We start from the raw sequence: 52,931 nt of genomic DNA, 5'->3' as shown, positions 1-52,931 counted from the left end.
CTTACGCTCATTTTTTATCTGAGTCTTGACATAACATTAACGCTGCTTTCAGACGGTCTGCGCAAAATGGATCATTATGAATTCATATTCACTTGGTTTCATTTTTAGGGCGTTAGAAGATTAATTGTATGGGCGTGAATATGAATTCATAATGATTCATTGTGCTTGCCTTTCCTTCAAGCAGCATGTTCTTTACAAGCCTCAGAGATGATAAAAAGACTCGCTTACGCTCATTTTTTATCTGAGTCTTGACATAACATTAACGCTGCTTTCAGCCGGTCTGCGCAAAATGGATCATTATGAATTCATATTCACTTGATACTCATTTTTGGGGCGTTAGAAGATAGAAGATAGAAGATGAAGATAGAAGATAGAAGATAGAAGATAAAGATAAAGATAGATGAAAGATAAAATAATGATATAAGAGTGGAGGGTAATTATGAAGAAGATTGAGGCTATTGTTCGGCCGGAGCAGATTGAAATATTGAAAGATGCGTTATTGAAAGCTAAGATTAATGGTATTACAATTAACCAGGTTTTTGGATGTGGGAATCAATATGGATGGACTGAATATCACCGTGGTACTGAAATAATTATGAATACATTACCTAAAGTTGAATTTAAAATAGTGGTTCCAGATGACAGATTGGAAGAAATTATTAGTATTATTGTTCAAAATTCGCAAACTGGTGAAGTGGGCGATGGAAAGATATTTGTTACAGAAGTAATTGACTGCATTCGCATTCGTTCTGGTGAACGAGGAAATGCGGCACTATAAGTAAATTTTATTTTATAACATAATCAATATTTCAAAGTATAAGGATAAGGTTGCTTTTAATTAAGCGGACTTATCCTTATTTTTGTTGTGTTTATTATGTTTGCTGTGGCGTAAAGCAAGATTAATGAGTAGAAGTAAGAATTAAAGTGTAGCTATGAGTAGGAGTAAGAATATCAATGTGTAAAAGCAAGTATATCGTTTTGTAGAATTTAGAATATTTATGTGAAAAAGAAATGCTTGACAAAATACAATAGATTGTATACAATTTAATGGCACACAACCAAAACAGCAGGAGGTAATTATTATGTCAATTTACGATTATGAGGTAAAAGATTCAAATGGAAACACTGTAAGTTTAAAAGATTATGAAGGTAAAGTATTATTAATTATTAATACAGCGACTGGATGTGGATTTACTCCGCAGTATGATGGATTACAGGATTTATATGAAAAATATATGGAACAGGGATTTGAGATTTTAGATTTTCCATGTAATCAATTTGCCAATCAAGCGCCAGGTACTGAGGAGGAGATCCAAAGTTTTTGTCAATCGAGATATGGGGTTACGTTTTCAATGTTTGCTAAAGTCGATGTAAATGGAAAAAAAGAGGAACCTATATTTGGATTTTTGAAGTCTCAGCAAAAAGGTATTTTAGGACAAAATATAAAATGGAATTTTACAAAATTTTTAGTTGATAGGAATGGAAATGTTGTAGAGAGATTTGCACCAACAACACCTGCAGAAAAAATAGATGCAAAAGTTGCTGATTTATTATAGAACAACATGATTGAATGTGAAAATAGATAAACGAAAATAGATAAACGAAAATAGATAAACGAAAATAGATAAACGAAAATAGATAAACGAAAATAGGAGAAATAAAAATGAGTATATATGATTTTGATGTAATGGGACAAAAAGATGAGGTAATATCATTAGCACAATACCGAGGAAAGGTCATTCTAATTATCAATTCTGCAACTGCATGTGGATTTACACCTCAATATGATGAATTACAGGATATGTATGAAAAATTCGGTGAGGAGAATCTTGCAATTTTAGATTTTCCATGTAATCAATTTGGAAATCAAGCACAAGGAACGGATCAAGAAATTGTAAGCTTTTGCGATTCGAAGTATGGTATAACATTCCCCATCTTTTCAAAGATTGAGGTTAATGGAGAAAATGCCGCACCCCTTTATAAATATCTTGTAAAGCAAAAGGATTTCAAAGGATTTGACATTGATCACCCAATTACACCAATGCTTGAAAGTATGCTCAGTAGAATAAATCCTGATTTTAAAAATGAACCAGATATCAAATGGAATTTCACTAAATTTCTAATTGATAGAGATGGAAATGTCATTGATCGATTTGAACCAACGGATGACATAAATTTAATAGTGGAAAAAGTAAAGGAGCTTATATAATATGGAATATATTTATAAAACAGAAAATACATGTTCAACACAAATCAAGCTTAATATAGAAGATGATATTATTACAAATATTGAATTTGCAGGCGGATGTAATGGAAATTTAAAAACGATACCGATGTTAATAGACGGTTGGACAGTAGACAAGATTGAAGAAAAATGCTTAGGAATTACCTGCGGAAGAAGGCCTACATCCTGTGCAGACCAATTGGCTAAAGCAGTTCGTGAAGCATATGATAAGAATACAGCATTGTTAGATGAAAAATTGCTTGATATCTAAAAAATGCTTTTAAAAAAATGTGTTAAGAGCTACTTTAAAATATATTTTTCAAGAGGTTCGGGACCTCTCATAATTGTTCTTTTTATCTGCAGAGTACCATCACTATCTGATTTGATTCTCCAATCTACCATCATGATTTTTCCATCTAAAATTTCAATACCGGTGATGCCCCTCGTATGAGTGCAGCAACCGGTATTAAAATATGGGAGTTCCCTTTTTTTAGGGAACTTTTGACGATGTGTATGACCACAAATGAGCATCATTCTGTGTTTTTGAATCCATTTTTTATAGTTTTTTTCGATTCTGGTTCTTTTAAATAGATTTCTAGCAGGGCTAGAAGGATTTTGGAAACCAACGACATGCATAAAGCGCCAAAAATAGCGAAGTAGTAGCATATTGACACGCCAAAATTGGTCATTCATAAAATCACCCTGGTGTCCATGAACAACAAGTATATTCTGCTTTGTATCTTTGTTTCTCAAAACCAGAGCCTCGAGGGGAATAAGTCCTGGAAAAAGGCTATGATAATCTTGATCGTATTCATCATAATATTGGTAATAACTATTTCTCACATAATTTTTATTTTTTAAAAAGATATTATGGTTTCCATACAGCATAATCAATCGATTTGCATCGAAAAATTTCTTGACCGATGAAAAAATATCGCAGTGTGCGATTCTGATATATTTAAATCTTGTATATTCCCAAAGTTCGTCACCATCCCCAACCTCAACATATACATATCCATTATTATAATAGTAGTCAAGTGCGCACAGCAGTACACTTTGATTTCGTGTAAATTCATCGGATACACTGTCATCGCCTCTATGACAATCACTAAAAAATATATATTTGGAGCTATTATCAAAGTATTCTACTTTTGCATTATTGAAAGCTTTTGTTAGTTTTTGATCTGTAAACATCATTGACCTCGCTAATATTTTATTTTATATACCTTCGATAGTATGTATTTTTAACACTAAAAATATGCTATTTTGTACATATATTATTCATTTGGAATTCAATTGGTTTTCACAAGTGTATGTTAATATGACTTTACAGTAAAACAATTTCCTTACTTTTAGTGCCACTAAATAATGCGAATAACATTCATATAGCAGATAAGAGCAAGCATAAAAGAGCAAGCATAAAAGAGCAAGCCACAGGAATGGAGAAAACCATGAAAAAGCATAAAATAAACGAACAAAAGACAATAGATAAAACTTTTTTTGCACTTGGGACAGTGAATACCATTATGCTAAATCAGTGTGGAAATCTTGAAATAATAGATAAGGCAATTCAAAGAGTCTACGAAATAGATGACAGAATGTCAGCCTTTAAATATGATAGTGACATTTCTAAGATTAGTAGGAATGCAGGATTTGGGCCACAAGAGGTTCATAGAGAAACTTTTAATCTGATAAAAAAAGCGGTTGAATTTGGCGCATTAACGAATGGTGCATTTGATATTACGATGCGACCTATGATTAAACTATGGGGAATAAACGAAAAAGAGGATTATATCCCTTCCGATATTGAAATACAGGAAACTCTAAAACTTGTTAATTATAAGGATATCGTATTAGATGAGAAAAAATGTAGTGTAGCATTGAAAAAAACTGGTCAATCCATAGATCTAGGCGGAATCGCAAAAGGCTATGCAGCAGATGAAGTTAAGCGAATTCTCATAGAAAATGGAATTGAAAGTGCATTGATAAATTTGGGCGGCAATGTTGTGACAATTGGAACAAAACTGCCTGGTCAAGAATGGAGAGTTGGAATACAGAATCCACTATCCCCAACAGGAGAATATCTAGGTGTTCTTTCTGCAACTAATAAAACTATTGTTACATCAGGAAGCAATGAGAGGTTTTTCATAAAAGATGGCGTAAGGTACCATCATATTCTGGACCCTAGAACAGGAAATCCAGCACAAAGTGAACTACTTAGTGCAACTGCAATTGGCAGCTCATCTACGGATGCAGACGCTATTACAACAGCAATTTTTATACTCGGACCTCAAAATAGCATTGAACTTTTAAAACAATTGGAGGTTGAAACTGTTTTTGTTACGAAAGATTTATCAATTATGGTTTCAAATGGATTAGTAGGTAACTTTGAAGTGCTATAGAACGTTACAGATAATAGAGAAATATAGAAACAACAATAGAAACAACAATAGAAACAACAATAGAAACAACAATAGAAACGACAATAGAAACAACAATAGAAACGACAATAGATATAACTGGAGAAAATCATATGAAAATAGGAAATAAAAAAATATCAGTCACGCAGTTAATAAGATTATTAGTACAAATAACATTCTTTATCTTTATACCGGCATTATTTATACAGGCATTAAATGGTGTAAAGCAGATTTATCTAGCAATTGTGGGCCAGACATTTAGTTCGGCGCTGCTTCCACAGATGGTTGAATTAATAGCACTTATTCCTCTTACAATAATATTAGGCCGATTTTTCTGCGGTTGGATGTGTGGATTTGGTTCATTTACAGATTTTATATACCTCATATCAGGAAAGCTATTTAAAAGGAAATTTAAAGTGAATCAGAAAATGAATGCAGTTTTAAAATATGTGAAATATGCATTGCTTGCAGTATTAGTCGTATTTGCTTGGAGTCTAAACATGACTATATTCAATAGCTTAAGTCCATGGGATGTATTTGGGATGACTGCAATAGTCGGAACTGTTCCAGATTTGAATTTTGTGATTTCAAATTTACTAATTGCATTTATATTTTTCATTTTAATTATAATTGCGTCAGTGTTTGTAGAACGGTTCTTCTGCCGGTATCTGTGCCCGATGGGTGCAGTTTTTGCCATAACATCTAAACTCAGGATAGGAAAAATAAAAAAACCGACTGACAAATGTGGTAAATGTAGAATCTGTACAAATAATTGTTTGATGGGTATTCCATTATATGAAATGGAGGTAGTGAACAGTGCAGAGTGTATTAATTGTATGAAGTGTATCAGTGTTTGTCCAAGACATAATGTATCATATACGGTCGCAAAAAAGGATGTACAGCCACTGATTGTAAGTGCGGTTGCAGTCGCAGTTATGACAGGAACTTATTATACTACATATTCTGCAATGGGTTTATCTGGAAGTAATGTAAGTGCTGCAGAGCAAAGTCAGACGACTGTTGTAAATCAGATTTATCAGGATGGTACATATGAAGGATCAGGTACTGGATTTAGGGGTACAACAAAAGTTTCTGTAACAATTGAAAATGATAAAATTACTAAAATAACCACCGTTTCATATCGTGATGACAAACAATATTATGATCGTGCATTTTCAACAGTAACAAAAAAAATAGTAAGCAGCCAGTCAACAACGGTTGATTCTGTCTCCGGTGCAACTTATAGTAGTAAGGGTATTATGGCTGCCGTAGAAAATGCACTAAGTCAGGCAAAAGCAGCATTGACTGCGTCAACGCAAGCAACTTCTTCTGCTATGCTTGCGCAGAATACAGATGCAGCAACTACAGCTACTGATTCAGCAACTACAGCTACGGGAACAGGAACTACAACAGCAGGAACAACATCAGCTGCCACGGGAACAACAGCAGCGACAACAGCGACAACAGCGACAACAGCAGCGACAGCAGCAACAACAGCGCCAACAACAGCAGCGGTAGCTACAGGGCAATATAAAGATGGGACTTATACAGGCTCAGGAACAGGCTTTAAGGGAGGAACAGGAGCAACAAAAGTTTCAGTGGTCGTGGCAGGTGGGAAAATCACTAGTGTTACAACCGTTTCCTATAAGGATGATCAACAATATTATAACCGTGCATTTTCTACGATATCAAAAAACATAGTAAGTAATCAAACAGCAAGTGTTGATACCGTTTCAGGTGCAACCTACAGTAGTAAGGGTATTATTCAGGCAGTAGCGGCGGCACTTAGTACCGCAACTAATTAATAATTTATAGAATATATAGTTAATAAAACCACTCTTTTGATGTGACCCCAATAAGTTAGACTTTATAGCGAAGTAGTATTTTACTGCTTCGCTATTTTTATGCTACTTGACTGAGCCTGTATTCAACGGGACTCATCCAAGATAGTTTCTGCTTAATTCTTTGATTATTATAATAATCTATATATTTTTCTATTGCGTCCTTCAATTCTTCATAACTATAATAAACACAACCATAATACATTTCTTGTTTCATTATTCCAAAGAAATTTTCCATTACCGAGTTATCATAGCAATTCCCTTTTCGGGACATACTTTGATAGATTTTGTTGGTTTTTAAAGCGCTGCTATATGCGTTCATTTGATAAGCCCAACCACGATCAGAATGAAATGTTCTCCTGTAAACACAATCAGATGTGATTGTTATTGCTTCATCTAACGCATTCATTACACTTAATGCTGACGGGTGCTTATCTATACCATAGCTTAGTATTTCTGCATTAAACATATCCATAAACGGATCCAAGTATAGTTTTTTGATATTCATACGACCTTTATCATCTACTTCATAATACTTGAATTCTGTTGTATCCGTTGTTATTTTTTGGTGTGGAATACTAGTATGAAAGCGACGATGTATTCTATTTGGAGCAATTCGTCCAATTCTGCCTTTGTAAGAACTATATTTTCTACTCTTTCTTGTAAAGGAGGTTACTTGAAGTCCAAGCTTTTGAATAATTCTTTGGACTTTCTTCTTGTTAATAACCATCCCTCTTTTTCTGAGTTCTCCATATATTCTACGGTATCCAAAATCTTTGTTTTCTTTACGAATCTCTATAATTATTTTCAAGTTCAACATCTGGATCTTCTCTATCAAATCGCTTCTGCCAATACATGTATGTAGCTTTTGGAAACCCTGTAAATGAGAGAATATCTTTTAGTTTGAAGTCTCTTCGGAGGCTGTGGATGACTCTTGCTGTTCTCTCAGACGTGCTTCGTCCTCTAAACGCAACCTCCTCAATTCTTTTAAATACGCATTCTCTATTCGAAGTTTTAAAAGTTCATCTTCTAATTGCTTTACATATTCAACATTTGTATCTATTGCTGTGGAATCTAAAGCTGATGGTATATTTTTCTCTTTATCTGTTAAGCCCAATAATTTCTTCCGACCTTTCTTTTTAGGTCTTAATGCATCAGGTCCAGCAATTCGAAAATCATTTACCCACTTTGCAATGAGTGGAGGATTATTGATTCCTACAGATAACGCCAACTCCTGATAAGAGACCTCTGTTGATATATATAACTCTACCACATGAAGCTTAAATTCAAAAGTGTAAGTTTCTTTTTTTCTAGAACGCATTAATCCTTCATCCCCAAATTCCTTGTATGCCTTAACCCATTTACAAACCATTTTTTTATCCTTATTACCAACAGCATATTTTTGGGCTAAAAAACTATACCCTCCTTTTCCAGATAAATATTCTTGTGCAATTTGTTTCTTGAATTCAAAACTATATTTTGCCATAAAAAACCGACCTCTCAATCGTTAGATTTTTTGGTCTAACTTTTGGGGGTCGGTTCATTTTAGGGTAGTTTTATTAACTGTAACGGATGAAATAATAAGATCGTAATACAAATTCTAATAATAAATAATTGAAAATCAAACAATAGCACTCGAAAACTTGAAAAATATGAAAAAGTAGAGTATGATTTAAGATGAATGTATAATCATAAAAAATAAATTTTTGGAGGAATGGAATCATGGATTCAGACCCTGGCGGGGATATAATTATTCAAATTTTAATACTTGTTACTTTGACGTTGGTAAATGCTTTTTTTGCTGGAGCAGAGATGGCAACGGTTTCGGTGAATAAAAACAAGATAAGTATGTTGGCTGACAAAGGCGACGTAAGAGCAAAATTAATACTTCAACTAGTGGAGGAACCAACTAAGTTTTTGTCTACAATTCAAGTAGCCATTACACTTTCAGGATTTTTTGCGAGTGCTACAGCAGCGACTGGTATTTCTGAGCAATTTTCAAGTACACTTAGTTCTTTGAATGTACCTTATGCAGAGCAGATCGCATTAGTGCTTGTTACAATAATATTATCATATTTTACATTGGTATTTGGAGAACTTGTGCCAAAAAGGATTGCGCTTCAAAAAGCAGAGGTTTTTAGTTTGGCATGTATAAAGCCAGTTATATTTGTATCTAGAGTGGCTTCTCCATTTATAAAGCTGTTAACTTTTTCTACAAATTTAACGTTAAAACTATTAGGGATGAAGTCAGAAAATCTCGAAGAAGAGATATCGATAGAAGAGATAAAATCTCTCGTCGAACAAGGAAAAGAGCAAGGTGTATTCAATAAAATTGAGCAGGAGATGATTAATTCTATTTTTGAATTTGATGATAAACTTGCAAGAGAGATTATGACACCAAGAATTAATGTATTTGCAATTGATATTGAGGAATCAAAAGATACATTTATAGAGGAATTATGTAATGTAACTTACTCTAGGATTCCCGTATATGAAGGAAAAATCGATAATATTATCGGTGTTTTATATATCAAAGATTTCTTTAGAATAGCAAAAAAAATAGGATTTGAGAATGTAGATATCCGTTCGATTTTGCATAAACCATATCTTGTACCAGAGAGTAAAAATATTGATGAATTATTCAAAGAGATGCAACATCAAAAGAAATATTTTGCCATCTTAATCAATGAATATGGAGAATTCTCAGGCGTTGTATCAATCGAAGATTTGGTTGAAGAGATTATGGGAGAAATCGAAGATGAGTATGATAAAAACGGTCCACAGATAGTTAAACTAGATGAGTATACTTATTTGATTGATGGATTGGTTACAATAGATGAAATTAATAGTAAATTTGATTTAGAGATTGAGTCTGAAAACTATGATACAATATCTGGACTTCTAATTGATATCATTGGAACAATTCCTATTGAAAGCGATAAAAGAAAGGTGATTTTAGGTAAACTAGTATTCGAATTGGTATCTGTAAAAGAAAAGCGAATTGAGAAATTAAAATTATTTCTCCCAAATGATCAAAATGATAAATAAGAAAAAAATTAACCCTATAAAGTTTTCTTTATAGGGTTATATTAAAAATTATTGTAATGATCCAACTACAGGTAAATTTGCTAAAACTTTTGAACCGTGTGGAGAACTTGCAAGAGCACTTGTTAAATCGGTTCCGGCAGTTACCGTTTGATGCTTTCCATTGCTCCATTGGTTTGCATTTGTAACGTCGTAAACAACTCCGCTAATTGCAACATATGCTGGATTTCCATTTTGTCCGTTATATGTCTTTAATTCATCCAAGGTAAATGTCTTACCGGTTGCGGCAGCAGCATTCGTGCCAGTGGAAGTTGAACTTGTTCCACAGCTCACCAATAGTATTGAAGCTGAAAATAGTATAAAACATGATACAACACAAATTATTTTTTTCATAAGTCCTCCATATAATAAAGTTTGATAGAAAATGTTATTTGATTAAAATATAATATCATTCAATGGAAATAAAAACCCATTCATTTGATTTAACTAATAAATTTTAATAGGTATTGTTTGTAGTATGGTTTATTGTAGATTTAATTATTATTAATGTCAATATAATTGAATAAAATTTCATTATTATTAGTTTACAATAAATATAGTGAAAAATAATTTTTTGGGTTGTATCTTGTAAAAAGATACGCGGAAATGGGGATAAGTATGAATTTTAAAAAGGTTTTATGGGTTATTTTCTATTGTTTGGCAGTGTTTTTTCCAGCATTTATTTATATATCAGATCATCTGGGTTCAAGCTTTCCTTTCATATTATCGGGCGTTTTTGGGATTACAGCATACGTTCTGTTTGCATTCCAATTTTTACTAGCATCAAGGCCTAAGATAATTGACAAGCAGTTTGGTATGGATAAAATCTATAGATTTCATATGTACATTGCGGTTGCAGGCTTAGTGCTTTCGTTTTTACATAAACAAATAAAAGAAAATTATTATCAAGAATCATTTAAAACAACGTTAGGGGATCTTGCGTTTAATATATTTTTGGGAATTAGTGTGTTGAGCATTCTAATGATGGTAAATAAACTATTCTTTAAAACAAAATTTACGGACAGTATTCGTGGCTTTCTGAATAAAACACTTAGAATCCAGCATCAGTATAAAGTACTTGTCCATAATGCGGTGCTGATTGCGCTATGCGTACTTTTGGTGCACATTTTAATGTCTTATTCTGTAAAATCAAATCTTTTATTAGAGTCTGTGTTAGTGATATATTTTGCGGTTCCACTGTTTATGTATCTAAAACATAAAATATATGATGGGTTCTTTAATAAGAATAAGAAGTATACAGTAACAGAGGTTATCAATGAATCAGACAATATTGTTACCTTAAAATTCAAACATAAGTCAGGAAAGTCATTTTCCTATTTACCAGGTCAATTTTTGTATTTAAGAATTAATAATGCAGAAATCCCTTGGGATGAACATCCATTTACAATTTCATCCTCACCATTACAGGAGTATCTGTCAATTACAGCGAAAAAGCTTGGTGATTTTACAGAGCGATTAGATAAGGTTAAAGTTGGGGATACAGCCTATATAGATGGCGCGTATGGAACATTTTCATATTTAAAAAACAAGGAAAATAGAAAGCTTTGCTTTTTGGCTGGTGGAATCGGAATTACCCCATTTTTGGGTATGTTAAGACATCTTTCACTCGAAAATGTGGATCAGGATGTAGTGCTATTCTGGGGATTAAGAGAAAGTCGCGATATAATCTGTAATAATGAAATCAAAGATTATAGTTTGCAAATGAAGAATTTTAAATTTGTACCTGTTCTTTCAAATGACAGCTCATTTGATGGAGAAACCGGCTATATTAATGGAGATATCATTAAAAAGTATATTGATGATATTAGAGAGTATGATTTTTATATATGCGGACCACCTGTTATGATTGAAAGTCAGATAAGCAACTTGAGAAGTCTAGGCGTGGCAAAAGAAAATATTCATTTTGAAAGATTTGCAATGTAACGGATATCGTATTTATGTATAGAAGAATTTCGTTTGAAATCACGTGTATTTAAGATTAAAACATAAGATATCATGAAATACATATAATATATGCATAGAAACAGTGGTAAATTATCAAAATATCATGTATGGTGAACAGTACAAGTTACAATTTAATTATATTAAGTTGTAACTTGTATTTTTAATTGTAGCATAGGCTAAGAACCTGTAAACGAAATGATGAAAAGTGTGCACAGAAAACAGTGCGGAAATGAGGCAAATTATGTTAAATTTTGAATTTTATGCACCAACAAAAGTCGTATTTGGGAAAAATGCTGAGAATGAAGTGGGAAAACTGATTAAGGCACAAGGATGCAAAAAAGCACTCATTCATTTTGGCGGAAGTAGTGCAATAAGATCTGGACTTTTGGAGCGTATATATAAGTTATTGGATCAAGATGGGATTTCTTATGTAAGTCTAGGAGGGGTTGTACCAAATCCAAGACTAAGTAAGGTCCATGAAGGAATCGAACTGTGTAAAAAAGAAGGCGTTGATTTCATTCTTGCAGTTGGTGGCGGAAGCGTAATCGATTCAAGTAAGGCAATTGGATATGGAGTTGCAAATGGCGGAGAAGTCTGGGATTTCTATGAAAAGGTCAGAACGCCAGAAAGTTGTATTCCAATTGGAGCAATTTTAACAATTGCTGCGGCTGGAAGCGAAATGAGTAATTCCTCCGTAATCACAAATGAAGATGGTTGGCTCAAGAGAGGCTGTAATGGCGATTCTAGTAGATGTAAATTCGCAATTATGAATCCTGAACTTACTTATTCACTGCCTGATTATCAGACAGAATGTGGCTGCACAGATATTCTTATGCATACGTTGGAAAGATACTTAACATTGGAAGAAGATACAATGTTGACGGATGGAATAGGGGAAGCCCTGATGAAAACTGTAATTCAAAATACGAAGATATTGATTAAAGATCCTGAAAACTATAATGCTAGAGCAGAAGTTATGTGGGCGGGCAGTTTGTCACATAATGGTCTTACAGGATGTGGAACAACAGGTGACTGGGCGTCTCATCAACTAGAGCATGAATTAGGCGGAATATTTGATGTCGCTCATGGTGCTGGACTAGCTGCAGTATGGGGAAGTTGGGCAAGATATGTCTACAAGGAAAAACCACAACGATTTGCACAACTTGCAGTTAATGTTATGGGAGTTCCCAATGATTTCATGGATTCTGAAAAGACAGCAATCGCAGGAATTTGCGCAATGGAAGATTTCTTTCACTCAATTTCAATGCCAACCTCAATTGCGGAACTTGGCGTAAAATTAACAGATGAACAAATTGATGAGTTGGCTTACAAATGCACCTTTGAGAATACACGAATGATTGGTGGATTTAAGTCACTCGATATTGAAGATGTAAAGAATATTTATAGGATGGCCAGATAAATAGGCCAGATAAATAGGCCCGATAATAGGCTAGATAAATGGAAAGATAAGTAGTCAGATAATGGTTAAGCAAAATTTAATATGGTTATTATACTTTAGAAAAGGACTAAATCAAGCTGTAGCAGTTGATTTAGTCCTTTTCGCTTTATAGCGTTTCATTAATATGAAATAAAAAATACCTTGCAATACATAGTAAGTTAGTGTATATTGAAAATATACTATGTATTACATAGTAATTATAGGTGGTGAAAAATTGGAAAATACTCAAATATTAAAAGGAATTCTAGAAGGATGCATTTTAAGCATAATTTCAAAAGAAGAAACCTATGGATATGAATTATTAATCAAATTAAAGGATTATGGTTTTGAGGATATGGTAGAGGGAACAATATATCCACTTTTATTACGGCTTGAAAAAAAAGATTTAATCACATCAAAAAAACGCAAAGAAGAGAATGGAATGACTAGGAAATATTTTAATTTAACAGGAACGGGAAAAGAAGAACTAGATGATTTTAAAAGAAGCTGGGATAAATTGAATTTAAATGTAAATAAAATTCTAAAGGAGTGTGAAAATTGAGAGATTCTAATAATAAATTAAGTGGAGATTATAAAATTGCTTATTTTGACATATTAAGTTATATGCAAGGCTCTAATATTTCTGCAAATGGAGAGTTTTCTGTTAGAGTGCAGGAAGATATGATGGATATGCTTCTGACAGCCCAAGAGAATCAACTTCCCATTCATAATATAATCGGGAAGGATATCAAAATTTTTTGTGAAGATATAGTAAAAACCCATAACACGAAGAGAGCAAAGTTCTTAGAGTTTTTAAAAACATTAAACCTTTTTTTATGTGTTTTTATTTTCATAACATTGTTGTTTCAAGTATTTGATGGCTATATTAATCTTAGTACTATTCTTACATTTTTTTTGTGCTGGTTCTTGTTTCACTATATATTGAATTTCATTTACAAAAGATTATGCCTTAAATTTAAAGGATTGAAGAATAAAATTATATGCATAGTACTAATATCGATAGGCTCCATGTTCGTTTTAGCTCCATTCATTTTATTAACAGTAATGTATTGCAATCTGTTAATTAACGGATATTATGTAATAGCGTTCTCCTTACTATTGATTTTAAGCATTCATATGATATGTAAAAAGTTAGATAAAAATATTAACTGGAGTAGTTATTTGAAATAATTAATTAAGTAATCAGTAGTAGAAGTTATTATAACTCCTACTATTTTTTTTTCTAAAATAATTTATGAAACTTAGGTGAGGATATCCGCAACTTGGAAAAGTTCACTTGAAAATTGGATTATGTGGATTATAATTAGGTATATTGATAAATGTGGTGGGGGTGAGTTTATATGAAAATACATATTAATCAGCAAGGTGACATTGCAGAAACGGAAATAACAATTAACTGCAAGCAGATCAGTCCAGAAATAGAAAAAATAATTTCGTTACTTCGGGTAATGGACCTGAAATTAACGGGAATGAAAGATAACCAGACCTATATACTGGATGTAGGAAAAATACTATACATCGATACGGTCGATAAAAGGACATTTTTCTATACTAAGACGGAGGTTTATGAAACGCCGTTAAAACTATATGAGCTAGAAGAGCGGCTGAGTGCAAATGATTTCTTGAGAGCAAATAAATCATGCATCATCCATTTTAAGATTCAATCAATCAAAGCGGACTTGGATGGGAAACTACTGGTGACGATGAATAACGGCGAAAGATTATATATATCCAGGCAATATGCAGGTGATTTTAAAGAGAAATTGGGGGTGAAGTAAAATGGAAAATAAAATAACTTTTAAATATGGATTCATAAATCAGATACTAATTATATTTTCAACAGGAATCTTGTTTCTTACCATAATTGGTGGGTTCATAGGAGATTCCGCCAAACAGTCGTCTACAATGTTTAGCCTCGGAAGTGAGGGCCTTTCCTTTTCTGTTATTTTGCAGTTTTTAGCAGTGGCTATCATGATTGCCGCTTTAAAAGAGTTTATCTACTCTGAAAAGTTTTTGAAGAATATGATGGCGCTGTGGAGAACAGTTATTTTCCTTTTTAGCATTATTGTGATTATCATAGGTTTCATAATTGCATTTGGTTGGTTCCCAGTAGAAAGTGCGGAAGGGTGGATTGGGTTTTTTGTATCCTTTGGAGTCTGCTTTATTATTAGCACGTTATCGATGGTGATTCGGACTAGGCTGGAAAGTAGGAAGTATGAGGAGTCGTTTGAGAAGTATAAGAGGGAACACCAGGAGGGGGATGGAGAAGAAGATGGAATTCGTTGAGGTGGAAGGCTGTGAGATGGAAGGCTGTGAGACGGAATGTGGTGAGACGGAATTCGGTGAAAAGAAGAGCATCGAAATGAAAAATGTGTCTAAGAACTTTGGCGAAAAGTTGGTATTAGATCAGATTTCATTTTCTGTGAGTTACAGCGAAATATTTGGACTACTTGGCCCTTCTGGTGCAGGAAAGACAACGATGATAAAAATATTAACGGGCCAAATTCAGGTGTCGGATGGAGAGGCATATGTATTAGGAACGGATACAAGACATATTACGGATGAGATTTATTCTAAAATAGGAATGGTGCTCGATGATCAGGGACTTTATGAAAGGCTCAGTTGCTATTACAATTTGAAAATGTTTGTGGAGATTTATGATATTGATAAGGCTAACATTGAACGGGTGCTTGCACAGGTAGGATTAATGGACGCAATGAAAAAGCCAGTTTCTCAACTTTCAAAAGGAATGAAACAACGACTCATACTTGCCAGAGCAATTATGCATAACCCCCAACTGCTTTTTCTTGATGAACCGACAAGTGGCCTAGATCCAGCAACCGCATTAGAAATCCATCAATTGATTTTTGATTTGAGGGATAGCGGCACCACTATATTTTTAACGACTCATAACATGGCTGAAGCCACGAAACTTTGCGACAATGTCGCCTTATTAAACGAAGGAAAAATAGTCGAATACGGAGCACCAGATGAAATATGCCGCAAGTATAACCCCAAGAAAATCGTTTCGTTGTTGCTTAAAGATGGTCAAATATTAGACCTTCCAATTGATAGAACTTCTTCTGAAAAGATTGCAGAGATGTTTGAAAATGAATTCGTAGAATCCATCCATTCTTCGGAACCGAATCTGGAAACGGTATTTATTCAATTGACGGGGAGGAAGTTGGAGATATGAAAATTGGGAGGGATGTGAATACGTATAGGGATGTGAAAACGAGTAGGAAGGTGGAAACGAATAGGGATGTGGAAACGAATATAAATGTGGAAACGAATAGGGATGTGGAAACGAATACAGAGGTGGAAACGAATAGAAGTGTGAAAACGAATAGGAATGTGGAAACAAATAGAAGTGTGAAAACGAATTCGAATGTGGAATCGAATAAGCATATGGAAACGGATAGAAGCGTGAAAACAAGAAGGATTATGGCTGTATTTAAGAAGCAGATTTACGACACTTTAAAAAATAAAACGGTTCTGATTCAGTTCATTATGTTCCCACTGATGGCGCTTGTCATGACAAATACCATTTCTGCGAATGGACTTCCCGCAACATATTTCGTGACCCTGTTTGCAACAATGTATGTTGGCATGGCACCGATGACGAGTATTGCTAGCATTATCGCTGAAGAAAAGGAAAATAACACACTTCGGGTGCTCTTGATGTCAAATGTGAAACCAACGGAGTATCTGATTGGAGTGGGCATCTATATCTTTGGAATCTGCTCGGTTGGGGCAGTCGCATTTGGCTTGATTGGAGGATTCGTAGGAGGCGTGTTTATCAGGTTTGTTCTTGTCTTGATGGTTGGAATTATAACATCAATACTGATTGGCTCAGCGATTGGAATGATGGCGAAGAATCAAATGGGAGCGACTTCCATCGCAATTCCGATTATGATGGTATTTTCATTTTTGCCAATGATTTCGATGTTCAATGAGAGCGTTGGGAGATTTTCGAAGATTATATATACGCAGCAGATTAATTATTTGGTTAGTGATTTGTCGGTGGGGAATTTTCGATGGGATCGATTTGCAATTATTGGAGGGAATATGGTGTTGTATTTGGGGATATTTGTGTATGCGTATAGGAAGAAAGGTTTGGAATGATGGGGTTGGAATGATGGGGTTAGAATGATGGGGTTAGAATGATGGGGTTAGAATGATGGGGTTAGAATATGATGGTGTTAGAACGAAGAAAATGGGCTGTTTTATAACAGCCCATTAATTAATTACTTCTATTATTATCATGAATTCTTAACAGGCTTTGAACTGGCAGAAAGATCTGTAAAAAGAACGCCAACGGGCACTTTAAATAAGTCAACAAGTGCAAGAAGTTCACTGACACGGATGTTATATGTACCACATTCTATTTGCGAATATGCGCTACGTGAGATCTCGATTTCACGCAATTGAAGTTTTGCAATAACCTGCTCCTGCGTCAAATGGTTCGCAATGCGGTATTTTCGGATATTATGACCGATATTAATGTCTTGTCTTATTTTAGTTGTCATACAAAATTCCCTCCAAACGGGTTTGCAATGAATAAATAGCTATCTGCTATTGATTTTAACCAAAATATGCAATATAATTGCAATTGATAGGTTGCAAAAGTAAAATTCTGGAGGTGCTTTATGAGAAAGGATAAGTTTAAAGACAAAGTTTTTGAAATTATGAATGAAACAGAGAATTTAGCTATCGCAGATATTGAATCGAATGACCACGGAGACAGAATGAATATTACTTTACTGGACGGGAGTAAGTTTGAAATCTACATTGTAGAAGTGAAGAGATGAATATAACTTTATGAGATAGCTTAGTAGGATTAATGCTTAGTAGGATTAATGCTTAGTAGATTAATACTAAGTAGAAATATTGCTTAGTAGAAATAATACTTAGTATAGAAAGCTATGGATGATTCGCTAGAAGTATTTGACTTTTCTTAGTAGAACTTAATGGATTTTAGTATAACCTATTGGTTCATTAGTTGTACTAGTATTATTAGTTTTTTTTTGTTAAATATTTAAATATATTTTTTTAATTCTTGCAGTATCTCTAAATCAGCAGGAAGCCAATTTAATTCATTTAATTCTGAACTGTGAATCCATTTTGCGTCATTGTGTTCATTTAATGTGAGCGTGCCATTGACCTGAGTGCAAAGGAAACAGTGCATTGTAAGATGGAAGTTAGGGTAATCATAGTCTACCGTTGTGACAAACAAATCAACAGTAATTGTGATGGATAATTCTTCTCTGATTTCACGAATTAAGGCTTCTTCGCTGGTTTCACCAGCTTCGACTTTTCCACCAGGAAATTCCCACATATTAACAAACTCACCATAGCCACGTCGAGTGGCAAGAATCGTATCTTTGTCTTTAATTATTGCGGCAACTACTTCTATTGTTTTCATGAACAGTACCCTAGCTTTCGGTTGATTGAATTAATCGTGTTTCCTATATGTAATTATAGCAAGAATCAGATAAAATAACAACTTTGTGAAAATAAATGAGATAAATACTGGTGCTTTATGGAAATATAAATAATAGATATTAGTAAGCGGTATTGATAGGGATGTGAGTTTAAACAAATAGGATTAGATAGGGTAAACTATTTGGAAAAACAAATTGTAGAATTAGAAATAGGCTTTATTGATAGTTCATACGAGTCATTAGTATGATATAATACCAAAGATATAATATATTAGATATTATATCTTTGGTATATTTAGAAAGCAAACAAAGGTTAGCCTTTGAACGAAATAGAAGATAGATTGAAAATAATCCAGGTGATGATTGATATGAAAAGTAATGAATTTTTTAACAAATATAATGTGAGTCTTAATGAACAGCAAATGGAAGCCGTGCAAACAGTAGATGGGCCGGTTCTTCTATTGGCGGTGCCTGGAAGTGGTAAAACTACGGTTTTAGTTACAAGAATTGGTTACATGATTTATTGTTGCAAAATCCACCCGGAGAGAATCCTGACTTTGACATATACAAAGGCAGCGACAATAGATATGTCTGAGCGGTATTGCAGCATTTTTGGTAACGAGATGCAAAATAGACTGGAGTTTAGAACCATCAATGGAATATGTGCTAAGGTGATTCAATATTATGGGCGCAGAATCGGGAAGAAAGCATATGAACTTATTACGAATGAAAAAATAATAGGTAGTATTTTATTATCAATTTATCGAAAGTATTTAGATGAATACCCAACGGAGAGTGATATTAAAGGATTACGTGCGTTGATTACGTACATCAAGAATATGATGTTTACTGATAAAGAGATTGAGGATATCTATGAGCAAGATGATTTACATATATCGGACATCTATAGGGAGTATTGCAGTGAATTGAAAAGTCGTTCGCTAATGGATTATGATGATCAAATGATATATGCGTATAATATGCTAAAGGGTAGCTCAGAAATACTTCAATATTTTCAAGAACAGTATCCGTATATCTGTGTGGACGAAGCCCAGGATACGTCAAAAATTCAGCATGCCATTATTGCATTATTAGTGAAAACGAATGGGAATCTCTTTATGGTCGGCGATGAGGATCAAAGCATCTACGGGTTTCGAGCTGCTTATCCAGAAGCATTGCTTGATTTTAAAAAGACTCATTCTAATGGGAAAGTTTTACTAATGGAAAAGAATTTCCGTTCCAATGCAAAAATTGTATTGGCTGCTGATAGATTTATACAGAAAAATAAGATGCGGCATGAGAAGCATATGGTGGCTGCAAGATGCGAAGAATCAGACATTAATCTAATTCCTATAACAAATAGGTGCGATCAGTATGCATATCTTGTAAAAGTTGCACAAGAGTGCGAGTCAACCACAGCCGTTTTATATAGAGATAACGAGAGTGTATTGCCATTAGTGGATTTACTTGAGAAAAGGCATATTCCTTATAGAATAAAGAATGCAGATTTTACTTTTTTTTCTCATCGATCAGTCCTAGATGTTCAGAATATTATGCGTTTTGCGATAGACCCATATGATCCGGAACTATTTATGCAGATTTACTACAAGATCCGCACGTATCTTAATAAAGCAACGGCTATAAAGATATGTGAAATTAGTGCAAAGAGACAAATTACTGTTTTGGATGTTGCAATCGAGTATGGATATCTTGCTGAAAATACGAAAAAGAGTTGTAAATCGATGAAAACGCACCTTAGGCTTATGAACAACGAAAGGGCAGAAAAAGCCATCCGTCGAATTGTTGATAGTATGGGATATGGAGATTATCTAGAACGGCAAAATATAAAGGATAGTAAAATCTTCATCTTAAAGTCCATAGCAGAAAATGAATCCACTCCACAGGCATTTATTAGTCGGTTAAACGAATTAGCGCAGATTATTAAAGAAAAAGAGAATGATAGTGATTGTAAATTTATCCTTTCTACGATTCATTCCAGTAAAGGGCTTGAATATGATAATGTTTATCTGATGGATGTATGTGATGGCGTTTTCCCAGAAAATGTGCGTGATCCCAAAAGTGCAACTCCAGAAGAAATGAAAGAATATGAAGAGGAACGTCGCTTGTTTTATGTTGGCGTGACACGAGCTAAAAATACATTGTGTATTTTTAAATCTGATTATGTCTCGACGTTTTGTAACGAATTGTTGAACACGCAAGCTATTACACCAGTGGCAATTTCAAAGAAGCCATCGATGGCGACTGTTGCGAGGAATTCATCTTATAATACGGCACCATCATCTTTTGATAATAGTGAGAGTTTAGAAAACTATAAGCAGTTTTGTGAAGATATTAGTCAGAAAAAGACAGTAAAGCATAAAGTGTTTGGAATTGGTGAAGTTATATCGCACGATATTGAGCATATAACGATTCGTTTTGGTGTGAGAGAGCGTATGTTATCATTAAGATCGATGTATGAACTAGAATTGTTGGTATGATAGAATTTATTATGAATTTTGGTAAGACATTTCCGATGAAGGGATTTGAATCGAAAGATTATATCCATTTGACATTGGTTAAAGACAATACATAGAATGACAACTGTATGAAAATAAATGAAATAAATCTTGGCATTTAATGGAAATGGGTTATAATAGATATTAGTAGCGAAAGATGGCGAAAATTCAGAGAAAAACACAGCAAAAAGATAGTGAGAATAGAGATAGATAGAATAAAATATTTCATAAAACGGGGGAGTTTTAGAGATGATTTTAGGGATGAATGTAAGGACGAATAGAAGAACTGATTTTAGGGGATTTAAAGGAAAGATAATAAAGTTTGAATATAAAATAGGAATCAAGTTTATTAGCGTTGATTATGATTTGCAGGAAATTTTTGTTGCAGATTTAATTGGGGCTGGTGACTTGGTTCCTTTTTTGATTTTATAATATTTGAAGAGTAGTGAATGAAATTGATAAGGATATAAGCTGGTGTGACAAGTATTAGATAGAGTAAATAGTGACTTGATAATATTTATATGTTCATAAAAATTTAAAGCATAAAGATAAGGGGAACGAATGGACAATTTGGCAAGAGTAACTTCGGCTAAGGAAGTATTAGAAAAACAAATTATGGAATCAGTGAAAACTGGATTTATAGATAATTCATATGAATCATTAGAAGCGTATAGACCGAAATTGATTTATAACGATTGTGATAAAGGTAATACGGTACTTGCAAATATCACTAAGGAATTAGCGGAATGTGATTCATTTTGGTTTTCAGTTGCATTTATAACAAAAAGTGGGCTTGTAGTATTGAAAGAAACGCTTAAGGAAATAAGTGAAAAAGGTGTTCATGGGCGAATACTCACAACAGATTATTTGGCATTTAATGAGCCAGGTGCGTTGAGAGAGTTGTTAAAATTCTCAAACATAGAGGTGAAAGTATTTACAAAAGAACATTTCCATACGAAGGGATATATGTTCAAAAAGGGTGAAAGAAATACTTTTGTTGTAGGAAGTTCTAACTTGACCCAAACAGCACTCAAAGAAAATAAGGAATGGAATCTTAAAGTTACTTCACTAGAGCAGGGCGAGTTAATTCAGGAAACGCTTGGCGAATTCGATTTAATGTGGAAACAAGCAGAAGTGCTAACTGAAAATTGGATAAGTGAGTACGAAATAATCTATAGAGAAAGCAAAAAAATTAGAGATGCACAAAAAATAGTAAGAATTAAGCAGCATACGCTTGAACCAAATAAGATGCAAATAGAGGCGACTAGGAATCTTGAGGAGCTTAGGGAAGCTGGGCAAGATAAGGCGTTGTTGATTAGTGCAACGGGTACTGGAAAAACGTATCTTTCTGCATTTGATGTGGCTAATTTCAAGCCTAAAAAGATGTTGTTTTTAGTACATAGAGAGCAAATATTAAAACAGGCAATGGAAAGTTTTAAGGACGTTTTAGGGGAAGGAATAAAAGCGGGTCTGTTATCGGGAACAACTAAAAAGTATGATGCAGATTATCTTTTCTCAACAGTTCAAATGATGTCAAAGCCAGATATCATGCAAAAGTTTGGAGCGGGATATTTCGATTACATTTGTCTCGATGAAACCCATAGATCAGGCGCTGAAAGTTATCAAAGGATAATTAATTATTTTAAACCTAAATTTCTACTTGGAATGACAGCAACCCCGGAACGAACTGATGGATTCGATATATATAGTCAGTTTGATCATAACATTGCTTATGAGATTCGGTTACAGCAGGCAATGCAAGAAAAAATGCTTTGTCCATTTCACTATTTTGGAATTACAGAATTGATAATCGATGGAAATGTGATAGATGATACAACCGAATTTAAGTACTTGGTTTCAGGACAACGTGTGGACAACATAATTGATAAAATTGAGTTTTATGGACACAGTGGCGATAGAGTAAAAGGCTTAATGTTTTGCAGTAGAAAAGATGAAGCCAAAGAGTTATCAAGACTATTTAATGAGAGAAATTATCATACCATAGCATTGTGTGGAGATGATTCACAGGATGCAAGGGAAGATGCCAAAAGCAGACTTGAGCAAGATGAAATAGCAGGTAGTTTGGATTACATATTTACAGTAGATATATTTAACGAAGGTGTGGATATTCCAGCAATTAATCAGGTAGTAATGCTAAGGCCAACACAATCAGCAATTATATTTGTACAACAATTAGGCCGTGGCCTTAGAAAAGCGATGAATAAGGACTATGTAGTTATAATCGATTTCATTGGAAATTACGCAAAGAACTTTTTGATTCCGATTGCACTGTCAGGGGATAGGACCTACAACAAAGATGCAATCAGGAAATATATAGCTGAGGGAAACCGAGTAATACCTGGGTGCTCAACGGTGAATTTTGATACGATTGCGAAGCAAAGGATATACGCTACGATAGATACGGCTAACTTCAGTGACGTAAAATTAATAAAGGAAGAGTATAAGAATCTTAAGAACATGATAGGAAGAATACCTAAATTAACGGATTTTGAAAAATATGGTTCTATTGATGTTATGAGGATATTTGAAAATAAAAGTCTTGGCTCTTATCATAATTTCCTTAAAAAGTATGATGATGATTATAAGATAGAGCTAACGACAACCCAGGAAGAGATGTTGGCGTTTGTATCGCAAAAGATTGCAAATGGAAAGAGAATTCAAGAGTTGCAGGTACTAAAACGTTTGCTAAAATACCAAACAGGTATTATGAAATTAGTCGCTTCAGATTTGAAAAAAGATTATGGAAAGCAATTTACAATGGCTGCACAAGATAACGTGGCTAGAGTATTAACAAATAATTTTGTTACAAATGAAGCTGGAAAAAAGAGGTTTTCAAATAGTATCTTCTTAGAAAAAGATGGCGAAGATTACAATGCTTCGGCTACATTTGAAAAGGCAATTCAGGGAGAAAACTTTAATATACTACTGGATGAGCTTCTGGACTTTGGGATTTGTAGATATAACAGCATTTATAGTAAAACTTACAAGAATACTGACTTTGAACTATATCAGAAATATACCTATGAGGATGTTTGTAAATTGTTGAATTGGGATAATAATATGGTGGCGTTAAATATTGGTGGTTATAAGTATGATGAAAATACGAATACATTTCCAGTGTTTATCAATTATAACAAGGATGAATCGATTAATGATTCTATTAAATATGAGGATCGGTTTGTTTCACCATCAAGATTGATTGCGCTTTCGAAGCAGTCTAGAACCGCAGAATCTAAGGATATACAGCATATTTACAATGCGAAAGAAAATGGGACGAAGATATATTTGTTTGTGAGAAAGAACAAGGATGATAATACTTCGAAAGAATTCTATTTTCTTGGAGAGATGAATGCAGTAGGGGAGCCGAAAGAGATTGTTATGAAAAATGTGGATAAGAATGCGGTGGAGATTACTTATAAATTGGAGACGGCGGTTAGGGAGGATTTATTTGAGTATTTGGTGGAGTGAAAACAGAAGAAAAGAAGAGGAGAAATAATATGAATTATTATTTAGTGTTTCAAAATAAAAGTTATAAAGAAGAAAGTAATGGTGGTTATATTTGGGCTCCACAAAAAAATAAAAAAGGTGATGGAGAATTCCATTGGCATAATGTAGCAGGAGTGAAAAAAGGTGATGTAATATTACACTGTGTAAAACAGAGTATTGTTGCAATTAGTGAAGCTATTAAAAATGGTCATGAGGAAAAAAGACCAGAAGAACTTAAAGAACGTGGAGAATGGGATAATGAAGCTTGGCATGCACCCTTTAATAAAAATGGTAAAGGTAATCAAGGGTATTTATATGAAATTAATAAAGAATTATATGAATATATGTTTGTAGAAATGTTAAAAGAGAAGCAAGCAGAACGTATGAAATTATATTTGGAAAAAGTGATTAAGAGAATTTAATAACAAAATATAGTTATATTAAAGGTTCAAAATCTTTTCTAGGGAGGTAGTTATGAATACAACAATCACAGCAGTGATTACAGTTCTGGTCTTTTTGGGAACTATAATTTATAAGATTATTAGAAATGTTTGTATTAATTATGAAGATAGTTTTATGTTAACAATAGAAAAGAAGGTATTCAAGCGAATTACAGATTTTATAGTCTTGATATTTGCCTGTTCATGCTTTATCTTTTCTGAATTTATTATATGTAAAGATATTCGATTTAACAATAGTGTTATTAATATATTATTTATTATGTATTATATATTATGCTATCTATTTATATTGTTTGAGGTGATATTAGGATTTACAATTTCAATTAGATTAAAATCATTAACAGATAAAGTGAGCTTGGTTTTGAACAAAATGATTGCTGTTCTTGTGGTTTATGGAATTATTATTTTACCTTTGTGGGCTATATGCAATTCGATTTATAAAATAGATATGAATTGGTGGATAATGATAGCAATCACTTCTGTTTTTCTTAGTATTGTTTCAATATTACCGGCATTATTATATTCATTATTTTCGATTAGAGTTCCTTTGACTTTCGTGTTTTATGACAGTGATAAAGAGTGCAAAATGAAAATAATTTGTGCGGTTGATGAAAAGTGGATAAAATGTCAAATCTATGAAGAAAGCAGCGAAAATGATAAAAAATATTATTATAGTAAAGATAAATTATTTGAGTTTCCGATACAACAAGAGTTAAAAGGTATTGTAAAAAAATAAATGATAAACTTAATAAATATATGAAAAAAGTAACTGATATTTTGACTAAAATCAGTTGCTTTTTTAGTTGATTTTCAATGTTACTTTTTTGAAATTATTTAGCGTGTGACAAATGTGACTGGTAAAACTATAAAAAATATATTTGTTCGATAAAGTTTTCGCAATATTTCATGAAGAAAATCGTTGTAACTCGATAAGTTGTAGGTTAAGGAATTACGGGCAGATGGGTTCTTTTATGGAAAGAGTAAGTATCAGCCACATGTGTTGTCTGGAAAAGTGTATTGTGGCGGATGTGGTAGGAATATGGCGCATTCTTATCAGGGGAGGCCGAAGTTTTTATGTAATAGTCGGTTCTTTGGTAGTGGTGGCGGGGCAGATGATATGGTTGGTGATTTTGGAAGTACGGCTGGTAGACAAGAGATTAATTGTTTTGTTGGACCAGGTGGAGTTGATATTGGTGCTAGTGGTGTTGATAGTAATTGTACTTGTGGGTGTACGGATATGATTCGTGATGAGGACCTGGAGGTTATTGTTATTCGTGCCATTGAAGATGTGGCTAAGAAGGCTGTGAGTATGATAGAAGTTCAGAATACAGTAGGTAAGGTTGTAGGAGAGAAAAGACGGGGGTTGGAAGATGAGATAAATATGTTGGATGTGAAGATTGTGGAGTTAGATGAGGCGTTGATGGAGAAGTATGAGGAATATAGGGAGGAGAAGATTTTACGAGAAGATTATTTGGAACAGAAGGTCGAGATTGAGGCGAAAGTATCAAATATGAGAGAGAAGATTCAGCTGTTGGAGGTCCGCCTTGTCAATGGATTCGAGTTGCAGATTAAGGATGTTACGGGATTGGAAGTGTTGGGGAGGTATTTGAAGGTGGAGAAGCTGACGAAGGAGTTGGTGGATGTAGTGGTGGAAAGGGTTGTGGTTAGGAGGAAGCGACAAGGGGATGAATGGAAGACGGTGGAAGTAAAACTAAACGCGTAAAAAGTTGATTGAGTATTTGTTTATATAATACAGTATTATATGGTAATATTTTCATATTAGTTGTAAAATATAAGTTAAAGGATGTGACAAATATGGCAGATGAAAAGTATATTCCACAAACACAGTTTAGCATATGTAAAATTGATATTGGAAAAGTAAATGATACGTTTAAGCAGATAAAAGTGGTAAGTAATGAAGATATTAATATTACTACGTCAAAAGTTTTAATTAAATCTGTTTGTAAAATTATCAATGGCAAAAAATGCTTAGAATTAAAGGAATTCAACTATGAAGGATTTTATGGAGTTATATTTAAAACTGAACATATACCTGATTGGCAAGAGATGCTGGCATATATTATTAATAATTGTGTAGAGGGAATAAGTAGTAGTCACATTACAAATGTCAATGTTTCATATATTTTGTTATATCCTTACAAAGACGGAATATATGCAATGACTGGAGGATATGGTAATCACTATATTAGTAGATTTATTCAAAGAAACTATGGATTATATTTAATACCAAAGATTGTAAAAAAAGATGATCCTATTGTGAAAAGAGTTCTTGAAAATAATACTATGGGAAATAGATTATCAACACAAAGGGCAAACAGGGCAAATACAAGTATTTCTGTTGAGCAAGATTTAAGTAGTATTTATAAGGAATTATCAATAGAAGTTGATACGATTTTGGCAAGAGAATTAGGGATTTCTATAGTGGATAGCGAGAAAGATAAAAAAATAGGGATTGATAACAAGGATGCTATAATTATCAGACGCTCATTTTCAATCGAAGAATTAAAAAAGGTAATATCAAAATTATATATATTGGAAAATAAGAAAAGTAATTTTGCGATGAATTATATGATTACAACTAAAAAAAGTGGGATTAAAGATTCAGAGCTTGTTATGGAAATGCAAAAAAGATTTCAAGATGATCATTTTGAAAACTTCACAATTGTCGGGGACGATTACTGTAGCTATTATACGAATGCAACTAGATATGTTTTATCAAATGAAAATGATGAAATAATTATAGATAAAAGCTATCCTATTAATTTATCTGACGTTATTAAAATATATGATGAGACATACAATAGAACTTTATTCGGATTAAGCATAATGATAAAAAATGGAAGATTGTAACTTACAATAATGCTGGTAATATGGTTATGTACCCTACTATATTAATAAATGCTATGCAGGGATATTTCGAATTTAGTAAGATAGGAACCATGGTATATCTTCTTAATGGTGGATGGTATGTGTATGATACTACATTTAAAGAGTATTTGAATGTAGAGTTTCAAGAATTGTTTCTTGAAATGGAAACAAAAAGTAATTCAATTATTGAAAAGTTCAATTTAAAGAAAAATTATAAAAATGAAGATACTTATAATAAGTCTTTTTTACAAGACAAAAGCGTGATATTTGCACATACTACCCTTAAAGACAATATGGAAATTGCGGATTTGATCTTTTATGACAAGAATAACGTATATTTAATGCATAATAAAGGAAAGTTTAATGGAGAAGGTGCACGCGATCTAATAAATCAAATATTAGTTGCAAATGAATATTTGACTAGTAATTTAGGTGCAGATAGAGAAAAATTTTTGAATGATTATTATATAAAACTATGTAATAAAGTCCACAAAGAGCAGTTGACTATTAGTTTAAGTCAATTCTCAAATCTTTTTAATAAAAGAATTTGTTATATAGCAGGTTTTATGGAGGGATACAAAAAGTCATCACAAAGTTTATATGCTAAATTTCTAGTAGTTGAAATGAACAAGAAATTTCATGCAATGGGGCGTGGATTTATGCTTTTAGGGATAAAATAAAAGGAGGCGAATGAATGAATTTAGATTCTATTAAAGTTATGGCGCATGAATTATTAGAACAGTGCCATGTTGAAAATGATTACATTGAATATAAAAAATCAGATACATTTAAAGATAAAATATTGAAGACTGTTTGTGCTTATGCAAATAATTATATGAATCGAGAAATTGGGTTGTTATTTATCGGTGTGGAAGAAGTGGATGATAAGAAAACGGGAGCTAAGGCAGTACCGGTTAGGCCTATCAGTGGTATTGATATGAATAAAATTGAAAACGTTGAAAATAGGCTTAAGAATTTGTTATCTAATATCCACCCAAAGCCAAGCTATCATCTGATATCAGATGTAATTGACGAAAAGTACTACATTATTCTGGCGGTAGAACCAGGAAGTAATGGACCATTTATAACAAGTGAAAAAGCTGAAAGTGACAAAAATATTAATTTGAAACCAGCAAGATATATAAGAGTATCAAGAGATACAGTTGCACCTAATGTAATGCAGGAATTCGAATTATTGAAGAAGTTTGCGGGATATACATTTAGCTCAAGTTTACATGAAACGGCAACACTGGATGATTTGAACTATGAATATATGAGAGAATATCTGATTGCAACAGGAGCAGGAGAAGATATAAGAGAACTTTCTAAGAGGGACATGGCAAAAAGTATGGGGTTAATTAGTGAAAGTGAATTTGGTGGAATTCGTGCAAAGAATTTTGCAATATTAATGTTTGCTGATAGACCAGAAGTTTTTATTAAAGGTGCCCATGTAGAGATTATCAGAGAAACAGAAGATGGAACAGATAAGATGGAATCAAAAATATTTGATGGTCCAATCTGGATTCAGGCAAAGCAAGTTTCTAAATACTTCGAGGACAATATAATGGCTTCGTATACTGTTCGAAAAGATGATGTAATTGAGCATAAGATAATATATAATTGGCCACTTAGTGCATTTGAAGAACTAGCAACAAATTGTATTTTACACAAGGAATATAGTGAGCCTTATTACGTTGGAATATACGTGTACCCTGATAGAATAACTTTTATTAATCATAATCGTCCAGTGCCGCCAGTTACAATTGAGGATTTGAATAAAAAAACAAGTTTTGATGATAGAAAATATATAAATCCAGAAATCAAGGACATGTTTTTCTCATTGCATCTTATAGAGTCATATGGATCAGGTGTTCGTAGAGCAAAAAATTCATTACAGCAAAATGGTTCAAAACCAGTACAGTATCTCCCAGATAATGATACAGACAATTATACAAATGCAATCATTTATATTAATGAGGAATATAGGGCAATTCATGATAAGGAAATTGGGAATAAAATTAGTGGGGGTCAATTGAATTTAAAAAATGGACCCCAAAATGGACCCCAAAATGAACCCCAAAATGAACCCCAAAATGAACCCCAAAATATAAATAGTAAAGTGATAAATCGAAAAAAAGAAATAATAAAGCTAATTACTAAAGACAATTCTATATCGAAAGAAATGATGGCGAAACACATGGGATGTTCCCTTTCAACGATTAAACGTGATTTGAAAGAATTACAAAAAGAAGGTATCATAGTTTCAAATAATATTCGAACAGGCGAAAAATGGACACTAAAATCATAATTATAAAATGGAAAGGTTACCATGGATAGTCAATTTTATAAAAGAAATCATTATGTACCGCAGATGTACTTAAAAGCATGGAGTAATGATAATAAATAATATGGCAAAAAGGTAATATGTTATTACAAAGTAAAGTTAGAACCTGTTCGCAATAGCAAAGGTATTTTCACAACAAGGGGACCCAAATGAACAATATCACCAAAGACATATTCAAAGCCATCCACGAGGGAAAATGGCTTAGCATTGAGTATAGAAACAAAAAAGAAGAAGTCACAAAGTACTGGATTGGCATCAGAGAATTGAGGCCAGCTTCACGTACTTTGTTAGTTGATGGGCTTCACCTAGGTGAGAACACAGTGCTATCACTATCAATCTATATTGATTCCATCATATCTTCTTCTATAATCGATGGAACCTATTGTCCCGTTAATAACGTATTAATCGAAGATATCACATATAATCCTGAAAAATATCAAACCATATTTCAAAATATCGCAAATCTAAAGATTCTAAATTACTATTCAGAATGCAATCGCATGGATACCACTCCTTACAAATGTGAATACTCACTCCTCAAGTATTTTGATGATGAAAGTGCAATTGGAGATGATTTCAGCCTTTCCGATGAGCAATTCAAATATATTGTGAAGGAGTTCAGTAATAAAAACAAATCTCGTTCTTATTCGATAAAGAAACTGGCGTTGAATGTATTGAGTATTAATACAAAAGACGGATTATATGTGCTGGCATTTAGACTGCTAAATCTGGATGTGAAGAATAGAAAGTTCGTTCCCCAAAAAGATATTTCTGTATTGAGGGAATTTACAGTGGAAGGGAATAAGCAGAGTATAAGGCGTTTTTTAGATGCAGAAGACTACGAGCTCTTAAATGATTTCGAAACGAATCTTGAACTGATCAAAGACAAGATAACCCAGTATAGCCGCCATATGAATGGTGTGGATGATATGCCTTATTTAATTGCACTTGGATATGACATTAATCTGCCACTTGAAGAAGAATACAAGGCAATTGCAGATATGTACGAAAATGGTACTGCGCCTAAGCCAATCCAAGCATTTTTTGGAAATTACACACAAAGGTCCAGGGCAAAGAAGGATATTCCAATTGCTCTTCTAAATAAGAGAGTTAATTTGGACCAGCTGTTGGCAATCAACAATGGAATGAAGTTTCCGATAACCTATATACAGGGGCCACCTGGAACTGGAAAAACGAATACAATTATAAATACCATATCTACTGCATTTTTTAATGAGAAAACGGTTTTGTTTTGTTCCTATAATAACCATCCAATTGATAGTGTTTTCGATGCCTTGTGTAGCCTTGAATATGAAGGCCGTAATATACCGTTCCCAGTCATAAGACTCGGCAATAATGAAAAGCTGAAAGAAACATTAAAATACATCAAAAATATTTATGAAAAATGTAAGAACATTAAAGTCTATGATAAGACATTGGAAAAAAAGAAAGATTTTGAGATAGAAAGAACAGAGCAACTAAGGACAATTCTGGCGTTGCATGAAGAATCGATTGAATTAAAAGAGAGACGGGAAGCACTCGTCAAACTTGAGGGAAGTTATCAGCATTTGCATTTCCAGACTGAGCTGCAGGGTGAGCAGTTGGCACATTTAAATGAACGCTTAAAAGCCATAGGGGAATTAACGGATGACGATGCACAGGCACTTCTGCCAAGTGATTTAAGTCAATTTATAATGTATCTTTATTACACGTCAGCAAAATATATAAAGAGCATAGACGAGCCAAAGCATAATGATTTAAGGGCGATTCTTGAAATGGATTCAGAGGAAGATCAGGTTAGGGAATTTAATAAATATCTGAGTAAAGGAACGAATCTGAAGAAATTCATGAAGATTTTTCCTATTATGATAACAACGTGTATTTCTGCTCATAAACTTGGCGAACCGGAACCTTATTTTGATATGGTTATTATGGATGAAGCCAGCCAATGTAATTCAGCAGTTGCCTTGGTTTCGATTTTGCGCGGAAATAATCTGATGTTGGTAGGTGATCCACAGCAACTGAATCCTGTAATATTGTTGAGTAAAAGGGACAATCAGATTCTAAAGAAGCGTTATCATATTACCAATGAATATGACTACATAGAAAATTCCATTTATAAAACATTTTTGGCTTGCGATGCGGTCAGTGATGAGATTTTACTGCATAATCATTACAGGTGTAACAAAAAAATTATTGATTTCAACAATAAGAAGTTTTATAACAGTAAGTTGAAGATTATGTCTGCGTCCAAAGAAGAACAGCCTTTGCTATATGTAGATGTTAAGGACAATACTACGGATTATAAAAACACTTCACCTGCCGAAATCCAAGAAATCATTAAATTCGCTGAGTTAAATAAGGACAAGGAAATAGGGGTAATAACACCTTTCGTCAATCAAAAAGATCGGATAAATAGCGCATTGAAGGAGAACAATCTTACAAACGTCAGCTGTGGCACTGTTCATGCTTTCCAAGGAGATGAAAAAGAAGTTGTAATATTTTCGCTTGCGATTACAGATAAGACAACAAAGCAGACTTATGATTGGTTAAAATGCAACAAAGAGTTAATTAATGTTGCAACTTCCAGGGCAAAGGAAAAACTCATCATAATGTCTGCAGATAAGGATCTTGAACGTCTTCATAATGAAAAGGAAGAGGACGATTTGTATGATTTGGTACAATATACAAAGTCTAATGGATCATCTGCAGTGGCGTCTAAAGAGCAGAATTCAAGGGCATTGGGGATAAAACCATACTCATCAGAAACTGAAAATGTATTCTTGGAAAATTTACGCCATGCATTGGACAACGTGATAGGAAGTTACCGCAAGTGCAGGGTTGAACATGAGGTTGCCATTAATCATGTGTTTGGAGAAAATCTGGCTGGAAGCGATTTGTTTTTCACCGGAAGATTTGACTTTGTTGTATATGAAAAAGTTGAAAAAGGGAAGGAAATGCCTATTCTAGCAATTGAACTGGATGGTCACGAACACTCAGAAGATGAAGCAGTTATGCGTAGGGATAAGAAGAAAAATGAGATATGTAGGACACATGGGTTTGAACTGATTCGAGTTGAAAATTCCTACGCAAGAAGGTACTATCACATAAAGCATATTTTAGGGGCGTATTTTAAGAGTATGAAATAACATATGGAACAATTTATATTATGATTCAAAGGAGCAAAGAATAATATTTAGAGAAATGTTTTATTCCTAAAAGTAAGATGGTTAGTTTTATTAATGTAAGTGTTTACGAATCGTTACAATCCAATCACAGTTGTAATTTAAATAATTACGTTGTATAATACCCATATTATTAGCCGTTTTGTGATTTGAAGTGAGGAAGAAATATGATTAATGGAGTAATCTTTGATATGGATGGTCTTATGTTTGATACAGAACGTTTATCAACAAAGGCTTGGATACATACAGCAACACAATTAAATATTGATATACCAATGGAATTTATAAATAGTTTAAAAGGCGTATCTGCATTTTACTGTAAACAACTATTTCAGAATAGGTTTGGCCCTAGTTTTGATTTTGAATACGCTAGGTCACTAAGAACAGAACATATGAATCTTGTGATTAAAGAATCGGGCATACCAATAAAAAAAGGACTTATAGAGTTACTTAGTTATCTAAAGTCTAATAGTATTGTAGCAGCAGTGGCTACCTCAACCAATCATGTATTGGCAGAAAAAATGCTTAAAATGGCAGGAGTGTATGATTATTTTGAGACGGTAGTTTGTGGAGATTCAGTTGTAAAAAGTAAGCCAGAACCAGATATTTATTTGAAAGCGCTTCAAATAATAGGGAAGAGTTCGGATGAATGTTTTGTACTAGAGGATAGTCCCAATGGAATCGGTGCAGGATATGCAGCTAAAATAAGAGTAATACATATTCCCGACGAGATAGTGATTGAAGATGATGTTAAGAAAAAAGTATTTAAAATCTGCTGTGATTTACAGGAAGTTATAACATGTATTGAGAAAGAAAATAATGTACGATAGAATAGTGTACGCTAGAAAAATGTACGCTAGAAAAATGTACGCTAGAAAAATGTATGATAGAAAAATGTGAAATAGAAAAATGTGAAATAGAAAAGAATATGAAATTAAAAAGAATGTGAAATAGAAATAATGTAAGTCAAAAATAATAAACGACAAAAAATAATGTTAGATGGGTGATTTTGATGAATATATATGATATAGCGGCAGAAGCTAAAACTTCCATATCCACAGTATCCCGTGTTCTTAATAATAAAACGAATGTGAATCCTGAAATCAAGAAGCGTGTAGAGGACATTCTTAAGAAATATGACTATAAACCTAGTGCAATTGCAAGAGGAATGGTCAGTAAAACAATGAAAAGCATCGCAGTTTTAACTGCTGATGTACGGGTTTCTCATTATGCAAGAATCGTACATGCAATTGAACATGAATTTAGTAAGAGTGGATATAATGTAAATGTATGCAATACAGGAAATTCAAGAGATGAGTGTATAAAGTATATTAATATAAATGCTGAGAAGCAAGTCGATGGAATTGTTTTGATTGGCTCAATATTTAACGAGTTAATCAATAGTGAAGAGATAATTAGTACAATTAATAATATACCAGTGGTTATTGCCAATGGACATGTTGATGGAAGCAATTTTTATTCAGTAATGGTGGATGATAAAAATGCGATTAGAAGTGCAGCAGATTATTTATACGACAAAGGATATAAAGACTTATTATATGTGTGTGATATGGATACAGCCAGCGCAAAGACTAAGGTAAATGGATTTAAGGAGTCTTTGAAGTTAAGAGATATCCTAGGTGTTGATCAGAAAATCATAAAGACAATATATGGAATTGAAGGCGGAAAAGAAGCAGCAGATATAATAATTGATTCTGGAGTTAAGTTTGATGGAGTAGTATTCGGTGAGGATATTACTGCTATTGGTGCAATGAAACAATTCAAAAAAAGAGGTTATAAGATACCAGAAGATATTGCCATAATAGGGTGTAACAACTGTCAGGAAACTTTAATATGCGAGCCTGAGTTGACAACAATAGATAATAAACCTGAGTTGCTCGGGAAATTATGTGCTGAAATTCTACGCAATATAACAGAAGGAAAAACTCCTGAAAAAGGGATATCTATTCAAACTGAGATTATTGAAAGAGAAAGTACATAGAAAATACTAGTATGGTTTTCGTTATGACACTTAAAATAATGCTAATCTATATGCTTATTAAATAGATTTTATTTATAAAAGTATAGATGATTTAAAAAGAGACAAAATGTATCATCTTGTCTCTTTTTTTAATAACAGTAGAAAAGCGCTTTCATATATTGGATAATATTCATAATAAATAATTTATATATATAAAATAATTGCAGAATATATGTGCAAATTGCACAAAGTATTAAAAAATATTAATAGTATGTTGACAATAACACATACATAATATATAATTGGGAATATGAAAAAGCGCTTTCACAAACACTTAAGCAGAATGGCTAATTACTTAAGTAAATAACTAACAACATACAACTATATTACACAAGAACAACTAATAATTTACACAAGGAGATTAATAATGAGAGTAAACTATGATGATTTAGTAGAAAAATTCAAAGTAATTTTGGTATCAAGAGGATTTTCAGAAGAGAATGCAATGAATGCTGCAACAGTATTTGCAAAGAATAGTTTGGATGGTATTTATTCACATGGTGTCAATAGATTTGCAAGAGTAATAGAATATTTGGATAAAGGTGAAATTGATTCAACAGCAATTGCAACTTGTGAGATTCAGATGGGTGCTTTTGAAAGATGGAATGGACATAGAGGTTTTGGACCACTCAATGCCAAAATCGCAATGGATAGAGCTTGTGAACTCGCTAAAGTCAACGGAATTGGTCTAGTTGCATTGGGTAATAATAATCACTGGATGCGAGGTGGTACTTATGGATGGCAGGCAGCCGATCAAGGTTGTATTGGAATCTGTTGGTCAAACACCATGCCTAATATGCCAGCTTGGGGTGGAAAAGACAGGAAAATTGGCAATAATCCATTTATAATGGCAATTCCAAGAAGTAATGGAAAACATGCAGTAGTTGACTGTGCAGTTTCACAGTTCTCTTATGGAAAGATTGAAGAAGCCAGACTTAAGGGAAATCAACTTCCGGTTCCTGGTGGATATGATACCAATGGGAATTTAACAACTGATCCAGCTGAGATTGAAAAAACATGGAGAGTAGTTCCAATGGGTTATTGGAAAGGAAGCGGAATATCAATTGCATTAGATTTGATTGCAACAGTGCTTACGAATCAAAATTCTGTTTCAAAGATTGGCACCTTTGGTGATGAAGTTGGTTTGACACAGATTATGATTGCGATTGATCCTAGTAAAGGGAATACCACTGCAATTACTGATAGCATTGTGAATGAGATTTTGGCTGATATCAAATCCTCAGAAGCTGTAACAGAAGGCGGAGAAGTGTATTATCCAGGTGAGCTTGAACTGAATACCAGATATGAAAATTTGGCGAATGGAATTCCTGTCATTGACGAGGTTTGGGAAAAGATTATCTCTTTAGAAAAATAGAAAATAAAAAACACGAAACATAAATGGGAAGGAAAAGGTACATAAAATGGAATATATTATTGGCGTTTTAATATTAATCACCTTTGTTTGCTTAGCGATTTATGCAGCAAGGGGTGGGAACTTAATGATTGGAATGTTGGTTATGGCAGTGCTTTGGACTGTATTACCAATGATTGGATATAAGTTTATAACGAATCCAGATTTTATTGCAGCGAATCAGAAAATTATAAATATTACTTGGATTCAAGCATTTACTAAAGTTTTTCAAAGTGGTCCAGAAGGATGGGGAACAGTTCTTGTAAATGTTGTATTTGGCGCATGGTTTGGTAGGGTTTTACTTCAAACAGGAATTGCATCCACTCTAATTCGTAAAACCACAGAACTAGGTGGTGATAAACCAGCAATCACATGTATTTTACTATCTTGCGTAACAACACTAGTATTCTCTTCTCTATTTGGAGCAGGTGCAGTTGTGGCAATTGGAGTTATTATATTACCGATCTATATGGCACTTGGAATTCCAAAAGTATTGTCAGTATGTGTATTTATGCTGAGCATTGGAGCAGGTATGTTCATTAATCCAGTATTATTTGGACAGTATACAGCGTTCTTCCTAAATGAAAGTGGAAAAGCAACCTATACTTATGAAACATATATTCAATGGGGTGGAATAGCTTTAGCAGTACAGTTAGGATTTACAATCTTATTGGTTCTTTTCAGTATGAGAAAGAAAAAAGTTCATACTTGGGCAGCTGATAGACCAGTAAGGCAAAAGAGAAACTACGCTCCTGGAATATCTCTTTTGACACCATTTATTCCAGTTATTTTGCTTATATTTTTCAAAGTACCGATTATTCTTGGATTTTTGTTGGGTGGATTCTTTGCATTATTTGTATGTGGAAAGTTAAAAACCTTTAGCGGTGCCTGTAGAGTTTTTAATAAAGATTTTTTTGATGGTGTAGTTGATACAGCACCATTGGTAGGATTCCTTCTTATGGTTCCAATGTTTAATAAAGCAGCTGAATTGTGTATTCCATATTTTAATGCATTGCTTGGCGGGATTGTTCCTAATAATACGCTTGTAATCACTCTTGTATTTTGTCTATTGGCTCCATTGGCATTATTTAGAGGACCATTTACCTTATTTGGATGTGGTGCAGCGACTCTTGGTATATTAAAAGGAATTGGATTTTCTACAGGATATTTGGCACCATTAATGATAGCATCCACAACTGTAATGAATGTGTCTTGTTGTATTACACAGTCATGGATCGTATGGGGCATTGGTTATGCTAAAATTTCCACAAAAGAATTTCTGAAGATGAGTATTATTACAGGTTGGATAATCTGTTGCATCCTACAGATTATTACTTACGTGATGTTTGGTTAATGAAAAGGAGAATTATATCATGGATAGAAAAATGGTAAGAATGGGAATTGATGTGGGTGGTACTCACACAAAAGCAGTGGCAATTGATAACGCAACTCATCAGATTATTGGTAAATCATCAGTGAAAACTACACATAATGATAAAACTGGCGTAGCAGCTGGGGTTGTGGCAGCATTTCAAAATTGTCTCAAGGAAAACGATATAGCTCCAGAAGATGTAATATTTGTTGCACATAGTACTACTCAGGCTACAAATGCTTTGATTGAAGGTGATGTGGCAACAGTTGGTGTTATTGGAATGGGTTTCAAAGGTATTGAAAGTATTCTGTCAAGACCGCAATCGAGATTGAGAAATATTGATCTTGGTTCAGGTAAAAAAATAATTATTAAAAATAAATATATTAAATCTCAAGACATAGATAGAAAAACGGTAAGAAGAGTAGTCGAAGAATTACAAAAACAGGGTGCAGAAGTAATCGTTGCATCAGAAGCATTTGGAGTAGATGATATTGCAGGTGAGCAGTTTGTATATGATGTTGCTCATAATGAAATGGGTCTTGAAACTACAATCGCTTCCGATATCACAAAACTTTATGGACTGAAAAGAAGAACTAGAACTGCCGCAATTAATGCAAGCATACTTCCTAAAATGCTCAACACTGCAAACTCCACAGAAGAGGGAGTTCGTAAGGCTGGTGTATCTGTTCCACTCATGATTATGCGTGGTGACGGTGGTGTAATGGAAATCAATGAAATGAAAAAAAGACCGGTTCTCACAATGCTTTCAGGACCTGCAGCTAGTGTAATGGGATCCCTTATGTATTTAAGAGCATCGAATGGTGTCTACTTTGAAGTAGGTGGAACTACAACGAATATTGGGGTTATCAAAAATGGACGCCCTGCAATTGATTACTCAATCGTAGGTGGACACAGAACCTATATCAGTTCACTTGATGTTCAGGTGTTAGGCGTGGCTGGCGGAAGTATGATACGAGTGAATAAGAATGGTGTTCATGATGTAGGACCACGATCTGCACATATCGCAGGACTTGACTATGCAGTTTATACCGATGAAGCAGAGATAGTTAATCCACAACTTGAATTTTTCTCACCCAAAGAAGGTGATCCAGATGATTACGTGGCAATTAAACTAGCCAGTGGTAAGAGAATTACTATAACTAATAGTTGTGCCGCTAACGTACTCGGTCTAGTGGAACCTACTGATTTTTCTTATGGTAATATCAATTCAGCGAAAAAAGCAATGCAGCCAATTGCTGATTATATTGGAGTAACTGTTGAAGAGGTTGCGACTCAGATACTCTCAAGATCCTATGAAAAAATAAAACCTGTTATTATGGGGCTTGCAGAAAAATATAAGTTAGAACATGATCAAATCTCTTTGGTAGGAGTAGGTGGTGGTGCGAAAGCACTGATTGGATTTTGTTCAGATAAAATGAATATCAAGTATAGTGTTCCTGAGAATGCAGAAGTTATTTCATCAATTGGTGTTGCACTTGCAATGGTAAGAGATGTAGTTGAGCGAGTTGTGCCTAATCCAACATCAGAAGATATAAAGCGTATTAAAATTGAGGCAATTAATATGGCAGTTGAAAGTGGTGCGGAACCAGGTTCAGTTGAAGTTCATATTGAAATTGATTCACAGACATCAAAACTTACTGCAATTGCAATTGGTTCCACAGAAGTTAAAACCACGGATCTTCTTAAAGAATGTAGTCAAGCTGAGGCGAAAGCACTTGCGTCAGAAGATCTTAGGGCTAAGTTGGAAGATGTAAAACTAGTAGGACAGACGAATAATTTCTATGTATTTAGCATTGAAAATAAGAGCAAGAATCCACTAAGAATTCTTGATAAAAAAGGATTTATTAAAGTCCAAAGAACAGATGGTAATGTACGTATAACAAAGGCTACTTCCTACAGAAGTATTGTTACAGGAATGTGGGAAGAACTGTCAATATTCAAAGCTGATGCAATACTAAGACCAGATTATTACATATGTGTTGGGGCAAGAGTAATGGATTTTAATGGTTCTATTGATTTAGAACAGATTTTAATGCTTATGGATATTGAAATGCAAATGGTTGATGGTAATGAAGATGTAATTATTGTTGGTGCTAAGAATCAGTTATAAAAATAAAATATAGGTTAAAATAAGAATTGTTGATTTACAGCTAATGTTCAACTAACTTGTATAGCAAAAGGAGTTATTATGATGCTAAGTGATAATGGAAAAAGTCTTATCAAATCAATTTTTGGAAGTTCAACATCGGCTGTCAGCATTCTAGAAGAAAGCAAGACCGTGTTACCCCTTACTATGATCATTACTAATTTATTAAAACTTTCTGATGAAGATTGGGGAATGTATGCATTTTCAAAAGAACCACTAGACGGAAAATTTGATTTGACAGAAAAAAGAGAATATATTAAAAAATCAACCCAATGTGGTGTATATGAGGCGGTTTTAATTTCGGCAAAGTATGAAAATCATACAATGGAAGATATCGCTAGCAATTTGGAACTTGAGGTTGATACCCAGGATATGCCAAATGGTGGAGATTATGTTATATTTGCTCAATATATGGAACCCAAAAAGATCACAATTTTTATGGATACCATTAAAAAAGCAGAACCCTTAATTAAGGATCAAGGGATAAAAGAACTGTTAGGAGATATTGATATCTATCATTTATTATTAGCCCATGAGATATTTCATGGTATAGAGTTTCATAAAAAGAATACCATATATACTCAAACTGAGAAAATTGAACTTTGGAAAAAACCATTTTCTAATCTATCTAGAATTATATGTCTTGGAGAGATTGCAGGCATGTCTTTTGCTAAAGAATTATTGAAATTGAACTATTCTCCATTTGTTTTTGATGTAATTCTGATGTATGGATATAACAAGGAAGCAGCCACAGCCCTATATGAAAGTATTATAGAAATAGTAAATGATACCGAATATAAAACCGAATATAAAACAAACTAAAAAATCCATAGGTAAAAGACTAATAATAAAATTTAGAAGGAGTAATTATGCTTACAACAACATTAAAATTAGCAGATAAATATAATTATTTGGAAGAAAAATTTAACATAGCATTTAATTTTTTAAAGAATGAGAATTTAATGGAATTGCCATTGGGAAAAGTTCTTATAAAAGGTGATGATATATTTGCAAATGTGCAAGAGTACACGACAATGCCAGCCAGTGACTGTAAATATGAAGCTCATGACAAGTATTTTGACATACAATACGTAGTTAAGGGAAAAGAACAATTCGGATATGCTTTAAGACATGGTATGGAAACACAAGCGCCATATGATGCAGATAATGATTTGGTTTTTTTCAAGGAACCAAGTAGTGGTGGTAGTATTTTGTTAAGTACTGGAGATTTTGCAGTAGTTGCGCCAGAAGATGCACACAAGCCAAGATGCATAGATAATGAACCTTGCGAAGTAAGAAAAATCGTAGTTAAGGTAAGAGTATAGGAGGATAATTTTATGAAGATGACATTTCGCTGGTACGGTGAAGGTAATGACAGTGTTACCCTAGAACAAATCCGTCAAATTCCTGGTTGTGTTGGGTTGATGGGTGTTCTTGATCAATATAAAGCTGGAGAAGTATGGCCTCTAGATGTGATAAAAGACTATGTGAAGCATGTGAATGAACAGGGACTAGAAGTAGAAGTGATTGAAAGTGTAAATGTTCATGAAGATATAAAAATGGGACTTACAACCCGTGATCAATACATTGAAAATTATATACAGACCATTAGAAATCTGGCACAGTGTGGAATTAAAGTTATCGTATATAACTTTATGCCAGTATTTGATTGGCTAAGAACTGATCTGGCACATGAAATAGGTGATGGTTCCAATGCTTTGTTTTATGATGAAGAAGATTTAAAAGGAACAACTCCACTAAAATTAGTTGAAGATACAATTAAAAATTGTAATGGTTTCACTCTTCCTGGTTGGGAACCGGAACGCTTAAAAGAACTTGAACATACTTTAGAGATCTATAAAAATATAAATGAAGAGAATCTTCTTGAAAATTATAAATATTTTCTAGAACGAGTAATTCCCGTATGTGAAGAATCTGGTATCAGAATGGCAGTTCATCCAGATGATCCCGCTTGGCCATTGTTTGGGTTACCAAGAATTGCACATTCACAAGAGGGTTTTGATAAGATTGTGAAATTAGTGGATAGTCCAGCCAACAGCCTTTGTCTATGTACAGGGTCACTTGGTTCTTCACCAGATAATAATATTCCTGAAATTATTCGTCATTTTGGTGAAATGAATAGAATTGCCTGTGCCCATGTAAGAAATGTAAAATATCTGGGTTATAGAAAATTTAGAGAGTCATCACATTTATCCTCAGACGGAAGTTTGGATATGTATGAAATTATGCGTGCATTTTTTGAAACTGGATTTGATGGCTGTATAAGGCCAGATCATGGTAGAATGATATGGAATGAGAAGGCAAGACCTGGATATGGATTGTATGACAGAGCTTTAGGGATTGCTTATCTGAATGGGATTTGGGAGTCGCTGCAAAAAAAATAGGATTATTGTCAGGTGTCCCCAGTGAATCATAAATTATGATTCACTGGGGACACTTTGACATGCGCTCGTCTTTAAAAGAGATGCTTGTAATGAGTTTTTTTAAAAGTACAAATCAAAGCTATTGGACATATTGTCGTGGGAAGACCGATAGTGTGTATGTTTTGCAACTAATATTACTATGAAGATTTGTGGTTAGGTGGTATAATTGGTTAAAATTGGGAAAATATTATGCGATGAGAGAGGATTTTCTCTTGTTATTGTTTATGAAAAGGGGTACGGATTTGAATGAAAATGTGGATTATAGAATAGATGAGAACGATTCTTGAATTAATGAAAGTATTTGAGATGGATAAGTATAAAAACATTACAATATCCGAATATTCACTGGGAATGAAGAAAAAAACACAACTTATGTGTTCTCTTATTTTAAAACCTAAACTTCTTCTCATGGATGAATATATTTCAGGTTTAGATCCAATAAGTTTAGCTGTAATAAAAAAAATCCTGATAGAGTATGCCAATAAAGGAAATGCAATTATATTGTCGACGCATATGCTAGATGCAGCTGAGAGATTTTGTAATCGTGCTATCATTATTGATGATGGGGAGATAATAGCAAAGGAAGAGAATTTGAGCTCAATAAAAATGAAATATAACTCCCTTGAAGAATATTTTATATCCACAACTTTAAAATAACTTTGTTTATCATGGAGTTCGTAAGGAAAAATTGAAGAGGGACCATGGGGTGTAAAGTGCGATCATATTTCTGGTCGCGCTTTCTTATGTTGTTTTCTGTTTCTTAGATTCTATATCTACCCATTATGTATCAATCCCCTCATTTTTTGGAATAGGATGTACCAGATCCATAGGAATATTGTCATCATTTATGATATCTGTACTATATCCAGCGGCGTTTAGTGCTTTACAAATCTCTTTATTTATATTCATATCAGCAGTGCTAATGATGGCTTTTAAACAGTTAAATGGATTTCCTGGCTGCCCATTTGGGGTAGCAGAGGTCCCAATGTTATAATTATTTATCTGATCACCTAAACTGGCAAATAGCATATGATGCCCCTACATTGTTTCCTAAACAATTATCAACAATGCCCTTGCTACATAGCTTTAGAATATCAATATAACTTAATTTTCCTTACTGAACAATAAAACCTTTGTAAATGAATAAGATTAGGCAGGAATGATGAGAAACGATATTGAAAATGAACTAGGCTATCTTTTTCCTCTATCAAATTGACAAACTAACACTGTTAGTTTAGAAGGAGGGTTTAAGTAATGGGCGCAAAAGGATTAACAAAAGAAATAATTATTGCTGAAGCTGTAGCTTTCATTGAGGAGACTGGACAGCCGGAAGTTTCTCTACACGAATTAGCTCGTAGGTTAGAAATAAAGACACCGTCTTTATATAATTACATCAAAAACACAAAAGAATTGCAATATGCGGTTTTTCAATTTGCTATTGATAAATTTGTAGCTAATCAAATACTTGCTACAGAAAATAAGAATAAAGATGAAGCTGTAAAAGCCTTTGCAGACGCATATTATTCTTTCGCCATAGAGAATAAGGGTCTGTACCAACTTATCATGTCAATGCCGTCCAAAGAAGATGATATGGAAAAGAAAATGGCAGTACCATTATTGAATATTGTAGTTTCGATTCTTTCAGACTATGCTTTGACAGAAGAAACAATCGCTCACTGGCAGAGAGTATTTCGTGCGATTCTTCACGGATTCATTTCTCAGGAATATTTGGGCTATTTTTATTATTACAACGATATCGATTTGAAGAAAAGTCGTGATATTGCTGTCCAATGCTTTCTTGATGGACTACATGCAGAAATAAGTTCCCGGAATTTGGAGTGATTATGGTGGCTAGATTTCAGTATTGTACTTTAAACTGGCTTAGAGATGATTTATTTTTAAAGGAGAAAAAAGATGAAAACAAAAGGTAAAATTGGTATAAGACTTTTATTTTATTTTGGTGGTTTAATTATTATGACATTGGGTGTGGCTATTTCGGTAAAATCAGATTTGGGTGTAACGCCGATTAGTTCTATTCCTTATACAATGACTGTTGTAACTGGAATGGATTTAGGCATTGCAACGATGATTTTTTCCGTTTTTGTTGTACTACTCCAGATATTGTTGCTTCGAAAACAATATAAGCTTATTAATTTATTACAGATTCCTGTAGGTATTTTATTTGGTGCTTTTTTAACCTTTGGTGGTGAATTAATGATTTTTCTGCCAAATCCTACAAACTTTACTATTAAATTTATCATAATGTTAATTAGTACAGTATTTGTAGCACTTGGAGTTTTTTTATATGTACCTACAGGTTTTATTTCATTAGCACCAGAAGGTTTCCTGCTTATAGCTTCCAAAATAACAAAAACAAAATTCTCCACAGTTAAGGTTATTTGTGACGTTGCTATGGTTATTATTTCATTAGTTACCTGCCTTATAGCCATTCATTCTCTTGGCAGTGTTGGTATCGGAACCATAGTGGCAGCTCTGCTTGTTGGCACAGAAGTAAAAATGATGACAAAATATTGGGGAAAATCGAGAGATAAAATACTGGGTGTAAATAATGAATCAAAGAGTCCAGTTAATAATAATCCATTAATTAATATTATGGAAAAAGATGTGTATATGATTAAGAGTAATGAATCAATTGTAGAAGCGTTGCGAATGATGAATGAAAAGAAGGTTAGTGGACTTCCTGTAGTAGATCAAAATGAACATCTAGTAGGTTTTATTTCAGATGGAGATATTATTAGACATTTATCTTCTGAACATTCTATTTTCGTTAATTCGGATTCTTTTGATAAGTTGAAATTCAATACAGCATAAGATAGTATTTTAACAAAAAATGTATTAAGTATAGCTGAAAAAAGAGTGATTACGGTAAATGCAACAGATGATTTAGGTGAGGTATGCTACAAACTGGCAGAAAATGGATTGAAAAAAGCTCCGGTAATACAAGGAGAAAACATGATAGGCATTATTAATGCAAGTAACATAATTAAATATGCAGTCAGCTTGATTGATAGAAAGTAAAATAGTATTCCATGCTATGACACATACCTTTTCCAAGTTGGACAACAAAACATTTCCACAGAATATGACTGCAAGGGTAGATAATAAGATATACATAGTGAAGGGCCACGCATATTTCTCCAACAGCATTAATCCCTCCAAAGTAGTTTTGTGTATTTACACGTTCTACTTTAGAGGGATTTTTTAACCTTTTTAATTCTTTTTCTTAAAAAGAATTACTTGATCCCATATAATATCAAAGATATAGGGACCAACCATAGCAATTTTATCCAAATAAACTCTAAATAAAACTCTGGCATCTTTGTTATTATCAACTCCATAGGCTTTCCCAAGTGGGTTTCCTGTGCTGTAGGGAATAATAACGACGTTTTCTTCATCTGCTTTTCTTGCCATTTTATATACATAATAGTTTTTGGCAGATTCAGATTCTGGTGGAAAATATGGAGTGGCAGAATCAGGAAATTGGACTGTACTGAATGCCCCAGCAACTCCATTAAAATATTCGGCTCCGTAAAAACTCGCATTAGAATAGATCGCTTTTCCAGTTTGATTATGATTTATACCATAAATAATCAAAAAATCATCATCATTTGTTAGTTGAAAATCTTTTGCCTTAAAATACACAGCATCTCTATCATCTCCATAAATATTAGTATCTCTTAATATGGCATTAAAATTGTCTGGAATTCCAATTAATAAATCAAGATCTGTTGGCTCGTAATCTGTACCGCTGTATCTTTTTATGATTTCATTTCGTAGATGGTCTAAATCATTTCTTGAGTTTGGAACAATCTGGTATTCTGTAATGCCTGTTTCTCTGATTTTAAGGGCTGGTATCGGCCAGGGTTGAATATTAGCGAGAGGAATTTTAGGTGTGATTCGAAAAACCTTTAAATAGTTATCAATATGATTCAGATATTGGTTACCAATCGATTGGCTTTCCCATAATGCCATTCTCATCATAAATGTAAATGTATCCTTACCCGCTTCCAATCCCATGTGTACCAGATCCATAGGAATATTGTCATCATTTATGATATCTGTACTATATCCAGCGGCGTTTAGTGCTTTACGAATCTCTTTATTTATATTCATATCAGCAGTGCTAACAATGGCTGTTAAACTGTTAAATGGATCTCCTGGCTGCCCATTTGGGGTAGCAGAGGTCCCAATGTTATAATTATTTATCTGATCACCTAAACTTGCAAATATCATATGGTAAAAACCAGTTTCATCATCACCACCAGTTATATATTCACTGTAATCTTTATTCTGTTTGTTTTCTACAAATCCAAGATAACTTCGAAAGCAATAGTACAAGGCAGGCGGAGGGGTGGTTCCAACCACTACAATAGCTTCGTCGGGACGAAGCTTATTAGCAAATCCAGGTGCTAAATAATTAATATTGGGAGGATAGGTATTGGCATCATTAGGACTATATCCAATCCAAGCATCCTGTCCTGCTGAAGGAATTTGGTTCGGTGCTGGTGGAAGCAGGCATACAGCATATGGTGCACCTACATTGTTTCCTAAACAATTATCAACGATGCCCTCGCTACACAGCTTTAGAATATCAATATAACTTAATTTCCCTTCCTGAACAATAAAACCTTTGTTATCTAATATTGATATAAAATCTGTAATATTACTATTACTTTCCACATTATTGATAGAACAGGTTAAGTTCTGTGGTAAGTTAGCGTTATGCATAAGTACATTATAGTAATAAGGACACGGGTATTTTTTACAAAGATCACAAGGGGAAAAGTCACACATTGGAGTCTTATTATAACTAGAAGTATTAGAGATAGTATTGGACATATTTTTCTGCCCTTCACAGATTTATATTATTTTATGTGAAAGGATTCTCAAATAGTATCTTCTTGGAAAAAGATGGTAATGTTTTCTTATTAGTTGTAAAATATGATGCATACAAGTATATTTGTTGAGTAAGGTTTAAGTATTCTTTATAAGAAATAGCGAAATACATGATTCAAAGGAGCAAGCAATAATGAAAAAAGTTTTGTTGATTTTAATAAGCATATTCATATTGATATTTATAATTGGTCTTGGGTGTTTCACACATTTTAAGGCAGAGCAGGAAGCGATAAAAAAGAATGATAAATTAGAAGCTGAAAAAGGATTTGAGGAACTGATTTTATTTTGCAATGAAAATCATGATGATATTGAGGAGATATCAGTGGAAGTGAATAAAATTATCAAAGACAATAGTTCAATTAACTATGCAGGGGATATTGTCAGTCAGATCACGAATCCTAAATGGAAACAGCTATCGAAACAATTACAGATAAGTTATCCTGAAGATTTTAATTTATCCTATAATATGGTAAGCTATCATGATTATTCCCGTCAGAAAAAGGGACCATATTCATTGTATGTAGTATATTTTAATGAATCAGAAGAAAATATTCAAAATTATTTATCAGGCAGATTCGTTTCTCCAAGTCGATATACAAAAGTCTCCAATCATTTGTATGTATGCTTATTTGAAACGCAACTAGTTTGAAAATGAGGAAAGTGTTGGTATAGTTATAGTGATTTATAGTTACAATAGTAATACATTTATATCATATTGACCTAGTTGATCTAAATGTTTAGATAAAATAGTTAGGGGTATGAATGATGGGAAAAATGAATAATAGAAAAAAGCAGATAATGGTTTCATTATCGATATTATTAGTAATTATTATTGTAGTTGTAATTGTGGTTATCTTTAAAATGAAAAAAAGTAGTGATATAGAAGGAACCTTTGTTGATTCAAAAATAACAAATGAAACAAAAGTAGTTTATGAAAATAAAACATTGGAGAATACCAATAGTACGGATTATGATGAATATACAACGATTTCAAATGAAGAAACGAAAGCTAATATGAAGTTATAGTGGAATTAATGTATACTTCAAAATGTGAGGGGAAAATATCATGAAAGACAAAAAAATAATAGTGCAATATACGGCTCTGACATTTTGCATAGCCTATCTTGTGTCAGGTACGTTGATTGTTCTTGGGAATTTCGGATATACGGTTTACAATTGGGTTAACACGTTACAGCAATTCGCGATGAATATTCCCTTTGGAATCTATATTTTGTCGCCCGCGATTGCTTCATATATCGTTCTGAAGAAAAACAACAAAATAGCAGGTTTTAAGGAATGGTTGCAAACTGTTTTTTATGCTAAAAATAATATATTACTCTATTTGTTCGTAGTTGCAGGGCTTGCGCTGTATTTTTTCATACATATTGTAGTTTCAGGGAGCGCCCCAATGGGGCTTCCATTTTATACGTTCTTCCTTTCCTTGCCTGGTGGTCTTATTATTGGTGGTTTGGAGGAATCTGGCTGGATGTACATCTTGCAGCCCGCACTTGACAAAAAATATGGTTTTGTTTTATCTTCTATTTTTGCTGGAATCATTTGGACTTTTTGGCATATCCCTCTCTTCTTCATTCCGGGGACGAATCACGGAGATGGACTCATTAACTTTTGGATGTTTGTAGTTCAACTCCTAGCGTTTCGGTTTTTCGACGGGGCAATCTACAAAATATCAGGAAAAGGCCGTGTGTTTATGTGTGTGTTATTCCACACCATGTTCAATGCGGCATCCCCAATCTTTGGCACCATGACTATGACTTGGGCGGGAACCATTGCTGCAAATGCTGTGCTTGTACTTGTTTCAATTGTAACTGTTGGGATATACGACAAAAAGAACAGGCAAAATTTATTGAAATAAAAAAAGACCTACCGCAATGGCAGGTAGTGATAGTACTATTTACTACTTAATATGGTTGCAAACATGAAATGCAATCAAAAACAATTGCAAAGTTAATATGCAATCAAAAACAATTGCAAAGTTAATATGCAATCAAAAACAATTGCAAAGTTAATATGCAATCAAAAATGATTGCATATTAGAAAGCAAGAATATATAATATAATAGGAGGTGGTATTATGAGTAATTATGTTTCGTTAATAATAGATATTGAAAAATCAAGGATGTATAGCATTGATGAAAGAAATGAAATTCAGAAATATATGTCCTATTGTGTTGAGCGGTTGAATAACTTGTTCAAGAAAAATATAGAACTCTCTGTTACATTTAGTGCAGGAGATGAGTTACAAGGATTGTTTGATGATGCAACAACAGCGATATTATATTTTAGGCTATTTGAAATGCTTATGAAACCAGTAAAAGTTCGTGCAGGGATAGGTATTGGGGAGTGGACTGTTAAAGTCCAAGACGGATTATCAACACAACAAGATGGACCAGTTTATCATAATGCAAGGAAGGCAATAGAGGATGTGCATAAAATGCAATTACAAAATGTTAGAATTTGTTCAGGTGGAGATGATACGTTAGCCAATCATTTAATTAACTCATCTATTTCACTGAAAAGACAGCAAATATATATGCAAAATATTGTGCTAGTAATATTAGAATTGTTGTATCCATTTGTTACAGAAAAAATGAAACTAACAAATTATGAGATTGCTAATGAACTATTGTCAATTAAGTTTGAATATAAGATAGGTACTAGTGGTTATAGTAGAGTGCGAGTAGGTGAAAAATTATCTGAAAAAGCACATATAAGTATGCAAGAAATCCCAATGGAAAATTCGATAATCATAGATGGAAAAACAATTGAAGCAGAAGATGCCATTTTGAAAAAGAATGTTTCATCGGTCATTTCTAAAATATTAGGGTGTACACGACAAAATGTTGACTCAATTATTAGAAGAGGAAATGCGAATAAAATCAGAGAACTAGATTTTATGGCATTACAGTACGTAGAAAAAAAATATGGAGGAGAAATATGGAATTAGTAATATTTGGACATATATTAGGTGATTTTTATATCCAGACCGATAAAATTGCAGATAAAAAGAAAAAATCAGCTTGGTACATGCTATTACATTGTTTTTTTTATATGATTGTAATGTATATTGTACTACTTGTACTCACTGGTGATTTTATACAAAGTCTAATGATTGCAGTGATAATTGGATTGTCGCATATATGTGTAGATATAATCAAAGTGAAAGTTGATTTAAAAACGCCAAAATATGAGTATGTTGTTTTTCTATTAGATCAAGCCATACATATCGTGTTTTTAATACTAATTTGCTTCTTGTTTAAGATTCAATTTAATGTTGATAGATATTCTTCATTACAATTGATGGATAACATTAGTTTTCATAAGATGATTACTATATTGATAGCTGGATTAATATGTTCGAAACCCACTGCTTTATTTATATCACTTGTTTTCAAAGCGATTCCCAAAACGGTAGAGGATGCAGATAGAGAAGAACAAGAATGTGATAAAGAAGAACAAGAAGATTTCAAGAAAACCAATAAAGGAAAGAATGCGAAAAACATAAACGAAAAAAATGTAGAGTATGAAGAAATTATAAAAATTGGTTCGTGGATTGGAATACTTGAAAGAGAAATAATCCTGCTACTTGGACTGCTCGGACAATATGGTGCAATTGGATTTGTGCTAGCTGCAAAGAGTTTGGCAAGATATAAACAATTAGAGAAGAAAGCATTTGCAGAGAAGTATTTGGTGGGAACTTTATTGAGTACATTGATTGCAATAGCATGCTTGGCAATATATTCACTTGTTAAATAGCTTAATTGAATAGGGATAAGAAGAATGAAACATGTAGGACAGATGGGTTTGAGCTGTGTAGAATTAGTGAGGTAAATCATGAGAAAATTATCAGAATATATTGGATCGCAATTTGGAAATCCTAGAGGTATCATAGGTATAATCTGTTGTTTGATTATGAACATCATTAATAAGACGATGTATAACGGTGTAGTTGATTCATTGGTCTTAAATAAAAATATGAAAGTATTAGATATCGGATACGGAAATGGCTATATGCTTAATAAGTTGTATAAAAAGAGTGACGGAAATATTTATGGAATAGACATTTCAGAGGATATGAAAAAAGAAGCTTCGAAGAAAAATCACAAAGCAATAGCAAGAGGTAAGATGCATTTGACAATAGGAGACTGTTGTAAATTAAATTATGCAGATGCAACATTTGACACAATCACTTCTGTTAACACTATATATTTTTGGGAAGATACATTAAAAGGGTTAGAAGAAATCTATCGTGTATTAAAGGCTGATGGTGAGTTTTTAAATGCAGTCTATTCAAAAGAGTGGATGCAAAGAACATCGTATACCAAGAAAGGCTTTAAGCTATTTACTCCACAAGAAATCGCTATCTTAGCAAAAAAAGCAGGATTTTCAAAGGTAGAGATCAAAGATATTGGACATGGAAATCGTTATATTATTAAGTGCGGGAAATAGGAGAAAACTCCCCCCCCTAATTCCCGCCACATATGAGGGTAGTTAAAGTTAGGGTTATAACACCTGAATAAGCAAAATTAATAGGATCTGATTATATAGAGCATCCGAGCTAATAGCCAAAGCTTGGATGCTCTTTTTCATCCAATGGTAGAAAGCAAGAAGCTATAATGAAAGATGAAATTTATGAAAAATATGTTATACTATTGTTAAGTTATAGTTCATATGATAAAGGAACATTTACCAATTAAATAATTAGACACGACATATAAATTGAAACCAAGGTATACCACAAGGAGGAACATTAAAATGACACCCCAAACAACCCTCACCCATTTCACAGTAGTAGACGTAGAAACCCCAAACGCCTTTCAAAACTCAATTTGTTCAATTGCGATTCTACATGTTGAGGATAACCAGATTACTTTTGCAAAAGAGTACTTGGTTAACCCCCAAGCAAGGTTTGACAATATGAATATGAGTATCCATCATATCACACCACAAATGGTTGAAAATGCGCCAACATTTCCTAGCGTTTGGAATGACATCAAGCACTTCTTTGAAAATGGAGTTGTGATTGCACATAATGCTACATTTGATCTTAGAGTAATCTCAAAGACATTGGCAAGTTATGAAATTGCAGTCCCAGATTTTTCGTATATTTGTACGCTCAAAAAGGCTCGTCGCCATATTCCCAAAGAAGTCTATGGAAGTCATAAGTTGAACGTTTTATGCGATGCTTATCATATTGATTTAGATAATCATCATGATGCAATG

General features: G+C 33.4%; 51 protein-coding genes and 1 pseudogene (1 of these 52 only partly in view). 45 read left to right on the top strand and 7 right to left on the bottom strand.

Translation table 11 applies throughout. The annotated features are described in order from the left end of the window. Positions 1-439 precede the first annotated feature (439 nt). The 4 genes from BMY18_RS06170 to BMY18_RS06155 all read left to right on the top strand — a co-directional run bounded on the left by BMY18_RS06170 (position 440) and on the right by BMY18_RS06155 (position 2,495). Positions 440-778, top strand: coding sequence for a P-II family nitrogen regulator (locus tag BMY18_RS06170; RefSeq protein WP_092451638.1), 339 nt, complete (start codon positions 440-442; stop codon positions 776-778). Between the two features lie 304 nt (positions 779-1,082). After that, a complete protein-coding gene (locus tag BMY18_RS06165; RefSeq protein ID WP_092451636.1) occupies positions 1,083-1,556 on the top strand; it encodes a glutathione peroxidase in 474 nt (157 codons plus the stop codon). Between the two features lie 107 nt (positions 1,557-1,663). Continuing rightward, positions 1,664-2,209 carry a glutathione peroxidase gene (locus tag BMY18_RS06160; protein WP_092451634.1) on the top strand — a complete coding sequence of 182 codons (546 nt, stop codon included), beginning with the start codon at positions 1,664-1,666 and terminating at the stop codon, positions 2,207-2,209. Position 2,210: 1 nt separating this feature from the next. Next, a complete protein-coding gene (locus tag BMY18_RS06155; protein WP_092451632.1) occupies positions 2,211-2,495 on the top strand; it encodes a TIGR03905 family TSCPD domain-containing protein in 285 nt (94 codons plus the stop codon). Between the two features lie 29 nt (positions 2,496-2,524). Here the strand turns inward: BMY18_RS06155 and BMY18_RS06150 are convergent, their stop codons facing one another. Continuing rightward, positions 2,525-3,421 carry a hypothetical protein gene (locus tag BMY18_RS06150; RefSeq protein ID WP_330385949.1) on the bottom strand — a complete coding sequence of 299 codons (897 nt, stop codon included), beginning with the start codon at positions 3,419-3,421 and terminating at the stop codon, positions 2,525-2,527. 254 nt (positions 3,422-3,675) lie between these two features. Here BMY18_RS06150 and BMY18_RS06145 point away from each other — a divergent pair, with 254 nt between their 5' ends. Both BMY18_RS06145 and BMY18_RS06140 read left to right on the top strand, forming a co-directional pair. Next, positions 3,676-4,626, top strand: coding sequence for an FAD:protein FMN transferase (locus BMY18_RS06145; RefSeq protein WP_170841320.1), 951 nt, complete (start codon positions 3,676-3,678; stop codon positions 4,624-4,626). A gap of 131 nt (positions 4,627-4,757) precedes the next feature. Then, positions 4,758-6,449 (top strand): FMN-binding protein, encoded by a 1,692-nt coding sequence (locus tag BMY18_RS06140; RefSeq protein WP_092451626.1) that lies wholly within the window; start codon positions 4,758-4,760, stop codon positions 6,447-6,449. A gap of 97 nt (positions 6,450-6,546) precedes the next feature. On the opposite strand, the pseudogene BMY18_RS06135 reads toward BMY18_RS06140, so the two are convergent. After that, positions 6,547-7,971 (bottom strand): annotated as a pseudogene (locus tag BMY18_RS06135) (IS3 family transposase). 236 nt (positions 7,972-8,207) lie between these two features. On the opposite strand from BMY18_RS06135, the gene BMY18_RS06130 reads away from it, so the two are divergent. Beyond that, entirely contained in the window at positions 8,208-9,533 is a 1,326-nt protein-coding gene (locus BMY18_RS06130; RefSeq protein ID WP_092451624.1) for a hemolysin family protein, read from the top strand. Between the two features lie 48 nt (positions 9,534-9,581). Here BMY18_RS06130 and BMY18_RS06125 read toward each other — a convergent pair whose 3' ends face one another. After that, positions 9,582-9,923: a cytochrome b5 domain-containing protein gene (locus BMY18_RS06125; RefSeq protein ID WP_092451622.1), complete on the bottom strand. Its 342-nt coding sequence runs from the start codon at positions 9,921-9,923 to the stop codon at positions 9,582-9,584. A 264-nt stretch (positions 9,924-10,187) separates the two neighbouring features. Between BMY18_RS06125 and BMY18_RS06120 the strand changes: the two genes are divergently transcribed. The 8 genes from BMY18_RS06120 to BMY18_RS06085 all read left to right on the top strand — a co-directional run bounded on the left by BMY18_RS06120 (position 10,188) and on the right by BMY18_RS06085 (position 17,118). Next, on the top strand, positions 10,188-11,513 hold the full coding sequence (locus tag BMY18_RS06120) for a ferredoxin reductase family protein (RefSeq protein WP_170841319.1): 1,326 nt from the start codon (positions 10,188-10,190) through the stop codon (positions 11,511-11,513). A gap of 262 nt (positions 11,514-11,775) precedes the next feature. Then, positions 11,776-12,954 (top strand): iron-containing alcohol dehydrogenase, encoded by a 1,179-nt coding sequence (locus BMY18_RS06115; RefSeq protein WP_092451618.1) that lies wholly within the window; start codon positions 11,776-11,778, stop codon positions 12,952-12,954. Between the two features lie 253 nt (positions 12,955-13,207). Continuing rightward, positions 13,208-13,534: a PadR family transcriptional regulator gene (locus BMY18_RS06110; RefSeq protein ID WP_242940974.1), complete on the top strand. Its 327-nt coding sequence runs from the start codon at positions 13,208-13,210 to the stop codon at positions 13,532-13,534. Further along, positions 13,531-14,163 carry a DUF1048 domain-containing protein gene (locus tag BMY18_RS06105; RefSeq protein WP_092451614.1) on the top strand — a complete coding sequence of 211 codons (633 nt, stop codon included), beginning with the start codon at positions 13,531-13,533 and terminating at the stop codon, positions 14,161-14,163. Before BMY18_RS06110 ends, BMY18_RS06105 begins: the two co-directional genes overlap by 4 nt. Positions 14,164-14,333: 170 nt before the next feature. Further along, positions 14,334-14,771, top strand: a complete 438-nt coding sequence (locus BMY18_RS06100; protein WP_092451612.1) for a LytTR family DNA-binding domain-containing protein — start codon at positions 14,334-14,336, stop codon at positions 14,769-14,771. A gap of 1 nt (position 14,772) precedes the next feature. Further along, a complete protein-coding gene (locus tag BMY18_RS06095) occupies positions 14,773-15,279 on the top strand; it encodes a hypothetical protein (RefSeq protein ID WP_092451610.1) in 507 nt (168 codons plus the stop codon). Next, the gene (locus BMY18_RS06090; protein WP_242940973.1) at positions 15,254-16,189 is read left to right on the top strand and encodes an ABC transporter ATP-binding protein; all 936 of its coding nucleotides are present in this window, start codon (positions 15,254-15,256) and stop codon (positions 16,187-16,189) included. Before BMY18_RS06095 ends, BMY18_RS06090 begins: the two co-directional genes overlap by 26 nt. Next, positions 16,186-17,118, top strand: coding sequence for an ABC transporter permease (locus tag BMY18_RS06085; RefSeq protein ID WP_092451608.1), 933 nt, complete (start codon positions 16,186-16,188; stop codon positions 17,116-17,118). Before BMY18_RS06090 ends, BMY18_RS06085 begins: the two co-directional genes overlap by 4 nt. 137 nt (positions 17,119-17,255) lie before the next feature. Here the strand turns inward: BMY18_RS06085 and BMY18_RS06080 are convergent, their stop codons facing one another. Beyond that, positions 17,256-17,522 (bottom strand): helix-turn-helix transcriptional regulator, encoded by a 267-nt coding sequence (locus BMY18_RS06080; protein ID WP_092451606.1) that lies wholly within the window; start codon positions 17,520-17,522, stop codon positions 17,256-17,258. 120 nt (positions 17,523-17,642) lie between these two features. Between BMY18_RS06080 and BMY18_RS20995 the strand changes: the two genes are divergently transcribed. Further along, positions 17,643-17,804, top strand: coding sequence for a hypothetical protein (locus BMY18_RS20995; RefSeq protein WP_170841318.1), 162 nt, complete (start codon positions 17,643-17,645; stop codon positions 17,802-17,804). A 227-nt stretch (positions 17,805-18,031) separates the two neighbouring features. On the opposite strand, the gene mutT is transcribed toward BMY18_RS20995, so the two are convergent. Continuing rightward, the gene (mutT, locus tag BMY18_RS06075; protein WP_092451604.1) at positions 18,032-18,418 is read right to left on the bottom strand and encodes an 8-oxo-dGTP diphosphatase MutT; all 387 of its coding nucleotides are present in this window, start codon (positions 18,416-18,418) and stop codon (positions 18,032-18,034) included. Positions 18,419-18,805: 387 nt separating this feature from the next. Here mutT and BMY18_RS06070 point away from each other — a divergent pair, with 387 nt between their 5' ends. The 19 genes from BMY18_RS06070 (at position 18,806) to BMY18_RS05980 (ending at position 43,431) form a co-directional block, all read left to right on the top strand. Further along, positions 18,806-20,935: an ATP-dependent helicase gene (locus tag BMY18_RS06070; protein WP_092451602.1), complete on the top strand. Its 2,130-nt coding sequence runs from the start codon at positions 18,806-18,808 to the stop codon at positions 20,933-20,935. A gap of 267 nt (positions 20,936-21,202) precedes the next feature. Beyond that, the gene (locus BMY18_RS06065; RefSeq protein WP_092451600.1) at positions 21,203-21,385 is read left to right on the top strand and encodes a hypothetical protein; all 183 of its coding nucleotides are present in this window, start codon (positions 21,203-21,205) and stop codon (positions 21,383-21,385) included. Positions 21,386-21,514: 129 nt separating this feature from the next. Next, the gene (locus BMY18_RS06060) at positions 21,515-24,442 is read left to right on the top strand and encodes a DEAD/DEAH box helicase (RefSeq protein WP_092451597.1); all 2,928 of its coding nucleotides are present in this window, start codon (positions 21,515-21,517) and stop codon (positions 24,440-24,442) included. 29 nt (positions 24,443-24,471) lie between these two features. Further along, entirely contained in the window at positions 24,472-24,882 is a 411-nt protein-coding gene (locus tag BMY18_RS06055) for a hypothetical protein (protein ID WP_092451595.1), read from the top strand. Positions 24,883-24,934: 52 nt separating this feature from the next. After that, positions 24,935-25,657 carry a hypothetical protein gene (locus BMY18_RS06050; protein WP_092451593.1) on the top strand — a complete coding sequence of 241 codons (723 nt, stop codon included), beginning with the start codon at positions 24,935-24,937 and terminating at the stop codon, positions 25,655-25,657. Positions 25,658-25,960: 303 nt separating this feature from the next. After that, positions 25,961-26,644, top strand: a complete 684-nt coding sequence (locus BMY18_RS20990) for a hypothetical protein (RefSeq protein ID WP_092451591.1) — start codon at positions 25,961-25,963, stop codon at positions 26,642-26,644. 92 nt (positions 26,645-26,736) lie between these two features. Next, positions 26,737-27,792 carry a DUF6119 family protein gene (locus BMY18_RS06040; protein ID WP_092451589.1) on the top strand — a complete coding sequence of 352 codons (1,056 nt, stop codon included), beginning with the start codon at positions 26,737-26,739 and terminating at the stop codon, positions 27,790-27,792. Positions 27,793-27,812: 20 nt separating this feature from the next. Next, the gene (locus BMY18_RS06035) at positions 27,813-28,490 is read left to right on the top strand and encodes a hypothetical protein (RefSeq protein ID WP_092451587.1); all 678 of its coding nucleotides are present in this window, start codon (positions 27,813-27,815) and stop codon (positions 28,488-28,490) included. Positions 28,491-28,504: 14 nt separating this feature from the next. Beyond that, the gene (locus tag BMY18_RS06030; RefSeq protein WP_092451585.1) at positions 28,505-30,118 is read left to right on the top strand and encodes an RNA-binding domain-containing protein; all 1,614 of its coding nucleotides are present in this window, start codon (positions 28,505-28,507) and stop codon (positions 30,116-30,118) included. 185 nt (positions 30,119-30,303) lie between these two features. Continuing rightward, entirely contained in the window at positions 30,304-33,303 is a 3,000-nt protein-coding gene (locus tag BMY18_RS06025; RefSeq protein ID WP_092451583.1) for an AAA domain-containing protein, read from the top strand. Positions 33,304-33,506: 203 nt separating this feature from the next. After that, positions 33,507-34,169: an HAD family hydrolase gene (locus BMY18_RS06020; RefSeq protein ID WP_092451581.1), complete on the top strand. Its 663-nt coding sequence runs from the start codon at positions 33,507-33,509 to the stop codon at positions 34,167-34,169. 182 nt (positions 34,170-34,351) lie between these two features. Further along, positions 34,352-35,341, top strand: coding sequence for a LacI family DNA-binding transcriptional regulator (locus BMY18_RS06015; protein ID WP_092451580.1), 990 nt, complete (start codon positions 34,352-34,354; stop codon positions 35,339-35,341). 406 nt (positions 35,342-35,747) lie between these two features. Next, positions 35,748-36,755 (top strand): 3-dehydro-L-gulonate 2-dehydrogenase, encoded by a 1,008-nt coding sequence (gene yiaK / locus BMY18_RS06010; protein ID WP_092451578.1) that lies wholly within the window; start codon positions 35,748-35,750, stop codon positions 36,753-36,755. A gap of 46 nt (positions 36,756-36,801) precedes the next feature. After that, positions 36,802-38,145: a citrate transporter gene (locus BMY18_RS06005; protein WP_092451576.1), complete on the top strand. Its 1,344-nt coding sequence runs from the start codon at positions 36,802-36,804 to the stop codon at positions 38,143-38,145. A gap of 19 nt (positions 38,146-38,164) precedes the next feature. Further along, positions 38,165-40,294 (top strand): hydantoinase/oxoprolinase family protein, encoded by a 2,130-nt coding sequence (locus BMY18_RS06000; protein ID WP_092451574.1) that lies wholly within the window; start codon positions 38,165-38,167, stop codon positions 40,292-40,294. 78 nt (positions 40,295-40,372) lie between these two features. Continuing rightward, positions 40,373-41,152, top strand: a complete 780-nt coding sequence (locus BMY18_RS05995) for a hypothetical protein (RefSeq protein ID WP_139197222.1) — start codon at positions 40,373-40,375, stop codon at positions 41,150-41,152. Between the two features lie 47 nt (positions 41,153-41,199). Further along, positions 41,200-41,655: a NanQ anomerase/TabA/YiaL family protein gene (locus tag BMY18_RS05990; RefSeq protein WP_092451570.1), complete on the top strand. Its 456-nt coding sequence runs from the start codon at positions 41,200-41,202 to the stop codon at positions 41,653-41,655. A 12-nt stretch (positions 41,656-41,667) separates the two neighbouring features. Next, a complete protein-coding gene (gene uxuA, locus BMY18_RS05985; protein ID WP_092451568.1) occupies positions 41,668-42,735 on the top strand; it encodes a mannonate dehydratase in 1,068 nt (355 codons plus the stop codon). Between the two features lie 309 nt (positions 42,736-43,044). Continuing rightward, the gene (locus tag BMY18_RS05980; protein WP_092451566.1) at positions 43,045-43,431 is read left to right on the top strand and encodes an AAA family ATPase; all 387 of its coding nucleotides are present in this window, start codon (positions 43,045-43,047) and stop codon (positions 43,429-43,431) included. Positions 43,432-43,554: 123 nt separating this feature from the next. Here the strand turns inward: BMY18_RS05980 and BMY18_RS05975 are convergent, their stop codons facing one another. Continuing rightward, entirely contained in the window at positions 43,555-43,803 is a 249-nt protein-coding gene (locus BMY18_RS05975) for a hypothetical protein (protein ID WP_092451564.1), read from the bottom strand. A 225-nt stretch (positions 43,804-44,028) separates the two neighbouring features. Between BMY18_RS05975 and BMY18_RS05970 the strand changes: the two genes are divergently transcribed. From BMY18_RS05970 to BMY18_RS05960, 3 genes are all read left to right on the top strand, one after another. Next, positions 44,029-44,616, top strand: a complete 588-nt coding sequence (locus tag BMY18_RS05970; RefSeq protein WP_092451561.1) for a TetR/AcrR family transcriptional regulator — start codon at positions 44,029-44,031, stop codon at positions 44,614-44,616. Positions 44,617-44,688: 72 nt separating this feature from the next. After that, positions 44,689-45,606 (top strand): DUF6198 family protein, encoded by a 918-nt coding sequence (locus BMY18_RS05965; protein ID WP_092451560.1) that lies wholly within the window; start codon positions 44,689-44,691, stop codon positions 45,604-45,606. Between the two features lie 6 nt (positions 45,607-45,612). Then, on the top strand, positions 45,613-45,813 hold the full coding sequence (locus BMY18_RS05960; RefSeq protein ID WP_092451558.1) for a CBS domain-containing protein: 201 nt from the start codon (positions 45,613-45,615) through the stop codon (positions 45,811-45,813). A gap of 192 nt (positions 45,814-46,005) precedes the next feature. Here the strand turns inward: BMY18_RS05960 and BMY18_RS05955 are convergent, their stop codons facing one another. Then, positions 46,006-47,634 (bottom strand): hypothetical protein, encoded by a 1,629-nt coding sequence (locus BMY18_RS05955; RefSeq protein WP_242940972.1) that lies wholly within the window; start codon positions 47,632-47,634, stop codon positions 46,006-46,008. Between the two features lie 190 nt (positions 47,635-47,824). On the opposite strand from BMY18_RS05955, the gene BMY18_RS05950 reads away from it, so the two are divergent. The 7 genes from BMY18_RS05950 to BMY18_RS05920 all read left to right on the top strand — a co-directional run. Next, positions 47,825-48,340 (top strand): hypothetical protein, encoded by a 516-nt coding sequence (locus BMY18_RS05950; RefSeq protein ID WP_092451556.1) that lies wholly within the window; start codon positions 47,825-47,827, stop codon positions 48,338-48,340. Between the two features lie 113 nt (positions 48,341-48,453). After that, a complete protein-coding gene (locus tag BMY18_RS05945) occupies positions 48,454-48,717 on the top strand; it encodes a hypothetical protein (protein ID WP_139197220.1) in 264 nt (87 codons plus the stop codon). A 40-nt stretch (positions 48,718-48,757) separates the two neighbouring features. Beyond that, entirely contained in the window at positions 48,758-49,564 is an 807-nt protein-coding gene (locus tag BMY18_RS05940) for a CPBP family intramembrane glutamic endopeptidase (protein ID WP_092451551.1), read from the top strand. 218 nt (positions 49,565-49,782) lie between these two features. Then, positions 49,783-50,655, top strand: a complete 873-nt coding sequence (locus tag BMY18_RS05935) for a SatD family protein (protein ID WP_092451549.1) — start codon at positions 49,783-49,785, stop codon at positions 50,653-50,655. Further along, positions 50,646-51,464: a DUF3307 domain-containing protein gene (locus BMY18_RS05930; RefSeq protein WP_092451547.1), complete on the top strand. Its 819-nt coding sequence runs from the start codon at positions 50,646-50,648 to the stop codon at positions 51,462-51,464. Before BMY18_RS05935 ends, BMY18_RS05930 begins: the two co-directional genes overlap by 10 nt. A gap of 78 nt (positions 51,465-51,542) precedes the next feature. Then, entirely contained in the window at positions 51,543-52,157 is a 615-nt protein-coding gene (locus BMY18_RS05925) for a class I SAM-dependent methyltransferase (protein ID WP_092451545.1), read from the top strand. Between the two features lie 306 nt (positions 52,158-52,463). Beyond that, positions 52,464-52,931: the 5' portion of an exonuclease domain-containing protein gene (locus tag BMY18_RS05920; RefSeq protein WP_092451542.1), read on the top strand. The gene runs 438 nt beyond the window's last position; 468 of the gene's 906 nt are visible here — the first part of the coding sequence; it begins with the start codon at positions 52,464-52,466; the stop codon falls past the right edge of the window.

The organism is [Clostridium] fimetarium (assembly GCF_900111235.1).
In the GTDB taxonomy this organism is placed as follows: domain Bacteria; phylum Bacillota; class Clostridia; order Lachnospirales; family Lachnospiraceae; genus Clostridium_N; species Clostridium_N fimetarium.
Note: the sequence above shows the minus strand (reverse complement) of the source record. Positions and strands in the feature narration are given on the sequence as shown.

What these genes read in the sequence shown, in the direction of transcription:
- BMY18_RS06170 (WP_092451638.1), top strand. Translation starts at nt 440, where the DNA reads ATGAAGAAGATTGAGGCTATTGTTCGGCCGGAGCAGATTGAAATATTG.
- BMY18_RS06165 (WP_092451636.1), top strand. Translation starts at nt 1,083, where the DNA reads ATGTCAATTTACGATTATGAGGTAAAAGATTCAAATGGAAACACTGTA.
- BMY18_RS06160 (WP_092451634.1), top strand. Translation starts at nt 1,664, where the DNA reads ATGAGTATATATGATTTTGATGTAATGGGACAAAAAGATGAGGTAATA.
- BMY18_RS06155 (WP_092451632.1), top strand. Translation starts at nt 2,211, where the DNA reads ATGGAATATATTTATAAAACAGAAAATACATGTTCAACACAAATCAAG.
- BMY18_RS06150 (WP_330385949.1), bottom strand. Translation starts at nt 3,421, where the DNA reads ATGATGTTTACAGATCAAAAACTAACAAAAGCTTTCAATAATGCAAAA.
- BMY18_RS06145 (WP_170841320.1), top strand. Translation starts at nt 3,676, where the DNA reads ATGAAAAAGCATAAAATAAACGAACAAAAGACAATAGATAAAACTTTT.
- BMY18_RS06140 (WP_092451626.1), top strand. Translation starts at nt 4,758, where the DNA reads ATGAAAATAGGAAATAAAAAAATATCAGTCACGCAGTTAATAAGATTA.
- BMY18_RS06130 (WP_092451624.1), top strand. Translation starts at nt 8,208, where the DNA reads ATGGATTCAGACCCTGGCGGGGATATAATTATTCAAATTTTAATACTT.
- BMY18_RS06125 (WP_092451622.1), bottom strand. Translation starts at nt 9,923, where the DNA reads ATGAAAAAAATAATTTGTGTTGTATCATGTTTTATACTATTTTCAGCT.
- BMY18_RS06120 (WP_170841319.1), top strand. Translation starts at nt 10,188, where the DNA reads ATGAATTTTAAAAAGGTTTTATGGGTTATTTTCTATTGTTTGGCAGTG.
- BMY18_RS06115 (WP_092451618.1), top strand. Translation starts at nt 11,776, where the DNA reads ATGTTAAATTTTGAATTTTATGCACCAACAAAAGTCGTATTTGGGAAA.
- BMY18_RS06100 (WP_092451612.1), top strand. Translation starts at nt 14,334, where the DNA reads ATGAAAATACATATTAATCAGCAAGGTGACATTGCAGAAACGGAAATA.
- BMY18_RS06095 (WP_092451610.1), top strand. Translation starts at nt 14,773, where the DNA reads ATGGAAAATAAAATAACTTTTAAATATGGATTCATAAATCAGATACTA.
- BMY18_RS06090 (WP_242940973.1), top strand. Translation starts at nt 15,254, where the DNA reads ATGGAGAAGAAGATGGAATTCGTTGAGGTGGAAGGCTGTGAGATGGAA.
- BMY18_RS06085 (WP_092451608.1), top strand. Translation starts at nt 16,186, where the DNA reads ATGAAAATTGGGAGGGATGTGAATACGTATAGGGATGTGAAAACGAGT.
- BMY18_RS06080 (WP_092451606.1), bottom strand. Translation starts at nt 17,522, where the DNA reads ATGACAACTAAAATAAGACAAGACATTAATATCGGTCATAATATCCGA.
- BMY18_RS20995 (WP_170841318.1), top strand. Translation starts at nt 17,643, where the DNA reads ATGAGAAAGGATAAGTTTAAAGACAAAGTTTTTGAAATTATGAATGAA.
- mutT (WP_092451604.1), bottom strand. Translation starts at nt 18,418, where the DNA reads ATGAAAACAATAGAAGTAGTTGCCGCAATAATTAAAGACAAAGATACG.
- BMY18_RS06070 (WP_092451602.1), top strand. Translation starts at nt 18,806, where the DNA reads ATGAAAAGTAATGAATTTTTTAACAAATATAATGTGAGTCTTAATGAA.
- BMY18_RS06065 (WP_092451600.1), top strand. Translation starts at nt 21,203, where the DNA reads ATGATTTTAGGGATGAATGTAAGGACGAATAGAAGAACTGATTTTAGG.
- BMY18_RS06060 (WP_092451597.1), top strand. Translation starts at nt 21,515, where the DNA reads ATGGACAATTTGGCAAGAGTAACTTCGGCTAAGGAAGTATTAGAAAAA.
- BMY18_RS06055 (WP_092451595.1), top strand. Translation starts at nt 24,472, where the DNA reads ATGAATTATTATTTAGTGTTTCAAAATAAAAGTTATAAAGAAGAAAGT.
- BMY18_RS06050 (WP_092451593.1), top strand. Translation starts at nt 24,935, where the DNA reads ATGAATACAACAATCACAGCAGTGATTACAGTTCTGGTCTTTTTGGGA.
- BMY18_RS20990 (WP_092451591.1), top strand. Translation starts at nt 25,961, where the DNA reads ATGGCGCATTCTTATCAGGGGAGGCCGAAGTTTTTATGTAATAGTCGG.
- BMY18_RS06040 (WP_092451589.1), top strand. Translation starts at nt 26,737, where the DNA reads ATGGCAGATGAAAAGTATATTCCACAAACACAGTTTAGCATATGTAAA.
- BMY18_RS06035 (WP_092451587.1), top strand. Translation starts at nt 27,813, where the DNA reads ATGGTTATGTACCCTACTATATTAATAAATGCTATGCAGGGATATTTC.
- BMY18_RS06030 (WP_092451585.1), top strand. Translation starts at nt 28,505, where the DNA reads ATGAATTTAGATTCTATTAAAGTTATGGCGCATGAATTATTAGAACAG.
- BMY18_RS06025 (WP_092451583.1), top strand. Translation starts at nt 30,304, where the DNA reads ATGAACAATATCACCAAAGACATATTCAAAGCCATCCACGAGGGAAAA.
- BMY18_RS06020 (WP_092451581.1), top strand. Translation starts at nt 33,507, where the DNA reads ATGATTAATGGAGTAATCTTTGATATGGATGGTCTTATGTTTGATACA.
- BMY18_RS06015 (WP_092451580.1), top strand. Translation starts at nt 34,352, where the DNA reads ATGAATATATATGATATAGCGGCAGAAGCTAAAACTTCCATATCCACA.
- yiaK (WP_092451578.1), top strand. Translation starts at nt 35,748, where the DNA reads ATGAGAGTAAACTATGATGATTTAGTAGAAAAATTCAAAGTAATTTTG.
- BMY18_RS06005 (WP_092451576.1), top strand. Translation starts at nt 36,802, where the DNA reads ATGGAATATATTATTGGCGTTTTAATATTAATCACCTTTGTTTGCTTA.
- BMY18_RS06000 (WP_092451574.1), top strand. Translation starts at nt 38,165, where the DNA reads ATGGATAGAAAAATGGTAAGAATGGGAATTGATGTGGGTGGTACTCAC.
- BMY18_RS05995 (WP_139197222.1), top strand. Translation starts at nt 40,373, where the DNA reads ATGATGCTAAGTGATAATGGAAAAAGTCTTATCAAATCAATTTTTGGA.
- BMY18_RS05990 (WP_092451570.1), top strand. Translation starts at nt 41,200, where the DNA reads ATGCTTACAACAACATTAAAATTAGCAGATAAATATAATTATTTGGAA.
- uxuA (WP_092451568.1), top strand. Translation starts at nt 41,668, where the DNA reads ATGAAGATGACATTTCGCTGGTACGGTGAAGGTAATGACAGTGTTACC.
- BMY18_RS05980 (WP_092451566.1), top strand. Translation starts at nt 43,045, where the DNA reads ATGAGAACGATTCTTGAATTAATGAAAGTATTTGAGATGGATAAGTAT.
- BMY18_RS05975 (WP_092451564.1), bottom strand. Translation starts at nt 43,803, where the DNA reads ATGCTATTTGCCAGTTTAGGTGATCAGATAAATAATTATAACATTGGG.
- BMY18_RS05970 (WP_092451561.1), top strand. Translation starts at nt 44,029, where the DNA reads ATGGGCGCAAAAGGATTAACAAAAGAAATAATTATTGCTGAAGCTGTA.
- BMY18_RS05965 (WP_092451560.1), top strand. Translation starts at nt 44,689, where the DNA reads ATGAAAACAAAAGGTAAAATTGGTATAAGACTTTTATTTTATTTTGGT.
- BMY18_RS05955 (WP_242940972.1), bottom strand. Translation starts at nt 47,634, where the DNA reads ATGTCCAATACTATCTCTAATACTTCTAGTTATAATAAGACTCCAATG.
- BMY18_RS05950 (WP_092451556.1), top strand. Translation starts at nt 47,825, where the DNA reads ATGAAAAAAGTTTTGTTGATTTTAATAAGCATATTCATATTGATATTT.
- BMY18_RS05945 (WP_139197220.1), top strand. Translation starts at nt 48,454, where the DNA reads ATGATGGGAAAAATGAATAATAGAAAAAAGCAGATAATGGTTTCATTA.
- BMY18_RS05940 (WP_092451551.1), top strand. Translation starts at nt 48,758, where the DNA reads ATGAAAGACAAAAAAATAATAGTGCAATATACGGCTCTGACATTTTGC.
- BMY18_RS05935 (WP_092451549.1), top strand. Translation starts at nt 49,783, where the DNA reads ATGAGTAATTATGTTTCGTTAATAATAGATATTGAAAAATCAAGGATG.
- BMY18_RS05930 (WP_092451547.1), top strand. Translation starts at nt 50,646, where the DNA reads ATGGAATTAGTAATATTTGGACATATATTAGGTGATTTTTATATCCAG.
- BMY18_RS05925 (WP_092451545.1), top strand. Translation starts at nt 51,543, where the DNA reads ATGAGAAAATTATCAGAATATATTGGATCGCAATTTGGAAATCCTAGA.